52 protein-coding genes, 1 tRNA gene and 2 pseudogenes (1 of these 55 cut by a window edge) are annotated in these 57,671 nt (G+C 58.6%); 25 read left to right on the top strand and 30 right to left on the bottom strand.

The genetic code is table 11. The annotated features are described in order from the left end of the window. Positions 1 to 61 precede the first annotated feature (61 nt). Positions 62 to 634 carry a peptidylprolyl isomerase gene (locus AC13RC_RS06120; RefSeq protein WP_145320085.1) on the bottom strand — a complete coding sequence of 191 codons (573 nt, stop codon included), beginning with the start codon at positions 632 to 634 and terminating at the stop codon, positions 62 to 64. 29 nt (positions 635 to 663) lie between these two features. After that, positions 664 to 1,176: a pantetheine-phosphate adenylyltransferase gene (gene coaD / locus AC13RC_RS06115; protein WP_015339888.1), complete on the bottom strand. Its 513-nt coding sequence runs from the start codon at positions 1,174 to 1,176 to the stop codon at positions 664 to 666. Positions 1,177 to 1,378: 202 nt separating this feature from the next. Here coaD and AC13RC_RS06110 point away from each other — a divergent pair, with 202 nt between their 5' ends. The 4 genes from AC13RC_RS06110 (at position 1,379) to AC13RC_RS06095 (ending at position 3,132) form a co-directional block, all read left to right on the top strand. After that, positions 1,379 to 1,603, top strand: coding sequence for a hypothetical protein (locus tag AC13RC_RS06110; RefSeq protein ID WP_233788709.1), 225 nt, complete (start codon positions 1,379 to 1,381; stop codon positions 1,601 to 1,603). A 91-nt stretch (positions 1,604 to 1,694) separates the two neighbouring features. Then, positions 1,695 to 1,853 (top strand): hypothetical protein, encoded by a 159-nt coding sequence (locus AC13RC_RS06105; RefSeq protein ID WP_015339886.1) that lies wholly within the window; start codon positions 1,695 to 1,697, stop codon positions 1,851 to 1,853. 39 nt (positions 1,854 to 1,892) lie between these two features. Continuing rightward, the gene (locus tag AC13RC_RS06100) at positions 1,893 to 2,027 is read left to right on the top strand and encodes a hypothetical protein (protein ID WP_257713997.1); all 135 of its coding nucleotides are present in this window, start codon (positions 1,893 to 1,895) and stop codon (positions 2,025 to 2,027) included. A gap of 214 nt (positions 2,028 to 2,241) precedes the next feature. After that, positions 2,242 to 3,132, top strand: coding sequence for an NAD-dependent epimerase/dehydratase family protein (locus tag AC13RC_RS06095; RefSeq protein WP_488556714.1), 891 nt, complete (start codon positions 2,242 to 2,244; stop codon positions 3,130 to 3,132). 142 nt (positions 3,133 to 3,274) lie between these two features. On the opposite strand, the gene gyrA is transcribed toward AC13RC_RS06095, so the two are convergent. Beyond that, the gene (gyrA, locus tag AC13RC_RS06090) at positions 3,275 to 6,070 is read right to left on the bottom strand and encodes a DNA gyrase subunit A (RefSeq protein ID WP_113333776.1); all 2,796 of its coding nucleotides are present in this window, start codon (positions 6,068 to 6,070) and stop codon (positions 3,275 to 3,277) included. 224 nt (positions 6,071 to 6,294) lie between these two features. Here gyrA and AC13RC_RS06085 point away from each other — a divergent pair, with 224 nt between their 5' ends. Continuing rightward, the gene (locus AC13RC_RS06085; RefSeq protein WP_113389621.1) at positions 6,295 to 6,927 is read left to right on the top strand and encodes a MarC family protein; all 633 of its coding nucleotides are present in this window, start codon (positions 6,295 to 6,297) and stop codon (positions 6,925 to 6,927) included. A gap of 432 nt (positions 6,928 to 7,359) precedes the next feature. Here AC13RC_RS06085 and AC13RC_RS06080 read toward each other — a convergent pair whose 3' ends face one another. Continuing rightward, positions 7,360 to 7,920, bottom strand: coding sequence for a single-stranded DNA-binding protein (locus AC13RC_RS06080; protein WP_113389633.1), 561 nt, complete (start codon positions 7,918 to 7,920; stop codon positions 7,360 to 7,362). A gap of 271 nt (positions 7,921 to 8,191) precedes the next feature. Between AC13RC_RS06080 and uvrA the strand changes: the two genes are divergently transcribed. Beyond that, a complete protein-coding gene (gene uvrA / locus AC13RC_RS06075; protein ID WP_488556713.1) occupies positions 8,192 to 11,113 on the top strand; it encodes an excinuclease ABC subunit UvrA in 2,922 nt (973 codons plus the stop codon). A 33-nt stretch (positions 11,114 to 11,146) separates the two neighbouring features. Then, positions 11,147 to 11,953, top strand: a complete 807-nt coding sequence (locus AC13RC_RS06070; RefSeq protein ID WP_113352542.1) for a DUF72 domain-containing protein — start codon at positions 11,147 to 11,149, stop codon at positions 11,951 to 11,953. A 2-nt stretch (positions 11,954 to 11,955) separates the two neighbouring features. Here AC13RC_RS06070 and AC13RC_RS06065 read toward each other — a convergent pair whose 3' ends face one another. Then, positions 11,956 to 13,431: an NAD(P)H-hydrate dehydratase gene (locus tag AC13RC_RS06065; protein ID WP_488556712.1), complete on the bottom strand. Its 1,476-nt coding sequence runs from the start codon at positions 13,429 to 13,431 to the stop codon at positions 11,956 to 11,958. A gap of 347 nt (positions 13,432 to 13,778) precedes the next feature. On the opposite strand from AC13RC_RS06065, the gene AC13RC_RS06060 reads away from it, so the two are divergent. From AC13RC_RS06060 to hspQ, 3 genes are all read left to right on the top strand, one after another. Continuing rightward, entirely contained in the window at positions 13,779 to 14,117 is a 339-nt protein-coding gene (locus AC13RC_RS06060) for a P-II family nitrogen regulator (RefSeq protein WP_015339877.1), read from the top strand. A 64-nt stretch (positions 14,118 to 14,181) separates the two neighbouring features. After that, positions 14,182 to 15,591 carry a type I glutamate--ammonia ligase gene (gene glnA / locus AC13RC_RS06055; RefSeq protein WP_113333771.1) on the top strand — a complete coding sequence of 470 codons (1,410 nt, stop codon included), beginning with the start codon at positions 14,182 to 14,184 and terminating at the stop codon, positions 15,589 to 15,591. Positions 15,592 to 15,807: 216 nt separating this feature from the next. Further along, complete coding sequence (hspQ, locus tag AC13RC_RS06050; RefSeq protein ID WP_069612159.1) at positions 15,808 to 16,137, top strand: heat shock protein HspQ; 330 nt, start codon at positions 15,808 to 15,810, stop codon at positions 16,135 to 16,137. 151 nt (positions 16,138 to 16,288) lie between these two features. Here hspQ and AC13RC_RS06045 read toward each other — a convergent pair whose 3' ends face one another. Next, positions 16,289 to 16,948: an invasion associated locus B family protein gene (locus tag AC13RC_RS06045; RefSeq protein ID WP_488556711.1), complete on the bottom strand. Its 660-nt coding sequence runs from the start codon at positions 16,946 to 16,948 to the stop codon at positions 16,289 to 16,291. A 264-nt stretch (positions 16,949 to 17,212) separates the two neighbouring features. Here AC13RC_RS06045 and AC13RC_RS06040 point away from each other — a divergent pair, with 264 nt between their 5' ends. Beyond that, on the top strand, positions 17,213 to 19,021 hold the full coding sequence (locus AC13RC_RS06040) for an extracellular solute-binding protein (protein WP_488556710.1): 1,809 nt from the start codon (positions 17,213 to 17,215) through the stop codon (positions 19,019 to 19,021). Positions 19,022 to 19,114: 93 nt separating this feature from the next. Further along, positions 19,115 to 19,786 carry a DsbA family oxidoreductase gene (locus AC13RC_RS06035; protein WP_069612156.1) on the top strand — a complete coding sequence of 224 codons (672 nt, stop codon included), beginning with the start codon at positions 19,115 to 19,117 and terminating at the stop codon, positions 19,784 to 19,786. Positions 19,787 to 19,949: 163 nt separating this feature from the next. Here AC13RC_RS06035 and AC13RC_RS06030 read toward each other — a convergent pair whose 3' ends face one another. After that, complete coding sequence (locus AC13RC_RS06030; RefSeq protein WP_488556709.1) at positions 19,950 to 20,849, bottom strand: LysR substrate-binding domain-containing protein; 900 nt, start codon at positions 20,847 to 20,849, stop codon at positions 19,950 to 19,952. 169 nt (positions 20,850 to 21,018) lie between these two features. On the opposite strand from AC13RC_RS06030, the gene AC13RC_RS06025 reads away from it, so the two are divergent. The 4 genes and pseudogenes from AC13RC_RS06025 to AC13RC_RS06010 form a co-directional block, all read left to right on the top strand. Continuing rightward, positions 21,019 to 21,564 carry a sugar ABC transporter gene (locus AC13RC_RS06025; RefSeq protein WP_488556708.1) on the top strand — a complete coding sequence of 182 codons (546 nt, stop codon included), beginning with the start codon at positions 21,019 to 21,021 and terminating at the stop codon, positions 21,562 to 21,564. Between the two features lie 6 nt (positions 21,565 to 21,570). Next, entirely contained in the window at positions 21,571 to 21,897 is a 327-nt protein-coding gene (locus tag AC13RC_RS06020) for a hypothetical protein (protein WP_488556707.1), read from the top strand. Between the two features lie 20 nt (positions 21,898 to 21,917). Continuing rightward, positions 21,918 to 22,775 carry an MBL fold metallo-hydrolase gene (locus AC13RC_RS06015; RefSeq protein WP_488556706.1) on the top strand — a complete coding sequence of 286 codons (858 nt, stop codon included), beginning with the start codon at positions 21,918 to 21,920 and terminating at the stop codon, positions 22,773 to 22,775. A 12-nt stretch (positions 22,776 to 22,787) separates the two neighbouring features. Further along, positions 22,788 to 22,892 (top strand): annotated as a pseudogene (locus AC13RC_RS06010) (disulfide bond formation protein DsbA); the annotation flags it as partial. A gap of 80 nt (positions 22,893 to 22,972) precedes the next feature. Here AC13RC_RS06010 and AC13RC_RS06005 read toward each other — a convergent pair. Continuing rightward, positions 22,973 to 23,560, bottom strand: a complete 588-nt coding sequence (locus tag AC13RC_RS06005) for a TetR/AcrR family transcriptional regulator (protein ID WP_113333764.1) — start codon at positions 23,558 to 23,560, stop codon at positions 22,973 to 22,975. A gap of 168 nt (positions 23,561 to 23,728) precedes the next feature. Here AC13RC_RS06005 and AC13RC_RS06000 point away from each other — a divergent pair, with 168 nt between their 5' ends. Next, positions 23,729 to 24,151, top strand: a complete 423-nt coding sequence (locus AC13RC_RS06000; protein WP_488556705.1) for a RidA family protein — start codon at positions 23,729 to 23,731, stop codon at positions 24,149 to 24,151. Positions 24,152 to 24,302: 151 nt separating this feature from the next. Continuing rightward, positions 24,303 to 25,209: pseudogene (gene ubiA / locus AC13RC_RS05995) on the top strand (4-hydroxybenzoate octaprenyltransferase). A gap of 9 nt (positions 25,210 to 25,218) precedes the next feature. Here the strand turns inward: ubiA and mfd are convergent. Next, entirely contained in the window at positions 25,219 to 28,719 is a 3,501-nt protein-coding gene (gene mfd / locus AC13RC_RS05990; protein WP_488556704.1) for a transcription-repair coupling factor, read from the bottom strand. Continuing rightward, positions 28,716 to 29,030, bottom strand: a complete 315-nt coding sequence (locus AC13RC_RS05985; RefSeq protein ID WP_113333761.1) for an FAD assembly factor SdhE — start codon at positions 29,028 to 29,030, stop codon at positions 28,716 to 28,718. The genes mfd and AC13RC_RS05985 overlap by 4 nt, the downstream gene beginning before the upstream one ends. Before the next feature lie 173 nt (positions 29,031 to 29,203). Between AC13RC_RS05985 and recG the strand changes: the two genes are divergently transcribed. Continuing rightward, entirely contained in the window at positions 29,204 to 31,309 is a 2,106-nt protein-coding gene (recG, locus tag AC13RC_RS05980; RefSeq protein ID WP_488556703.1) for an ATP-dependent DNA helicase RecG, read from the top strand. A gap of 44 nt (positions 31,310 to 31,353) precedes the next feature. Here the strand turns inward: recG and AC13RC_RS05975 are convergent, their stop codons facing one another. The 15 genes from AC13RC_RS05975 to pcsA all read right to left on the bottom strand — a co-directional run bounded on the left by AC13RC_RS05975 (position 31,354) and on the right by pcsA (position 49,333). Continuing rightward, positions 31,354 to 32,841, bottom strand: coding sequence for an esterase-like activity of phytase family protein (locus AC13RC_RS05975; protein ID WP_488556761.1), 1,488 nt, complete (start codon positions 32,839 to 32,841; stop codon positions 31,354 to 31,356). A gap of 234 nt (positions 32,842 to 33,075) precedes the next feature. After that, positions 33,076 to 33,777, bottom strand: a complete 702-nt coding sequence (locus AC13RC_RS05970; protein ID WP_069612147.1) for a DUF502 domain-containing protein — start codon at positions 33,775 to 33,777, stop codon at positions 33,076 to 33,078. 177 nt (positions 33,778 to 33,954) lie between these two features. Beyond that, entirely contained in the window at positions 33,955 to 35,781 is a 1,827-nt protein-coding gene (glmS, locus tag AC13RC_RS05965) for a glutamine--fructose-6-phosphate transaminase (isomerizing) (protein WP_488556702.1), read from the bottom strand. 113 nt (positions 35,782 to 35,894) lie between these two features. Continuing rightward, a complete protein-coding gene (glmU, locus tag AC13RC_RS05960) occupies positions 35,895 to 37,256 on the bottom strand; it encodes a bifunctional UDP-N-acetylglucosamine diphosphorylase/glucosamine-1-phosphate N-acetyltransferase GlmU (RefSeq protein ID WP_269245335.1) in 1,362 nt (453 codons plus the stop codon). A 102-nt stretch (positions 37,257 to 37,358) separates the two neighbouring features. Next, positions 37,359 to 38,105, bottom strand: a complete 747-nt coding sequence (locus AC13RC_RS05955; RefSeq protein WP_069612144.1) for a FadR/GntR family transcriptional regulator — start codon at positions 38,103 to 38,105, stop codon at positions 37,359 to 37,361. Positions 38,106 to 38,121: 16 nt separating this feature from the next. After that, entirely contained in the window at positions 38,122 to 39,090 is a 969-nt protein-coding gene (gene yjfF, locus AC13RC_RS05950) for a galactofuranose ABC transporter, permease protein YjfF (protein WP_488556701.1), read from the bottom strand. After that, positions 39,087 to 40,115, bottom strand: a complete 1,029-nt coding sequence (locus AC13RC_RS05945) for an ABC transporter permease (RefSeq protein WP_488556700.1) — start codon at positions 40,113 to 40,115, stop codon at positions 39,087 to 39,089. The genes yjfF and AC13RC_RS05945 overlap by 4 nt, the downstream gene beginning before the upstream one ends. Then, on the bottom strand, positions 40,112 to 41,635 hold the full coding sequence (ytfR, locus tag AC13RC_RS05940) for a galactofuranose ABC transporter, ATP-binding protein YtfR (protein WP_488556699.1): 1,524 nt from the start codon (positions 41,633 to 41,635) through the stop codon (positions 40,112 to 40,114). Before ytfR ends, AC13RC_RS05945 begins: the two co-directional genes overlap by 4 nt. A 131-nt stretch (positions 41,636 to 41,766) precedes the next feature. After that, positions 41,767 to 42,729, bottom strand: a complete 963-nt coding sequence (gene ytfQ, locus AC13RC_RS05935) for a galactofuranose ABC transporter, galactofuranose-binding protein YtfQ (RefSeq protein WP_069612140.1) — start codon at positions 42,727 to 42,729, stop codon at positions 41,767 to 41,769. A gap of 144 nt (positions 42,730 to 42,873) precedes the next feature. After that, positions 42,874 to 43,950: a BMP family ABC transporter substrate-binding protein gene (locus tag AC13RC_RS05930; RefSeq protein WP_069612139.1), complete on the bottom strand. Its 1,077-nt coding sequence runs from the start codon at positions 43,948 to 43,950 to the stop codon at positions 42,874 to 42,876. Between the two features lie 53 nt (positions 43,951 to 44,003). Continuing rightward, positions 44,004 to 44,924 carry an ABC transporter permease gene (locus tag AC13RC_RS05925; protein WP_112721333.1) on the bottom strand — a complete coding sequence of 307 codons (921 nt, stop codon included), beginning with the start codon at positions 44,922 to 44,924 and terminating at the stop codon, positions 44,004 to 44,006. Next, positions 44,921 to 46,006 (bottom strand): ABC transporter permease, encoded by a 1,086-nt coding sequence (locus AC13RC_RS05920; RefSeq protein WP_069612137.1) that lies wholly within the window; start codon positions 46,004 to 46,006, stop codon positions 44,921 to 44,923. The genes AC13RC_RS05925 and AC13RC_RS05920 overlap by 4 nt, the downstream gene beginning before the upstream one ends. Beyond that, positions 45,996 to 47,570, bottom strand: a complete 1,575-nt coding sequence (locus AC13RC_RS05915) for an ABC transporter ATP-binding protein (RefSeq protein ID WP_069612136.1) — start codon at positions 47,568 to 47,570, stop codon at positions 45,996 to 45,998. The genes AC13RC_RS05920 and AC13RC_RS05915 overlap by 11 nt, the downstream gene beginning before the upstream one ends. A gap of 41 nt (positions 47,571 to 47,611) precedes the next feature. Further along, entirely contained in the window at positions 47,612 to 48,595 is a 984-nt protein-coding gene (locus AC13RC_RS05910; protein WP_488556698.1) for a quinone oxidoreductase family protein, read from the bottom strand. Positions 48,596 to 48,607: 12 nt separating this feature from the next. Continuing rightward, positions 48,608 to 49,333, bottom strand: coding sequence for a phosphatidylcholine synthase (gene pcsA / locus AC13RC_RS05905; protein WP_113333751.1), 726 nt, complete (start codon positions 49,331 to 49,333; stop codon positions 48,608 to 48,610). Between the two features lie 212 nt (positions 49,334 to 49,545). Here pcsA and AC13RC_RS05900 point away from each other — a divergent pair, with 212 nt between their 5' ends. Continuing rightward, entirely contained in the window at positions 49,546 to 50,748 is a 1,203-nt protein-coding gene (locus AC13RC_RS05900) for a UbiH/UbiF family hydroxylase (protein ID WP_488556697.1), read from the top strand. Here AC13RC_RS05900 and AC13RC_RS05895 read toward each other — a convergent pair. Both AC13RC_RS05895 and AC13RC_RS05890 read right to left on the bottom strand, forming a co-directional pair. After that, positions 50,725 to 51,687, bottom strand: coding sequence for an AEC family transporter (locus AC13RC_RS05895; protein ID WP_488556696.1), 963 nt, complete (start codon positions 51,685 to 51,687; stop codon positions 50,725 to 50,727). The two genes, AC13RC_RS05900 and AC13RC_RS05895, sit on opposite strands and share 24 nt — an antisense overlap. A gap of 60 nt (positions 51,688 to 51,747) precedes the next feature. Continuing rightward, positions 51,748 to 52,515 carry a cytochrome c biogenesis CcdA family protein gene (locus AC13RC_RS05890; protein ID WP_488556695.1) on the bottom strand — a complete coding sequence of 256 codons (768 nt, stop codon included), beginning with the start codon at positions 52,513 to 52,515 and terminating at the stop codon, positions 51,748 to 51,750. 282 nt (positions 52,516 to 52,797) lie between these two features. Between AC13RC_RS05890 and AC13RC_RS05885 the strand changes: the two genes are divergently transcribed. Beyond that, positions 52,798 to 53,076, top strand: a complete 279-nt coding sequence (locus AC13RC_RS05885) for a PsiF family protein (protein WP_113333747.1) — start codon at positions 52,798 to 52,800, stop codon at positions 53,074 to 53,076. A gap of 423 nt (positions 53,077 to 53,499) precedes the next feature. Beyond that, the gene (locus AC13RC_RS05880) at positions 53,500 to 53,715 is read left to right on the top strand and encodes a hypothetical protein (protein WP_488556694.1); all 216 of its coding nucleotides are present in this window, start codon (positions 53,500 to 53,502) and stop codon (positions 53,713 to 53,715) included. 177 nt (positions 53,716 to 53,892) lie between these two features. On the opposite strand, the gene AC13RC_RS05875 is transcribed toward AC13RC_RS05880, so the two are convergent. The 3 genes from AC13RC_RS05875 to AC13RC_RS05865 form a co-directional block, all read right to left on the bottom strand. Continuing rightward, complete coding sequence (locus AC13RC_RS05875) at positions 53,893 to 54,096, bottom strand: hypothetical protein (protein ID WP_113333746.1); 204 nt, start codon at positions 54,094 to 54,096, stop codon at positions 53,893 to 53,895. Between the two features lie 495 nt (positions 54,097 to 54,591). Next, entirely contained in the window at positions 54,592 to 54,924 is a 333-nt protein-coding gene (locus tag AC13RC_RS05870; protein WP_488556693.1) for a hypothetical protein, read from the bottom strand. Between the two features lie 828 nt (positions 54,925 to 55,752). Continuing rightward, positions 55,753 to 55,828 (bottom strand) — tRNA-Lys (locus tag AC13RC_RS05865). A 375-nt stretch (positions 55,829 to 56,203) separates the two neighbouring features. On the opposite strand from AC13RC_RS05865, the gene AC13RC_RS05860 reads away from it, so the two are divergent. From AC13RC_RS05860 to AC13RC_RS05850, 3 genes are all read left to right on the top strand, one after another. Further along, entirely contained in the window at positions 56,204 to 56,461 is a 258-nt protein-coding gene (locus AC13RC_RS05860) for a GlsB/YeaQ/YmgE family stress response membrane protein (RefSeq protein WP_095434844.1), read from the top strand. Positions 56,462 to 56,652: 191 nt separating this feature from the next. Further along, complete coding sequence (locus AC13RC_RS05855; protein WP_095434843.1) at positions 56,653 to 56,859, top strand: hypothetical protein; 207 nt, start codon at positions 56,653 to 56,655, stop codon at positions 56,857 to 56,859. A 203-nt stretch (positions 56,860 to 57,062) separates the two neighbouring features. Further along, a protein-coding gene (locus AC13RC_RS05850) for a GntR family transcriptional regulator (RefSeq protein ID WP_113352566.1) crosses the window boundary here: on the top strand, positions 57,063 to 57,671 show its 5' portion. Its footprint extends 6 nt past the window's final position; the window shows 609 of its 615 coding nt (coding positions 1–609); it begins with the start codon at positions 57,063 to 57,065; the stop codon falls past the right edge of the window.

Below are 57,671 nucleotides of genomic sequence, written 5' to 3'. Positions count from 1 at the left end.
TTGCCTTGGCGCGATCTCGTCCAAAAGCCGCGCCGCGCCTTTTGGAATCACGCCCGTGAAATCACTTCTTGGTGACGGTAACCTTGATCATCTTGTCGGGGTTGGTCACTTCGCCGTTCTGGCCTTCGCCGCGCTTGATCTTGTCGACGAGCTCCATGCCCGAGATGACCTTGCCGACGACCGTGTACTGGCCGTTCAGGAAATCGCCATTGGCGAACATGATGAAGAACTGCGAATTGGCAGAATTCGGGTCCTGGGCGCGCGCCATGCCGACGGTGCCGCGCGTGAACGGAACCTTGGAGAATTCTGCCGGAAGGTTCGGCAGATCGGAACCGCCGGTGCCGGCCTTGTTCGGATCATACCCCTTGGAGGCATTGCCATACTGCACGTCGCCCGTCTGGGCCATGAAGCCATCGATGACGCGATGGAATACGACGTTGTCGTAGGCACCCTTCTTCGCCAGCGCTTCGATCTGCGCGACATGCTTCGGAGCAACTTCCGGCATCAACTGGATGACAACCGGGCCGTCCTTGAGCTGGATGGTCAAAAGATCTGCGGCTGCGGCCGAGAACGCGCTGCCTGCGAAGGCGGCAAGGCTCAGGAATCCTGCCAATGCAATATGAAAGAGTTTCATGGATGCTCCGTTCGGGATTGTATTTCGGCTCAGCTGTTGCCGCTGGCCTTATTTTTGAGTTTGCCGTTCAGCGCTTCCAGAACCGCTGACGGCACGAAGGCGCTGACATCGCCGCCCATGGATGCGATCTGCCGCACCAATGTGGCGGTTATGGGCCGAGAGGCCGTACCGGCAGGCAGGAACAGCGTCTGGATATCCGGCGCCATCTGCCTGTTCATGCCAGCCATCTGCATTTCATAATCGAGATCGGTGCCATCGCGCAGGCCACGCACCAGCAAGGTCGCGCCATGGGCGCGGGCGGCATCGACGACCAGATTGTCGAAAGCGACGACGGAAATATCGCCCGCCTTTTGCGGCAGAGCCTCACCGAGCGATCTGCGGATGAGCTCCGCCCGCTCCTCGAAGGAGAAAAGCGGCTTCTTGCCGGGGTGAATGCCAATCGCGACGATCACCTTGGCGGCGACGTTCAACGCCTGCACGAGGACATCCAGATGTCCGTTGGTCATCGGGTCGAAGGACCCAGGATAGAAGGCTGTCGTCATTACCAAGCCGGCTCGTTGTTTCGACGCCTTTTGTCATGGATGAGGCCGTACCGCAAGTGATTTGCAACCCAGCGACCGCCTCTGAACTGCAGATGAACGCGCCGTTCAAGCCCGTTTCAGCTCGACAATGCTTTACTGACATCAACATCGAAACGGGCCTGCTTCAATGGCTCGCCGATCTCGATTTCAGGGACATCATGCCATGCTCGTCTTCATCATCGCAGGCGCTATCATCGGTTCATTTTTCGTCGAATACCTCGTTCATCTTTTCGCCGACAATTATGAGATCGAATGGGATTCCGCCTCGGAAAGCGGCAAGGACATCGATTTTGCCCAAGAAATCGCCACTGCTATGCGCAGGACGCATCGCGAATCTGAACGCCAGATGAACAAGGCATTCAAGGTCGCTTCAGACGCGCATTGCTAGATAGCTCTCAATATCGGCGGAACCATTTGGGAAACGCCGCGTTAACAGTCCGAAACTCAGATCGCATATTGCGGCAAGAAGGAAGAAGAGTATGCCCGACAAGATCACCCTCATTAACGTTGTTTGGATGGCCATGATTTCGGGAATGCTCGCAGCAACCGTTGCGCTTTACGATCAGAAACCCGACCAGTCGAAGATCTACGGTCCCTTTGCTTCGGCTCGTCCCTTCGTTGCCTCGAGCCAGTACTAAGGGATCTGAACGCTAGTCCCACCAAAGGAGGGAGCGATCATGTTCACAATTTTGACGCTGCTTACACTTTTCATCAGCATCATGTTTGTCGTGTCAGTCGCATCCACCATTTCGGCGCTTCATCGCGAAAGCGAAGAGAGCAAGAGGCTGCATAAGCGTCACAAGACGCTCTGATCTCCGCGTACCGAGCATCTCTCCCCGCCATATGCTCGGATGGACCCTGAACCGGACGCTTTCCCCGCCAGCGTCCGGTTTTTTATTACCATTATGGTCCCGGCGCTTTCCCTTCAGGCCCTGCCGCCAAGACGCAAAAGCATGATTTTGCAAGAGGAAGCGCGCCAGCCTCTTCAATCATGCTATGGTGATTGCAGTTCATCGAGGGATCAAGATGCGCATTGTTCTGACAGGCAGCTCCGGGCGACTTGGCCGGGCGATCTTTAATGCGCTGACGCCAAGCCATAGGGTGATAGGCATCGATCGTTCACCGTTTTCGACGACGCATCTCCTCGGAGATTTTGCCGATGCGGCGTTGCTGCGCCAGGCGCTAACGGGTGCGGATGCAGTCATCCATTGCGCGGCCCTGCATGCCCCTCATGTCGGCGCGGTTTCCGACGATGAATTTCGCCGCATCAATGTGGACGGAACACGGCAGCTTGCGGAAGCGGCACTGGCTGCCGGCGTTAAGAGACTGGTATTTACCAGCACGACCGCACTTTATGGTCGCGCCGTCGCTCCCGGTCATTGCACATGGGTCGATGAAGACACCGTACCGCAACCGAAAAGCATCTATCACCGCACGAAACTGGAAGCCGAGCAGATCCTTAAAGGGATGACTGGCCCGGATTTGCAGGTCCGCGTTTTACGCATGTCTCGAAGTTTTCCAGAAACAGTCAATGTGATGGCTGTTCATCGCCTGCATCGCGGTGTCGATATCCGCGATGTCGCGGATGCCCATGTCGCGGCGCTGACGAATGGCGGCAAAGATTTTCAACGACATATTGTTTCCGCCGGCACGTTGTTCAAACCGGAAGATTGCGAGGCGCTCGCAGTGGACGCCGCCTCCATCATCCAGCTGCGTGCGCCCGGCCTTGCCGCCAAATTTGCACAGCGAAACTGGTCGCTGCCTGACAGAATTGATCGCATCTACGCATCGAAATCTGCGGGCGCGGTCCTCGGCTGGCATTTCCGCTTTGGCTATGATGAGGTTTTCGCGCAGCTGGATCGGGAGAGCCTCGAGGTTCTGCCGCCTTTCTCGCAAAACTACGAACGCCCGGAATAACGGGTTGGGAAATGGCCACCAGATCCGGGCAGGCCATGCTCCAAATGACAATCGCATGAGCCTGCTGCCAAGCTCATGCGATTGAAAATCTTCAGCTTCCAGATGGTCCTGCCGAACCCTTTCCGAGTAGGCACAGCGAAGACTATTCTTCGCTGCTACCCTCGTTACCGGCATCTCCTGCTTCACCTGCAGCGGCGTCATCCTCGGCTGCCGAAGCATCGTCCTCATCGCCTTCCGGCTCGCTGATACGCTCGACGGATACGACCTTCTCGTCCTTGGCTGTCGAGAAGATGGTGACGCCCTTGGTGGCGCGGCTGGCGATGCGGATGCCGCCGACGGGCACGCGGATCAGCTGACCGCCATCCGAGACAAGCATGATCTGATCGCCGTCCTCGACCGGGAAGGCAGCAACAAGCTCGCCAATCTCGCCCGTCTTCGACGTGTCGGTGGCGCGGATACCCTTGCCGCCGCGGCCGGAGATACGGAAATCGTAGGAAGACGAACGCTTACCGAAACCCTTCTCCGAAACGGTCAGAACAAACTGCTCAAGCGCCTTGAGCTCCTCGTAGCGCTCATCGCTGAGCTGTCCCTCTTCGGTGACTTCTTCGCCGACCAGCGCAATCTCCTCGTCATCGCCCGTTGCGGAGCGGCGCTCGCTGACGGAGCGTTTGAGATAGGCCGCGCGCTCCCACGGCTCGGCATCCACGTGGCGGACGATCGTCATCGAGATGATGCGATCGCCGGATGCAAGGCTGATGCCGCGAACGCCGATGGAGTTGCGGCCGGCAAAGACGCGCACATCCGAAACCGAGAAGCGGATGCACTGGCCGAGCGCCGTCGTCATCAGCACGTCGTCGTGTTCGGTGCAGGTCTCGACGGAGAGGATTTCATCACCCTCTTCCTCGAGCTTCATGGCGATTTTGCCGTTGCGGTTGACCTGCACGAAATCCGACAGCTTGTTGCGACGCACGGTTCCGCGCGTCGTCGTGAACATGACGTCGAGATTGTCCCAGCTGTCTTCATCTTCCGGCAGAGGCATGATCGTGGTGATGCGTTCGCCGGGTTCCAGCGGCAGCATGTTGATCAGTGCCTTGCCGCGCGATGTCGGCGTGCCGATCGGCAGACGCCAGACCTTTTCCTTGTAGACGATACCGCGGGACGAGAAGAACAGGACCGGCGTATGCGTATTGAGAACGAATAGCCGGGTAACGAAATCCTCGTCGCGGGTGGTCATTCCGGAGCGGCCCTTGCCGCCACGCCGCTGCGCACGATAGGTGGTCAGCGGCACGCGCTTGATATAGCCGAGATGGGACACGGTGACGACCATGTCCTCGCGGGCGATCAGATCCTCGTCGTCCATCTCGAGGCCGCCATCGACGATCTCGGTGCGGCGCGGCGTTCCGAACTCGTCGCGAACCGCGGCAAGCTCTTCTTTTACAATGGTTTGGATGCGGGCACGCGACGAGAGAATATCAAGGTAGTCCTTGATCTCGGCGCCGATCTGATTGAGTTCCTCATCGATCTCGTCACGGCCGAGAGCGGTTAGGCGCGCCAGACGCAGCTCGAGAATGGCGCGGGCCTGCTCTTCCGAGAGATTGTAGGTGCCGTCCTCGTTGATGCGGTGACGCGGGTCGTCGATTAGCCGGATAAGCGATTCGACGTCCGCTGCATTCCAGCGGCGCGTCATCAGCTCTTCACGGGCCGATTGCGGATCGGGCGCTTGCCGAATGACGCGGATGACTTCGTCGATATTAGCGACGGCAATGGCCAGACCGACCAAGACGTGGGCGCGATCGCGCGCCTTGCGCAGCAGATACTTGGTGCGGCGGCTGATGACTTCCTCACGGAACGCCACGAAAGCGCGCAGCATGTCCATCAGGTTCATCTGCTCCGGCTTGCCGCCGTTCAGCGCCACCATGTTGCAGCCAAAGGAGGTCTGCAGCGGCGTGTAGCGATAAAGCTGGTTCAGGATGACATCGGCATTGGCGTCGCGCTTCAGCTCGACGACAACGCGATAACCCTGGCGGTCGGATTCGTCGCGCAGATCCGAGATGCCTTCGATGCGCTTCTCGCGCACGAGTTCGGCCATCTTCTCGATCATCGACGCCTTGTTCACCTGGTAGGGAATCTCGGTGATGATGATCTGCTCGCGATCGCCGCGCATTGGTTCGATGGTCGCGACACCGCGCATGACAACCGAGCCGCGGCCCGTCTCATAGGCGGAGCGGATGCCGGCGCGGCCGAGGATCTTCGCACCGGTCGGAAAATCCGGACCGGGGATGATCTCCATCATCTCAGGCAGCTCGATCGCCGGATTATCGATCAGCGCGATACAGCCATTGATGACTTCGGAGAGGTTGTGCGGCGGAATGTTCGTCGCCATGCCGACGGCGATGCCGCCCGAGCCGTTGACCAGCAGGTTCGGGAAGCGTGCCGGCAGAACCTTCGGCTCCTCCGTCGTCGCATCGTAATTTTCCTGGAAATCGACCGTTTCCTTGTCGATATCCTCGAGAAGCTCGTGGGCGACCTTCGTCAGGCGCGATTCCGTATAACGCATCGCCGCCGGCGGATCGCCGTCGATCGAGCCGAAATTGCCCTGCCCGTCGATAAGCGGCACGCGCATCGACCAGTCCTGCGCCATGCGGACCAAGGCGTCGTAGATCGAGGCGTCGCCGTGCGGGTGGTAGCTACCCATGACGTCAGCGACGGGACGGGCCGACTTCACATATTTGCGGTTCCAGTGATAGCCGCTCTGATGCGCCGCATAAAGGATGCGCCGATGAACGGGCTTCAGACCATCACGGACGTCGGGAAGCGCGCGGCTGACGATCACGCTCATGGCGTAATCGAGATAGGACCGCTGCATTTCCTCCATGATGGAAATCGGCTCGATGCCTGGCGGGAGCTTCCCGCCGCCGGGTGGTGTTTGCTCAGTCAAAACAGATCACGATCTCTTTTAGAATCACTGCGAAATTTATAGCCGAAAGGCCTGGCGAGCGCCAATTTGGGCCGGTGTTTTTGAACAGGTTTTGCCCCTTTAAGCCATGGAATCGAACATTTCCATGGCGAAATCCATCGACGCGGATGCATGACCCTTTGCGAAAGCCCATTCCTCGCATAACAATGCTCGCTAACAACGACAGAATAAGCTCTGGGGACTATATGGCGAGCGCGGATACGCTGATCAATGCCTTCACGACTCTGCTTGTCACTGTCGATCCGCCGGGGCTCGCACCGCTTTTCATCGGACTTACGGCTGGCATGAACCGTTCGGAGCGCAAGCAGGTGGCGCTGCGCGGATCGCTGATCGCCTTTTTCATCCTGGCTGCCTTCGCCCTGTTCGGCGCGAGCGTGCTTGGCGTGCTTGGCATCTCCATCGGCGCTTTCCGTATTGCCGGCGGGCTACTGCTCTTCTGGATCGCCTTCGAGATGGTGTTCGAGCGGCGGCAGGACAGGAAAGAGAAGACGACGGAAGTCGCCATTACCAAGGATCATATCCGCAATATCGCGGTTTTCCCCCTCGCCTTGCCCTTGATCGCCGGTCCCGGCGCCATCTCGGCGACAATCCTTTTGGCAGGATCGCTGCAAACCACGCTCGACCGCGCGCAACTGATCGGCGTCATCGCCGTCAACCTCGCTCTCGTCTTTGCGGCCCTTGCCATTTCCGATAGGCTCGATCGCATGCTGGGCGCCACCGGACGCGCCATCCTGACCCGGCTGCTCGGGGTTATCCTTGCGGCGCTTGCCGCGCAGTTCGTCGTAGATGGGGCAAAAGCGGCGCTACAAGCAGGTTAAAGCTTTTATCGCTATCACCCGCGCTACACAGAACATCGTGTTTCGGTGTGCATTGAATAAGGATCGGCAATGTTTTTCAAAAACATAATCCGTGGATTCTTCAAGAAATATGGATATACTTTTATAAAGACGGAGTACTTTGTAGATGAAAAAGACACTGAATATGCGTCCATCAACATCGTTACAGAAGATAATCTACAGAAAAAGATTCTTTTTATTTATCTCGCTGACGAAGTATCCAGAACTCACATTTTAACGAAGGAGAACATCAAGGATACCATAGTGAGCTGCCAATTAATCCTAGAAGAATTAAACAATCAATCGGAAGGCTCGAATCCGCTCGATAGGTGAGCCTTCTGTCTGGCCGCGCTGTGCGTAAAATAGCTCACCTGAAGGTGAGCTATTGGATAGTTTAGCTGGCAAGCATATCGATCAGAACGGGATATCATCATCCAAATCGCGCGAGAAGTTGCCGCCGCCCTGGCTGCTGCCACCACGGTTGCCCCCACTGCCGCGGGAAGAGCCCTGCGACGAGGACTGGCCGTAATCGTCGCCACCGTAGTCGCCGCCGTAACCACCGCCAAAGTCACCGCCGCCGCGGCCGCCACGGCTGCCGCCTTCCATGGAACCGCCGCCTTCGCCACGGCCATCGAGCATGGTCAGCGTCGAATTGAAGCCCTGCAGCACGACTTCCGTCGAGTAGCGGTCCTGACCGTTCTGGTCCTGCCATTTGCGGGTTTGCAGCGCACCTTCGATGTAGACCTTGGCGCCTTTCTTCAAATACTGCTCGGCGACCTTGCAGAGGCCTTCATTGAAGATGACGACGCGGTGCCATTCGGTCTTTTCCTTGCGCTCGCCGGAATTGCGGTCGCGCCAGGTTTCCGAGGTAGCAATGTTGAGGTTGGCGATCGGGCGGCCGTCCTGCGTGCGGCGGATTTCCGGGTCCGCCCCGAGATTTCCAATCAGAATTACCTTGTTCACACTACCGGCCATGACACCACCCTGCTTGCCGCCCATCGACGGCTTTGAAATTCAATCTGCGCACCTTAACCCATAGCGGCTGTCAGGTGCTATTTATGCGGCCTTCCCAGTTCCGTTCATCCACAAAGAAATCGCCGCAATAATTTTGTTCTTTATTTGTTCTAATTTATCCCTATGATGATGTCAACGGAATCGAAAACCCGGCTCTACCCTTCATTTCAGCCTCGACTCGCGGGCTGACATCACTAAATAAAGGCAGACTCCAAGGGACCTGCATACGACGATGAGCGAACTGAAGACTATTTCCATACGTGGTGCGCGCGAGCACAATCTCAAGGGCATCGATCTTGACCTGCCACGCAACAAGCTGATCGTCATGACCGGCCTTTCCGGCTCCGGGAAATCGTCGCTCGCCTTCGACACCATCTATGCCGAGGGCCAGCGCCGCTATGTCGAAAGCCTTTCTGCCTACGCACGCCAGTTCCTCGAAATGATGCAGAAGCCGGATGTCGACCAGATCGACGGCCTCTCGCCGGCGATCTCGATCGAGCAGAAGACCACCTCGCGCAATCCGCGCTCGACGGTCGGCACGGTCACGGAAATCTACGACTATATGCGTCTGCTGTTTGCCCGCGTCGGCGTTCCCTATTCGCCTGTGACGGGCCTGCCGATCGAGAGCCAGACGGTCAGCCAGATGGTCGATCGCGTTCTCGCTTATGAGGAGGGCACCAGACTTTACATTCTGGCACCGCTCGTGCGCGGACGTAAGGGCGAATACAAGAAGGAACTGGCGGAGCTCATGAAAAAGGGCTTCCAGCGCGTCAAAGTCGACGGCCAGTTCTACGAGATCGCCGATGTGCCTGTTCTCGACAAGAAATACAAGCATGACATTGATGTGGTCGTCGACCGTATCGTCGTACGTCCGGATATGGCGGCACGTCTCGCTGACAGCTTCGAGACCTCTTTGCGGCTTGCCGACGGTCTTGCCGTCGCGGAATTCGCCGACAAACCGTTGCCGCCGGAGGAGACCGCTGCCGGCGGCTCAGCCAACAAGTCGCTGAACGAAACGCATGAGCGCGTGCTTTTCTCGGAGAAATTTGCCTGCCCGGTTTCCGGCTTCACCATTCCGGAAATCGAGCCGCGTCTGTTCTCGTTCAACAATCCTTTCGGCGCCTGCCCGTCCTGTGACGGTTTGGGCTCGCAGCAGAAGATCGATCCGGAACTGATTGTACCGGAGCCGGAGCGGACATTGCGTGATGGTGCGATCGCGCCCTGGGCCAAGTCGACCTCGCCCTATTACAATCAGACGCTGGAGGCGCTCGGCAAGCACTACGGCTTCAAGCTCGGCAATCGCTGGAACGAGCTGTCCGACAAGGCTAAGGATGTCATTCTGAACGGCACGGAAGACAAGATCGAATTCCATTATGCCGACGGTGCGCGCTCCTACACCACGCACAAGAATTTCGAAGGCATCGTGCCGAATCTCGAGCGGCGCTGGAAGGAAACGGATTCTGCCTGGGCGCGCGAGGAGATCGAACGCTTCATGTCGGCCGCCCCCTGCCCGGCCTGCAACGGCTATCGCCTGAAACCGGAAGCCCTGGCGGTCAAGATCGACAAGCTGCACATCAGCCAGGTGGCGGAGATGTCGATCCGCGTTGCCCGCGACTGGTTTGACGCGCTGCCGGGAACATTCACTGACAAGCAGAACGAGATTGCTGTTCGCATCCTCAAGGAAATCCGCGACCGCCTGCGCTTCCTCAACGATGTTGGCCTCGAATATCTGAGCTTGTCGCGCAATTCGGGCACGCTATCCGGCGGTGAGAGCCAGCGCATCCGCTTGGCGTCGCAGATCGGCTCTGGCCTGACGGGCGTTCTCTACGTGTTGGACGAACCGTCCATCGGCCTGCATCAGCGCGACAATGCCCGCCTGCTGGAAACGCTGAAGCACCTGCGGGATATCGGCAACACCGTCATCGTCGTTGAGCACGACGAGGATGCGATCTTGACGGCCGACGATGTCGTCGATATCGGTCCCGCAGCCGGCGTGCATGGCGGCCAGGTGGTGGCGCATGGCACACCGCAGGATATCATGGCGAACCCGAAGTCACTGACCGGTAAATATCTGTCCGGCGAGCTCGGCGTGCCGGTTCCAGATGAACGCCGCAAGCCCAAGAAAGGCAAGGAAATCAAGGTTGTCGGCGCGCGCGGCAACAACCTGAAGAACGTCACGGCATCCATCCCGCTCGGCGTGTTTACGGCGGTCACAGGCGTTTCCGGCGGTGGTAAGTCCACCTTCCTGATCGAGACGCTTTACAAGTCGGCGGCACGCCGCGTCATGGGTGCACGCGAGATTCCTGCCGACCACGACCGCATCGACGGTTTCGAGCATATCGACAAGGTCATCGACATCGATCAGTCGCCGATCGGCCGTACTCCGCGCTCGAATCCGGCGACCTATACCGGCGCCTTCACACCGATCCGCGATTGGTTTGCCGGCCTGCCGGAAGCCAAGGCGCGCGGCTATCAGCCTGGCCGTTTCTCCTTCAACGTCAAGGGTGGCCGCTGCGAGGCCTGCCAGGGTGACGGCGTCATCAAGATCGAGATGCACTTCCTGCCCGACGTCTACGTCACCTGCGACGTCTGCCACGGCAAGCGTTATAATCGCGAGACGCTTGATGTCACCTTCAAGACAAAGTCGATCGCGGACGTGCTCGACATGACGGTCGAGGAAGGTGTCGATTTCTTTGCCGCCGTTCCCGCCGTGCGCGACAAGCTGCAGAGCCTGAAGGATGTCGGCCTCGGCTATATCAAGGTGGGACAACAGGCCAATACGCTTTCGGGTGGCGAGGCACAGCGCGTCAAACTAGCCAAGGAACTGTCGAAGCGATCGACGGGCCGCACGCTTTACATCCTCGACGAGCCCACAACCGGGCTGCACTTCCACGATGTCGCCAAGCTTCTGGAAATGCTGCACGAACTCGTCAATCAAGGCAATTCCGTTGTCGTCATCGAGCACAATCTCGAAGTCATCAAGACTGCCGACTGGATCCTCGATTTCGGTCCGGAGGGCGGTGATGGCGGCGGCGAGATCGTGGCCGTCGGCACGCCGGAGGCGATCGTCAAGGAAAAGCGCTCCTATACGGGGCAGTTCCTGAAAGAGTTGCTGGAGCGGCGCCCGGTGAAGAAGGTTGCGGCGGCGGAGTGAGATTGACCCGGCCGAATGGCCAAGGAGGAGAGAATGACCAAAGCGGGCGAAATCCGCACAGGCATCGGCGGATGGACCTTCGAACCGTGGCGCGGGACCTTCTATCCCGACACGCTGAAGCAGAAGGATGAGCTGCACTACGCCAGCCGCCAGCTGAAAGTGATCGAGGTCAACGGCACCTATTACAGTACGCAGAAGCCTGAGGTTTTTGCCAAATGGGCGGCCGACGTGCCCGACGGGTTCATCTTCTCCTTGAAGGCGACACGTTTCGTCACCAACCGGCGGGTTCTTTCCGAAGCCGGTGAATCGATGCAGAAGTTCCTGGAATCCGGCATCAGCGAGCTCGGCGATCACCTCGGCCCGCTGCTCTGGCAGTTCGCACCGACGAAGAAATTCGATCCGGATGATTTCGAGGCTTTCCTCAAGCTGCTACCGGCGAAGCAGGATGGTCTTGCGCTGAGACACGTCGTCGAGGTCCGGCACGATTCCTTCAAAGTGCCGGAGTTCGTCGCGCTGCTTGAAAAATACAATGTCGCGCCCGTTTGCGCCGAGCATTTCGAGTATCCGATGATTGCGGATGTCACGGCAGACTTCGTCTATGCCCGCCTGCAGAAGGGATCGGACGATATCAAGACCTGCTATCCGCCGAAGGATCTGAAAGCCTGGGCGGATCGCTTGAAAAGCTGGGCCGCCGGAAGGGTACCGGACGATCTGCCGCTGATCGATGCAAAGCGTAAGGTCAAGGAGGAACCGCGCGATGTCTTCGCCTTCATGATCCATGAAGGCAAGGTAAATGCGCCGCCCGGTGCGATCGCCCTGCAGCAGGAAGTGGCGAAATAGCGCTATAGCGGTTTAACGGCTGCCACGAGGTCTTCGGCGGTCAGCCCCTTCCCGGCATGTTGACCGGCAAGACCATGCAGCCAGACGCCGGAGGCGGCCGCCTCGAAGGCCGGCGCCCCCTGCGCCATCAGGCCGCCGACAATGCCGGCAAGTACGTCGCCGGAGCCGGCGGTCGCAAGCCAGGGTGGCGCATTGGCGTTGATCAGTGCCCTGCCGTCCGGAGCGGCGATCACGCTATCGGCACCCTTGTAGATGATGGCAGCATGGGCTCTGGCTGCCGCCGCCCTCGCCTTATCGACCTTGCTCAAGCTTTCGTCCGCAGCGATATCGGGAAAGAGCCGGCCGAACTCTCCCTCATGGGGTGTCAGCACCAAGCGTGTCGGTCCTTCGGCAAAGGCATCGAACAGCCGTTGCGGCTCGTCGCGAAATGAGGTGATGCCGTCGGCATCCAGCACCAGGTGGCGATCCGCGAGCGCGAGGCAGAATTGCCGCGCCTTTTCGCCGGCGCCGAAGCCAGGCCCAAGAATGAAGGTCGAAAGGCGTTTATCGGCAAGCCATTCGAGCAATGAGGCTTCATCCGCGATGGAATGCAGCATGATTGCCGTCAGCAGGCCGGCATTGACATCAAGCGCTTCCGGCGGCGAGGCGATGGTGACGAGCCCTGCTCCCGCCTTCAACCCGGCCATGGCGGACATGCGCGCGGCACCTGTCGCGTTCGGCCCGCCCGAGAAGACGACGAGATGGCCGCGCTTGTATTTGTGCGTGTCGACGCCTGCCGAGGGTATGGCCGCCTGCCATTGTGCCGGCTTGTTTTCGGCGAGCGAGCGGTCGGCGTGCGCGCGGACGATACGGTCGGGAATGCCGATGTCGAAGACTTCCAGCTCACCGCACAGATCGCGACCGGGCAAGAGAAGATGGCCCGGCTTGCGTGTCATGAAGGTCACCGTGCGCGCGGCGTGGAAGGCTGCACCGAGAACCTGACCGCTGCGACCATCGAGACCCGACGGAAGATCGATTGAAATCACGGGAATATCAGCAGCCGCGACGCGAGCGATAACGGCGGCCACGTCATCCGGAACCGGCCGCGACAGGCCCGCGCCGAAGATCGCATCGATCACGACGTCGCCAGCCAGTGGAATAAAGCCCCCGATCGTCTCGCCCTTGACCGGGCAATCAGCAAAAGCACTGATAGCATCGCCCTTGAGCCGCTGGGGATCGCCAAGATGGAAAAGCCGCACGTCGGCCCCGGCCTGTTTCAGCGCGCGCGCTGCCACATAGCCGTCGCCGCCGTTGTTTCCCGGCCCACAGAGAACGGCATATCGGACGGCTCCGGGAAAGTGCCGGAGCGCGACGGCAGCAACCGCCTGCCCTGCCTTCTCCATAAGCCCGTAGGAATCGATGCCGGATGCGGCTGCGGCGCGGTCGACGGCAGACATGGCGTCGGGGGTGAGGAGCAGATCGGTGAGCGGCAACATCATGCGGATATTATAGATGCGAAATCTGCCTCAAAAACAACCGCTATTCCGGTGGCCATTTTGGTCGATAAATATGCATTTGCATAATAATTAAACAATAACATTCAAGGCCTTGCCGAAGCACAAACCTGCCGTGCGGGGCTCTTTTTTGCGAAATTTTGCTTATCCCACGCATTTCCGCGCGAAATCGCTTCCATTTTTCCGAAAAATCCTCATCAATTCATCGTCTCGGTGCGAATTCGCCGAGATTTTTTACAGCGGTCCGTCCTCAATTGGCATGGTACGTGCATTACGTTGGCCGAGCGGGGAGTAGTCCTGCTGTATCAGGAGAAGCGGAGAGACATTTTCTCATGAAAAAGATCGAAGCGATCATTAAGCCCTTCAAGCTCGACGAAGTGAAGGAAGCCCTTCAGGAAGTCGGCCTGCAGGGTATCACCGTCACGGAAGCGAAGGGCTTCGGTCGTCAGAAGGGCCATACGGAGCTTTACCGTGGCGCCGAATACGTCGTCGACTTCCTGCCGAAGGTGAAGGTCGAAGTTGTATTGGCGGACGAAAATGCGGAAGCGGTGATCGAGGCCATACGCAAGGCTGCGCAAACAGGCCGTATCGGCGACGGAAAGATTTTCGTTTCCAACGTGGAAGAAGTCATCCGAATCCGCACCGGCGAAACGGGCATCGACGCCATTTAATCCGCCCGGCCCATTCTCGGCCGCGGCTCGTTTAATCGTCATCTAAGTCAAGGGAAGTAATTTAATGACGACCGCAAGCGAAATTTTGAAACAAATCAAGGACAACGACGTCAAGTTCGTCGACCTGCGCTTTACGGATCCGAAGGGCAAGCTCCAGCATCTGACCATGGATGTGATCTGTGTCGACGAAGACATGTTCGCCGACGGCGTCATGTTTGACGGCTCCTCGATTGCCGGTTGGAAGGCCATCAACGAATCCGACATGGTGCTGATGCCCGATCCGGATACGGTCCACATGGATCCGTTCTTCGCGCAGTCCACCATGGTGATCCTTTGCGACATCCTCGATCCGGTCTCCGGCGAAGCCTATAACCGCGACCCGCGCGGCACCGCCAAGAAGGCAGAAGCCTATCTCAAGGCCTCCGGTATCGGCGACACCGCCTTCTTCGGCCCGGAAGCCGAATTCTTCGTCTTCGACGACGTCAAGTACAAGGCCGACCCGTACAATACCGGCTTCAAGCTCGATTCCAGCGAACTGCCGTCCAACGACGACACCGATTACGAAACGGGCAACCTCGGCCACCGTCCGCGCATCAAGGGCGGCTATTTCCCGGTCCCGCCGATCGATAGCTGCCAGGATATGCGCTCGGAAATGCTGACTGTTCTCGCCGAAATGGGCGTCGTCGTCGAAAAGCATCACCACGAAGTCGCAGCCGCCCAGCACGAGCTCGGCATCAAGTTCGACACGCTGGTACGCAACGCCGACAAGATGCAGATCTACAAATATGTCGTGCATCAGGTCGCCAATGCCTATGGCAAGACGGCAACCTTCATGCCGAAGCCGATCTTCGGCGACAACGGCTCGGGCATGCACGTGCATCAGTCGATCTGGAAGGGCGGCAAGCCGACCTTTGCCGGCGACGAATATGCAGGCCTGTCCGAAAGCTGCCTCTATTACATCGGCGGCATCATCAAGCATGCCAAGGCCATCAATGCCTTCACCAACCCGTCGACGAACTCCTACAAGCGTCTCGTCCCGGGCTATGAAGCTCCGGTTCTGCTCGCCTATTCCGCGCGCAACCGCTCCGCTTCCTGCCGCATTCCGTTCGGCTCGAACCCGAAGGCAAAGCGCGTCGAAGTCCGCTTCCCTGACCCGACCGCCAACCCCTATCTCGGCTTTGCAGCCATGCTGATGGCCGGCCTCGACGGCATCAAGAACAAGATCCATCCCGGCAAGGCCATGGACAAGGATCTCTACGATCTGCCGCCGAAGGAGCTGAAGAAGATCCCGACAGTGTGCGGCTCGCTGCGCGAAGCGCTGGAAAGCCTGGACAAGGACCGCAAGTTCCTGACCGCTGGCGGCGTTTTCGACGACGACCAGATCGATGCCTTCATCGAACTGAAGATGCAGGAAGTCATGCGTTTCGAAATGACCCCGCATCCGGTCGAATACGACATGTACTATTCGGTCTGATATCGAACACGAAAGCCCCGGTCTGCCGGGGCTTTCTCCATGATCGGGAAGCCGGTGGCAGGTCTCCCGCCCGATAGCGTCTTCGCATTGAGCGATCACATGCTGCTCGACCAAATAACTCGGGCCGAATGTGACAGTTCGATGAAGGAATGGGGGCAAAATCCTTGATATCAGTGGTGAAAGTCACCACATGATTGCTTGAAAGGAAGTCGTGCCATGAAACAACGAAACGCAAAATTCAATATTGGCGACGTGGTTCGACACCGGATGTTCCCCTTCCGCGGTGTCATCTTCGATGTCGATCCGGAATTCGCAAATACAGAGGAATGGTGGAATTCCATTCCCGCGGAAGTGCGTCCCGATAAGGACCAGCCCTTCTATCACCTTCTCGCCGAAAACGACGAGACGGAATATGTCGCATACGTGTCGGAGCAGAACCTCATCAACGATGAGAGCGGCGTTCCCTTACGCAATCCGCAGGTCGCTCAGATCTTCGACCAGGCCCCGACCGGGCAGCTCAAGCCCAAGATGAGCTTCGCCCATTAAACACGTGTAAAACCTATCTTATTCGAAAGGGAAGGCGCTCCCAACGCCTTCCCTTTTTATTTGGCTTCCGAGCATCGCATATGGCCATTAGAGCAAAGAAAAAGCCCGGATCACTCCGGGCTTTTTCTCATGAAACGAGACTATCGTCAGCTTACTGCTGCTTGGCAGCCTTCTGCGCATCTTCGAGCTTCTTGCGTGCTTCCTCGGCCTTCTTCTGCATGCTGTCCTGCAGGCTCTTCTGGCTTTCGGCAAGCTTCGAATCGGAGAGCGCCGGACCGTCATAAGCGGCGCCGAAACCGGTCAGCGAGATCTTGATCGGGTTCGGAGCGCGGCGGAAGTTCACAGAGGTGAAGGTGACGTCGGTGCCCTTCTTCAATGAAGCGACCATCGCGTCCGTCACGGGAACTTCCGCGGTGCACTTGTCCGGAAGGCAGACGGCATAGTCGAGCTTCTGGCCCTTGCCGCCATCGACCTGCATGGTGATGCCGGGCGGGATCAGGCGGGCGGTCGGAACCGAGATCTGCAGGATCTTGCGGTTGACCTTGCCATCGACGGAGATGAGGCCGACAGCCGTCACGAGCTGGCCGTTGTTTGCCATGATCAAATTCTGGACGATGCAGATATCGGCATCGTCCTGCTTGGTGCAGGTCTTGTACCAGCCCAGACGCGGCTGGTTGGGATCACCGCCGCCATCAGCGGGAGCTGCGTTGGACGCGTCCTGCGCGAAAGCGGCAGCCGGCATGGCCGCGCCAATCATGAGAGCCAGAGCAGAGAGACCTGCCCGCATTTTGTTGTCAGTCTTGAACATCATAGCGAAACCGCCTCCTGAAATCCGCTTCGGGACGACAGCACGCCGTCCCATGCAATTCGGGTCAAACCGTCGTCCACCTGTCGAATGAATAAGGCAAATACATGACCCGAGAAACCCGGCACCCCTGTTACATCGCACTGGCACGGATATCCAGCTTTTCTTTGGCCTTTTCTGCCAAGTCCTAAGATTTCCGCAGTCGCGTGTTGAATTCGGCACGCTCATGATAATGTTCGGCCGAATCGTACCCCTCCCGGAAAGGATGCCATGCAAGCGCTCCGGATCGCTGCCCTCCTGTTCTTCGCAACCTTGTGCAACGCCGCGGCGGCTCAGCCGCTTTACGGCATCGCCATGCACGGAGATCCGGCACTGCCGGCGGACTTCAAGCATTTCCCCTACGTCAATCCGGATGTCAAAAAGGGCGGCCGCGTCAGCTATGGCGTCGTCGGCACCTTCGACAATCTCAATCCCTTCATTCTGAAAAGCATGCGCACGACCGCACGCGGCATGTGGGACCCGGAATATGGCAATCTCGTTTACGAGTCTCTTATGCAACGCTCAAGCGACGAGCCCTTCACCCTTTACGGATTGTTGGCGCAGACGGTCGAATGGGACGACAATCGCAGCTTCATCCAGTTCAACCTCAATCCGAGGGCCCGATGGTCGGACGGGCAGCCAGTGACGCCGGAAGATGTAATCTTCACTTTCCAGCTTCTGCGAGACAAGGGGCGCCCCAACCTTTCATCTCCGCTGAAAGGAGTCGGTGGGATGGAGAAGGTCAACGAACATAGCGTGCGGATCCATTTCAATGAGGCGGCGAATCGCGAAACGCCGCTAATCATTGCCATGTTGCCGATCCTGCCGAAACACGTCATCGATGTGGATAATTTCGATCGAACAACGCTCGCCATTCCCGTCGGCTCTGGACCCTATAAAATCAAGAGCATCGATCCGGGCCAGCGCATCATCTATCAGCGCGATCCCAGCTATTGGGGCAAGGACATTCCCACAAAAATCGGTATCGACAACTACGACGAGATATCCGTCACCTATTTCCTGCAAGAAACCAGCCTATTCGAAGCTTTCAAGAAGGGCGATATCGACGTTTATCCCGACGGCAGCCCAGGTCATTGGCAGCGAGCCTATGATTTCCCGGCCGTAAGTTCCGGTGCGGTCGTGAAGGAGACATTTAAGCCGAAGTTGCCGAGCGGCATGATGGGCTTTGTTTTCAATACGCGTCGGCCGATCTTTGCCGACAAGAATGTGCGTAAAGGCCTGACGCTTGTCTTCGATTTCGAATGGTTCAACCGCAATCTTGCCTCCAGCGCCTATACGCGCACCGAGAGCTACTGGCAGAACTCAGACCTCTCCTCCTTCGGTGTACCGGCCGATGTCAATGAGCTAGCCATGCTCGGCCCTATCAAGGACCACATCGACCCCGACGTGCTCGACGGTACTTATAAGCTTCCCGTCAGCGACGGTTCCGGGCGCGACCGAAAGATCCTGCGCAAGGCCGTCAATTTCCTCAAGCAGGGCGGCTACACGATCAAGGGCGAGCGTATGGTCGACGGCACCGGTCGCCAGCTCAGTTTCGAGATCATGACGCAGAATGCAGATCAAGAGCGTATCGCCATCGCTTATCAACGTTCCCTAGCGCTTCTTGGCATATCCGTCACGATCCGCACGGTCGACGATTCCCAATATCAGCTGCGGACGGGAAACTACGATTACGACATGATCCTGAAAGCCTATCCCTCATCGCTATCGCCCGGCACTGAGCAGCTTGGGCGATGGGGATCGGCAGCCGCCAAGGCGGCAGGCAGCTTCAATTACGCCGGTGTTGCCAGTCCCGATGTCGACACACTGATGGAACATTTTCTGACGGCTCATTCAGCCGAGGATTTTCGCGACGCGGTGCGCTCCTTCGACCGTATCCTGATCTCCGGTTATTACATGGTGCCGCTCTACCATATCGGCCAGCAATGGATAGCGCGGCGGAGCCACATCGCCCGTCCAGACGTGCTACCGCTTTACGGCTATCAATTATCGACCTGGTGGGACGCCTCGGCGCAATAGCGTCGCAATGGTTCCCTTTCGGTAACCGGTTGAAGCCATCGGTGCAAAGGCCTAGATGGAGGGGAACAGCCCAAAAACCGAAAGGATGAAACCATGGAACGCATCACGATTGACATCGTCTCGGACGTCGTCTGCCCATGGTGCTATCTCGGCAAGGCCCGCCTGGAGCTGGCGATTGCCGAGGTACAGGACGAAGTAGGCGTCGATCTCAACTGGCGACCCTATCGGCTCAATCCCGACTATCCGCCAGAGGGCGTTGACCAGAAGAAGGCGCTCGAGCAAAAGCTCGGCGGCGCGGAACGCGTCGCGCAGGGCCACAAGATGCTGACCGAGCTCGGCCGCGAAGTGGGCATTAAGTTCGATTTCGACGCCATCAAGATCGGCCCGAACACGCTCGACGCCCATCGCCTCATCCATTGGTCCGTCACCGAAAGCCGCGAAAAGCAGGACAAGGTGGTGGATGCTCTCTTCAAGGCGAATTTCGAGCAAGGTCGCAATGTTGGCGACCACGCGGTGCTGCTCGACATTGCCGAAGAAGCCGGGCTCGACCGTTCGGTCATATCAACGCTGCTTGCCTCCGATGCGGACCGCGATCTCATCATCAGCGAAATCGACGCCGCCCAAAAGATCGGCGTCAACGGCGTGCCCTTCTTCATCTTCGACCAGCAATATGCCGTCAGCGGCGCCCAGACGCCGGACGTGCTTGCCGGTGCACTACGCGATATCGCCAAGATGAAGGCGGAAGCGCGCGCGGGGATGAATTGATCAAGATCCACAGAGGCGCCATTCTGGCGGGAATGGCGTCGGCCAGACGTTTTTCGCGTTTTTGCTGAAACAATTTCAAAACGGCTCGCCCCGCCGCTGCAAAAACCCGAAAACCAATGCCGCGTTAGTCCGGATATTCTCGAGGCCTATAAATCCACGGCCGTCAGATCGTTATATTCGCCGTCCGCGATTCCATCAGGAGCCAATTCGCAAAATCCTGGATTGGACCGTCGCTCAATCGGATCGGCTCCGGCAGGATGAGACAGAAGGTCTTGGAGATCGACTGACCATCGGGCCATGGCGCAACGAGGCGACCTTCTGCCAACTCCGCCTCGACATAGAGACGTGGCACCAGGGCGACGCCCAGTCCAGCGAGCGCAGCTTCAATCAGCATGACGTGAAGATCGTAACGCGGGCCAATCGCAGGATTGGTCAGCACAATCCCGGCCTCCTGCGCATAGCGTTGCCAGGCGTCCGGGTTCTGGCGTCGATGAAGGCGCGGCAGTTCATCGAGAGTTGGTGGCACTTTAGCGCTACCGAGAAGCGTCGGATGGCAAACCGGAACCAACGTCTCCTGCAACAGCCGATGCGTTCTCATTCCAGTCCAGGCAGGGTGATCGAAATGGATCGCGGCATCAAACCCACTTCCAGCAAGGACAAAAGGCTCCATCCGTTCGGCGAGATGCACGATAATATTCGGGTGCTTTTCGCGGAACCGCCCAAGACGGGGAATAAGCCAGCGCGTGGCGAAGGTCGGGATGGTGGCGATATCGATATTCGCGCCGCCATTGGGCTGCCCCATCAGATATTGACTGTCGCGCTCCAGCCGATCCAGTGACTCGCGAACCTGTACGGCATAGCGCTCTCCATTCGGCAAGAGCCGAACACGATTACCGACCCGCTCGAACAGCGTGACACCGAGAAAGGCTTCGAGCCGGCTTATCTGGCGGCTGATCGCTCCTTCGGTCAGGGCTAACTCTTCGGCAGCGCGAGCGAAGCTTCCATGGCGAGCCGACACCTCGAACGCCAGGAGCGCAGAATTGCTTGGAATTTTGCGGCGCATGGGCGGCTCCCAACGTGATGGTTTGGCACTCGAACGGCTGCAACCTTGATATTTGATCACTAAAGCATGAGCCGATGTCGATATACCAGCGACGAATGGCAGTCTATCTTGATCAAATATCAATGAGAAACAAGGCCGAAAGCCGGTCCCTGCAACTAAAGGTGATACGATGATTTACACGGTGGAATGCAGCTTTGCCGATCCAGCCAGCGAAGCGGAGTGGAACGACTTCTATAGTCTGGATAAGCTGCCAGCCCTGATTTCGGTAAGTAGCTTTCATACCTCGCAGCGCTTGAAGGCAATCAGCCGCAATTGCCCGGTTTATCTTGCCATGCATTCGATCGATGGCCTCGATGTTCTGACGGGTGAGGAATATCGCCAAAAGGGAGGTGGAAATTTTGCGCGTTGGCAGCAGCACATCACCGATTGGCACCGAAACCTTTACGATGGCATCGAGCGAGCGCCGGCAATCGATGAAGACGAATATCTGGTTTTAAGCGCCCATGGCCCCGAGCCCCTCACCCGCCTAGACCTCACCCCGTCCGCAATGCATGCGGTGGCAATGGAGAAGCTCCCGGAGCACCGTTGGCTCGCCAAGGTGAAGCGCTCCGCGATTGCAGACATTCGGCATCTTCCCGGGGATGTTCATGTCTACGAACCGATGACGACACAATTGACGAGTGGCAAGAATGCCGCCTCCGAGACAGCGCGGTAGGTTCTGATGCCGAGCGTCACAATCTTCATCCCCGCAGAAAGCATGCCGGGCGACGAAGCACTTGCCGATCTCACGGAGCAATGCACCGAACTTTGCACGGGCATCCTTCGAGCTGCATTGGCCAACGTGCATGTCATCTATGTCGCTGTCCGCTCCGGCCGAGGGCATCAGGTCTTTGCAGACATCCGATATCGCCTTGAACCCTTTCGCACGCCGACGGTCATGGATCGCTTCATGCAAGGCCTGGATGACGCCATCAAATATAAGCTCGCCCTCACCGCGCGCATCCGTTGCTTCGGTTATGGAGCTGTATGCCTCTACGCGCGAAACTGAGCGGCTGGTTGGAGACAACAATGACTAATCTAGCGTTTCCCAGCCAGCAGGTTGGCGACTTAACAATTACCGCCATCAGCGACGGCTACCTTGCTGCCAGTCTCGACCTTCTCTCGAATATCGACCCGGCAGATGCTTCTCGGATGCAGGCGAATACGGGCGTAGAGGACCCTGCCTCGATCCATATCAACTGCTACATGGTGCGTAGTGGCGGCCGCACGGTCCTGATCGACGCGGGAGCGGGCGGTTTCAAACAATGGGGTGGCCGGCTGGAAACCAATCTCGCTGTGGCCGGCATCCAGCCTCTCGATATCGACACGATCCTGCTGACACATGCCCATCCGGATCATATCGGAGGGCTGATGAACGCTTGCGGAGACGCCACCTTCCCGAACGCCGAGCTTGTCGTCCACAATCGCGAAATCGCCTTCTGGCAGGATGACGGCAATTTGAACCGAGCACCGGAGCGCGCCCGCGGCAACTTTATCCTCGCGCGTCGAGCGTTCGACGGCTATCACGGCAGGCTGCGCTCTTTCGATGCCGGTGAGGTGCTTCCCGGCATCACTGCGGAGCCACTTCCCGGCCATACCCCGGGGCACACGGGCTATCGTCTCAATTCCGACGGCAAGAATCTGTTGGTCTGGGGAGATATTGTCCACTTTCCCTCGATCCAGATTGCACGACCGGATGTATCGATCGCCTTTGATCAGGATCCACATCTGGCAGCATCGACGCGATCAAGGCTATTGGATCTCGTCAGCTCGGAGCGGCTGTTGATCGCCGGTATGCACCTGGGCGAACTCGGTTTTGCGCATATCGAGCGAACGACCGGAGCCTACGGCGTGACTTATGCGGGACCTCATCGTCAGCAAAATTGAGGCCGCTCAAAAGATCAGCAATATGCCGTCAGCGGTGCCAAGACGCCGGACATGCCTGCCGGTGCGCTGCGCGATCTCGCCAAGATGAAGGCGGAAGCGCGTGCGGGGATGAACTAAACGGGCTTCCGCTTTTCGATCATAGCCGCGAGGGCTTCCGCGAATCGCCGATCGCGGAAGCAGCTGAGCCATAACCGGCATCAGGTCTTTGCCAGCAGTCCCGAAGCCATCGTCCGGAAGGCCTCTATCGCCTTGGGCAGCACCTCCGTCGGATTATCGCTGGCAGCAACCCAGAGAGCGGCATTCAGCGCTGCGCCCGAAATGAGCCGGGCTGCCGCCTCGGCATCGACCGGTTTGACCACCTCTTGTTCCAGAAGCTTTGACACCGTCTGCCGGGTCCCCGCGAGGCAGCTATTCTGACTTGGCCATTTCGAGGGATCGCCCAAAACAGCCGGCCCATCGAGCAGGACGATGCGCTGGACCTCCGGATCGAGCGCCATCTTGATGTAGGCCTCGCCTTCCGCAAGCAGTCCTTGCCAGTCACCGTCCGCCTGTGCGCCGATCTCCTTCGCCCGCAGCGCCATCTCATTGTCGATCTGATCGACGACTGCGGCGAGTAATCCGCGCTTGTCGCCGAAATTGTGGTAGAGCGCGCCCCTCGTCAGACCGACATCCGCCGTCAACTCATCCATTGAAGCCGCCGCAAATCCTTTCTCCGCGAAAGCTTTCCGCGCAGCGGCAATCAACTTGGTGCGATTTTCTTCCATCGTTTCCAGGCGCTTTGCCATATCACCCTCAAATTTCACATACGTTTCGTATTTGAAATATTGACATACGCCGCGCATATCAATATCTCACATACGCGCCGTATATCAAACGAGGCGGCGGTTTGGAAGCCTCGCGCGAGCTTGCGTCCTTCCCATCTTTTCAGATCAACGCGAATGAGAGCCGACACCATGACGACACGCAATGCAATTTTCCCGAAGAACAGACATGCGCTTTATGAGGAGCACGGCTATTCCGCCGCAATCCGTTCCGGCGACCTGCTGTTCGTCTCCGGTCAAGTCGGTAGCCGTGCGGATGGAAGCCCAGAGCCGGATTTCGAAAAACAGGTCGAACTCGCCTTCAACAATCTGAGAGCAACCTTGGAAGCCGCAGGCTGCACCTTCGACGACATCATCGATGTCACCACGTTTCACACCGATCCGGAGCGGCAGTTCGGCGCTATCATGACCGTCAAGAACCGGATCTTCACCGAAAAGCCCTATCCGAACTGGACGGCGGTTGGCGTCAACTGGCTGGCGGGCTTCGATTTTGAGATCAAGGTCATCGCGCGCATTCCAGATGCTGGGGAGAAGCGTAAGCCGCAGGCGGCTTGAGGATATGGTCAGATTTCGGCCCGCGGCGGAAAATGGCCGTCGCGGGCCGGACGCGACCGCAAGGCTAAATTGGCGCAGCCGCGCCTCCAGCCGTTGCGAGATGTGCGGAAGTCGCTATTTTTCTTCGTCGATGAAACCGCGGATTTCGATGATGAACGTATCCACCCGTCCCGATCTGAGCGATATTAAACTGGGTGGACCGCCGTTTACCCGCGGCGTTGAGACCCTACACGCGGCTTGCGCGGCTGGATCGGCCCGTCGGCATTTGGCTGACGCTTTTTCCTTGCTGGGCAGCGCTCATCCAAGCCTCACATGGTTTTCCAGATATCAGACAGCTAGCCATTTTCTCGCTAGGCGCATTGCTGATGAGAAGCGCGGGCTCGACTGTCAACGACATTGCGGATCGAAAGTTTGATGGGCATGTCGAGCGTACACGCTTTCGGCCATTGGCGAGCGGACAGATCGGCGTGCCGCAGGCCGTGCTGTTTCTTGCGGCCGAACTCACGCTCGCTGCTTCGCTTCTGTTCTTCCTGACGCCATTCACACGCCTTGTCGCGATCAGCGTCTTGCCGCTCGTGTTTGTCTATCCGCTCTGCAAACGTTTCACATATTGGCCTCAGGCCATTCTTGGCGCGGCCTTCAATTGGGGAATGCTGATGGCCTGGCCGGAAGTCACAGGCGCGATTCCTGTCGGCGCGGCTCTGATGTGGCTCGGCGCTATCGCCTGGCAGATCGGATACGATACCGTTTACGCCTATGTCGACGTTCGCGATGATACGCGACTGGGCTTGAAATCAACCGCCATCCTGTTCGGCTCGCGCGGCAAGGCATGTATCGGCTTGTTCTATGCCATTGCCGTCGCTGCATGGTCCACCGGTGGTTGGCTGACGGGCATGTCATTGCCCTATGTGGTCGGAATGCTCGTCATAGCCGTGCATCTCGGCTGGCAGACCTGGCGCCTCGATCTTTCACGCCCTGAGGTCAATTACCGGCTGTTTCTGGCGAATATTCTTACAGGCATACTATTGGCCGCAGCATCCTTTGCTGGATCGCTGTAAGCGGAACAACTACTTCGCCAGCTCCGCCAGTTGCGTCATGACCACGGCCGCTCCCTGCAGCCGCTTTTCCGGTGTCGGAAGATCGCGGGTCAGGAAGACGCTTTGATCGGGGCGGATCTTGGCCATCGTGCCCTGCTTGGCGATATAGCCGACGAGGTTGGCCGGGTTCGGAAATTCCTTGTTGCGGAACTGCACGACGACACCCTTCGGGCCGGCGTCCAGCTTCTCGACATTGGCGACGCGGCAGAGCGACTTGATGTAGACGATCTTGAGCAGGTGCTGAACCTCGATCGGCAAGGGACCGAAGCGGTCGATCATTTCGGCGCCGAAACCGTCGATTTCCTTCAGCTCGGTGATCTCGCCGAGGCGGCGATAGAGCGCCATACGCAGATGCAGATCGGGCACGTAGTCGTCGGGGATCATGACAGGCGTGCCGACGGAGATCTGCGGCGACCAGCCTGTATCCTGGATCTCATCGACGCCCTTGACCTCGGCGACGGCCTCTTCGAGCATCTGCTGGTAAAGCTCGAAGCCGACTTCCTTGATATGGCCTGACTGTTCCTCGCCGAGCAGATTGCCGGCGCCGCGGATGTCGAGATCGTGGCTTGCCAGCTGGAAGCCGGCACCGAGCGTGTCCAGAGACTGCAGCACCTTGAGCCGGCGCTCCGCCGTCGTGGTCAGGACTTTGTTGACCGGCAGGGTGAAGAGCGCAAAGGCGCGGACCTTGGAGCGACCGACGCGGCCGCGCAGCTGATAGAGCTGGGCAAGCCCGAACATATCGGCGCGGTGGACGATCAACGTATTGGCGGTCGGCACGTCTAGGCCGGATTCGACGATGGTCGTAGAGAGCAGCACGTCATAACGGCCTTCGTAGAAGGCGTTCATAATGTCTTCCAGCTCGCCAGCCGGCATCTGGCCGTGCGCGACCGCCACCTTCAGCTCAGGCACATCGGATTGCAGGAAGGCGTGGATATCGGCGAGATCAGCGAGACGCGGACAGACATAGAAGCTCTGGCCGCCGCGATAATGCTCGCGCATCAGCGTTTCGCGGATCACGAGCGAATCGAAAGGCGAGATGAAGGTGCGCACGGCCATGCGGTCGACCGGCGGCGTGGTGATGAGCGACAGTTCGCGCACACCCGTCATCGCCAGCTGCAGCGTGCGCGGGATCGGCGTCGCCGAAAGCGTCAGCACATGCACGTCGCTCTTCAGTTCCTTCAGACGCTCTTTGTGCTTCACGCCGAAATGCTGCTCTTCATCGATAATGAGCAGGCCGAGATTGGCAAACTGGATGCCGGCGCCGAGCAGTGCATGCGTGCCGACGACGATATCGGTCTTGCCTTCCGCCACTTCCTTCTTGGTCAGCGCCAGATCCTTGGCGCCCACCAGGCGGGATGCCTGCTGCACACGGATCGGCAGGCCGCGGAAACGCTCGGAGAAGGTCTTGAAATGCTGCCGGGCAAGCAGGGTCGTCGGCACGACGACAGCGACCTGCACGCCGTTCATGGCAGCGACGAAGGCTGCGCGAAGCGCCACTTCCGTCTTGCCGAAACCGACGTCGCCGCAGACGAGGCGGTCCATCGGCCGGCCGGCACCAAGATCCTCACGCACCGCCTCGATGGCGTTCATCTGGTCATCGGTCTCATCATAGGGGAAGCGCGCAGCGAATTCGTCGTAGAGCCCTTCGGGTGAGGTCAGCACCGGCGCATGGCGCGTCAAGCGCTCGGCCGCAACACGGATCAAGTCACCAGCGATATCCAGAAGGCGCTTCTTGAGCTTCGCCTTACGCATCTGCCATGCGCCGCCGCCGAGCTTGTCAAGCTGCGCCTCGGTGCCCTCGCCGCCAAAGCGCGAGAGCAGATCGATATTCTCGACCGGCAGGAACAGCTTGGCATCGTCGGCATATTGCAGCTCAAGGCAGGCATGCGGTGCACCGGCAGCCTCGATGGTCCTCAGCCCAACGAAACGGCCGATGCCATGCTCGGCATGAACGACGATCGAGCCTTCATCCAAGCCTGCCACTTCCGAGATGAAGTCGGCGGCGCGCTTGCGGCGCTTCGAGCGGCGCACCATGCGGTCGCCGAGAATATCCTGCTCGCCGATGACGATGAGATCGCCGGCCTCGAAGCCGGCTTCGAGGCTGAGTACGGCGGCAGCCGCCTCGCCCTTCGCCAGGCCGCTAAGATCCTTGAAGGCCTCGATGGTCTTGACGCGCGCCAACCCATGTTCGGAAAGCACCTGCAGCAGGCGATCGAGCGAACCTTCGGTCCAGGCGGATATGAGCACCTTGCCGCCTGCCGCCCGCTTGTCGGCAATATGCTTGACGACCGCGTCAAAGACGTTGATGCGCTCGCTGTCGGCGCCATCGGTGGCGGAGCGCGCCCAGCGCGGCCCTTGGCGGGCATCAAGCTCGATGACGCGACGCGCCTCACCCTCATGTTCGTTGAAGGGCGAGATGCGGATGGCGCCGAAGGCATCAAGCGAAGTGCCGAAGGCCTTGCCATCGAGATAGAGCTGGCCCGGCGTGACCGGTTTATAGGGCGTGCCCTGCGCCATTTGCCCCTTGGCCTGCTGGCCGGAATTCAGGCGGGCATCGTAATAGTCGAAGACGAGCTTGGAACGCTCCTCTGCCGCCTCGCGCACGGTGTGATCCGTGACCAAGCGGAAGCCCTTGAGATAGTCGAAAACCGTCTCCAGCTTCTCATAGAAGAGCGGCAACCAATGTTCCATGCCGGCGTATCGCCGACCTTCGGATACGGCGAGATAGAGCGCATCATCGCGCGTAGCGGCGCCAAAGGCGGAGAGATAGCTCTTGCGGAAGCGGCTGATCGTATCCGGCGTCAGCGTCACTTCGCTCATCGGATTGAGATCGAGCGAACGCACCTGCCCAGTTGTACGCTGGCTTGCCGGATCGAAGCTACGGATGCTTTCCAACGTATCGCCGAAGAAATCCAGGCGCACCGGCTCTTCCGTGCCGGGAACGAAGACGTCGAGAATGCCGCCGCGCACCGCATATTCACCGACCTCACGTACCGTTGCGACGCGATCGAAACCGTTGCGCTCCAGGCGGGCCGCGATGTCGTCCATCCGGACCTGATTGCCGGGACGGGCCGAGAACGCCAGGCTCTCGATAATATCTTGCGGTGCCACCTTCTGCAGCATGGCGTTGACGGTCACCAGCACGATGGCCGCGTGCGGCTTGCGATGATGCGCGATCAGGCCGGACAAAGCCGCCAAGCGCCGCGCCGAGGTGTCGGAGCTTGGGGAAACGCGGTCGTAGGGAAGGCAATCCCAGGCCGGCAGGGTGAGCACCGGGATTTCGGGCGCGATGAAGCCGAGCATCTGTTCGACATCGGCCATGTGCTGGCCGTCCGACATGACATAGGCGATCGGCTGGCCGGCCTTTGCCATTTCGGCAATCAGGAACGGCTCCAGGCCGGCCGGAACATGACCGATCGTCATCGGCTCGCTGGCGGCGAGCAGCTTCTTCGCGTCGAAACCGGGGATCATTTCGTTAATCCGAACCTCTCGGCGATCTCTTCGAAATCGGGCTTGTAGGAGGCCAGACGCTCAAAGAGAGGCGTCTGCAGATGCTGCGGCGTCGGCTGGCTGCCGAGGATCCACTTCAAGAGATCGTTATCCTCCTCGGCCATGATGCGCTCGAGCTCATCGAGATCGGCCTCGGAAAGCCCCGGCAGCTCATTATCGGCAAACTGGCCGAAGACCAGATCCATTTCGCGGATACCGCGATGCCAGCAACGGAAAAGGATGCGCCGGCGGCGAGGATCGAGATCGGCACTGCTGAGGGTCAGCCCAGTCATCAAAAACACCTTTATGTTGATGCGTCTCTATAAAACCAGCGCTCACAGGTGGGAACCGGTTTTTAAGAAAAAAGCACTTGCGATGCAATTTTCCGGGGAGTGTCGGGCTCAAAGGGATCGAGTTTTCCGCTGCCCCTTGCCAAATGCGCCCTGCCCGTCGCATTTTGCCGGCCATGCGTCCCGCTATCCTCGACCCGCTGTTTGCCTCCATCTCTTCGCTGCCCGGCGTCGGGCCGAAGGTATCCGAGCTGCTGGTAAAGCTGCTCGACCGCGAAACGATCGACGATTGTCGGGTCATCGACCTCATTTTCCACGCGCCGCATTCGATCATCGACCGACGCGAGCAGCCCGGTATCGCGAGGGCGCCGCAGGGCGCCATCGTCACCATTACCGGCCGTGTCGACCGTCATCAGCCGCCGCCGAATGCGCGTAGCAACGTTCCCTATCGCGTCTATCTGCACGACGAGACCGGAGAATTGGCGCTGGTCTTCTTCCGGGGCAAGGCACAATGGCTCGAAAAGCAGCTGCCGATCGACGAGACGGTCACCGTCAGCGGCAAGGTCGACTGGTTCAACGGCCGCCCATCTATGGTGCATCCGGATTACATCATGCGCGAGAGTGAAGCGGAAAACCTGCCGCTCGTCGAACCGGTCTATCCACTAACCGCCGGCCTCACGCCGAAGTTCCTGCGCAAGACCATCGAGGCGGCGCTGCCGCGCATTCCGCAGTTGCCTGAGTGGGATGATATAGCCCTTACGCAGAAGCAGGGCTTTCCCTCGATCTCCGATAGCTTCCACATGCTGCATGCGCCGAGAGATGCGGCCGATATCGATCCGCAATCTCCCGCGCGCCGCCGGCTTGCCTATGATGAATTCCTGGCGGGGCAATTATCGCTTTCGTTGGTGCGCCAAAGGTTGCGCAAGGTTGCGGGACAGCCGGTGCATGCAACTGGAGAAATCAGCCGCAAGTTACTGGAATCCCTGCCCTTCTCGATGACGAACAGCCAGCGTGAAGCGGTTGCCGATATTCTGAAGGATATGGCCGGCACCGAGCGCATGCTTCGGCTGCTGCAGGGTGATGTCGGCGCGGGAAAGACGCTGGTGGCACTGATGGCGATCGCAGCCGTGATCGAAAGCGGCGGCCAGGCCGTGCTGATGGCGCCGACCGAAATTCTCGCCCGCCAGCATTATGCAACGATTTCGAAATTCGCTGCTAGTGCAAACCTTTCCGTCGAAGTTCTCACAGGCCGCACGAAGGGACGCGAGCGGGATGCGATCCTTGAACGCATCGCTTCCGGGGAAGCACAGATCATAATCGGCACGCATGCTCTCTTTCAGGACAGCGTCGCCTATGCCAACCTCATGCTGGCTGTGGTCGACGAACAGCACCGCTTCGGCGTTCACCAACGCCTGCGCCTGACCGCGAAGGGCATCTCTCCTCATATGCTCGTGATGACCGCAACGCCCATACCGCGAACGCTGGTGCTCGCCGCCTTCGGCGATATGGACGTTTCGAAGCTCACTGAGAAGCCGGCGGGACGCAAGCCGATCCAGACGATCACCATTCCGAATGAACGAACCGGCGACATCGTCGCACGCCTGAGAAGCGCGCTATCTGAGGGTAAAAAAGCCTATTGGATATGCCCACTTGTGGAGGAATCCGAAGAATCCGATTTAATGTCCGTCGAAGAGCGCCATGAGACATTGACCAAGGCGCTTGGACCGGGCATCGGCCTGATCCATGGCCGGATGAGCGGCCCGGAAAAAGACGCCGTGATGATGGCCTTCAAGAATGGCGAGATCCGCCTGCTGGTCGCCACGACCGTCGTCGAAGTGGGCGTCGATGTCCCCGACGCGACCATCATGGTCATCGAACATGCCGAGCGTTTTGGCCTTGCGCAGCTTCACCAATTGCGCGGACGTGTCGGTCGCGGTGACGAAGCCTCGACCTGTATTCTTCTCTACAAAGGCCCCCTCGGTGAAACCGGGCATGCGCGGCTGTCGATCATGCGCGAGACCGAGGACGGCTTCCGCATTGCCGAGGAGGATTTGAAGCTGCGTGGCGAAGGCGAGCTTCTAGGCACGCGTCAATCCGGCACGCCCGGCTTCCGCATCGCCAGCCTTGAGGCTCATGCCGACCTTCTGGAGATCGCCCGCAAGGATGCCGCCTATCTGATCGAGCGCGATCCGGAACTGACCAGCGAGCGTGGCAGCGCGGTACGCACCCTGCTCTATCTCTTCCGTCGCGACGAGGCGATCCGGTTCCTGCGAGCGGGGTAAGCGGATGGACGCGTTAGCCGCGTCCATCCCTGTCTCTCACGACATTACTTTGCGGCGAGGCCGGGAATGGTGACCTGGAACACCTGGAACATGGTGTCGACATCGGCACCGCTTTCATCCTTATAGGCGGCTCCGACCTGGAAACCGTCCTGGGTGATGAAGTCGTTGTCATTGGCGACGAACAGGAAGTAGTCGTCGGGCAGCTTCGGATCCTGAACGCTGGCGATCGACATGGCCTCCCACTTTTCCGAGAGGTTGTTACGGTCGTTCGGCGCGCCATTGTGCAGACCGAAGCGCGCAAGATCGGCGCTGTCGTTGATGTCGATGAACTGGCTGACGAAAGCCGGCTTGACGGAGGGATCAAGAACGCCCTTTGGCGCGACAGCCGTGTCGCCGTCGAACTTGCCGCCGGCAATATCGGTGGCAGCGGACACATCGACGGCAACGATGCTACGATAGAGCGACTTATCGCCCTTCTGGCCATAACCATTGTTGCTGTCGCGCGCCAGCATCAGGAAGCTTGTCGGTGAGAGCGCCACGATTTCGCTTTGCGCGGCGACGGCCGTCTTGCCTTTGTCATTGGTGAAGACCGGCAGAGGCACGACATATTCGTGCACCAGTTTCAGATGGTCGAGATCGGCGGCATCATAGACCAAGGCGCGTGTATTCTGCCTGGTAGAGCTGGAATCGCCACCGTCCTGGCGGGTCGCGGACTGAAGCACGACGATCAGGAACTTGCCGTCCGGCGTCAGGGACATCCCCTCGAAGCCCTGATTATTTTGGCGACCGCTGGTCGGATCCTTCGGATCGGGCGCGGCTTCACCGGGGCCGGGATTGTTCGAGGAGAAATTCACGGCGCCGTGGCGCATCGGCAGAAACGCCGCCGGCGGTGCCGTGGCCGAGATCATGCGCCCGTCTGCCGAGAAGCGATAGATGTAAGGACCGTATTCGTCACTGATGAACATCGAACCGTCGGGCAGCCGAGCAACAGCTTCGTTATCGAGCGAGATCTTGCCGTTCGGTGCCTGCGGCAAAAGCGGCATACCGCTTTCTGCCTGGCGAACGCCGTTGGCGGGGTCGAGGCCAGTGGTTTCGTTGCCCTTGTTGTCTTTCAAAAGCAGAGTATCCGCGAGCTTGGCTTCGACGCCCGACTGTTCCTGGCCGGCCGACGGCGTCGCCCCGGGAGCAACCGGCGTCAGCTTGATATCGATGATGTTGAGACGTCCGCGATAATCGGTGGTGCCGGCGACATTATAGCCGCGGTCCGGCAGCAGCCAGAGCGAACCCTTATAGGTGCCGTCGGCATTGCGGACCCAGCTCTTGGTGTCGATCGACATGCCCGAACCGGAACCGAAGGTCTCGCCGAACTTGTCGCGCAGATTGGCGGGGATACGACCGACCGCGACACGTCCCTTGTTGACGAGCGTCACGCCCTGGACTGCGATGGAATTATCAGCAAGCGCCGCGACCGGTGCAGAAAAAACAAATGTGGCCAGCGCGGCCGACAACAGCGGCAAGCTCTTCGAATGCATATATTTCAAGACAATATCCTCCAGTGAAAATACGTATGGAGACAATGAGATCCATCTCCGACCCGCTCTCAAGCTGCGTCGAAGAACAACAGCCGGGGTCGAAACTCCGAATGTTTGATGAGATGCATCCGATTGCCTGTCCCGTAGGACGATCTAAGGCGTCAATATGATAGAGACATGACAGTTCGCGCGGTACGCGAGGCCAGGCAACCTACGACAGGAACGGGAGCGTTTCTAAGTCAGCGATTTTATCGGAACTGGCCTGGGCAGCCCCTTTGCCGCGACGAGCTCTTCCTTGTATTCGGGCGATACAAGTCCGCCCGAGATCAGCAGTTTGGCGCCATCCTCCGGGCTCATGTCGAGCACCGTGATCTTTTCGCGTGGAACGAAAACCAGAAAGCCGGCCGTGGGAACAGGTGTCGGCGGCAGGAAGACCGCCACCATGTCCTGCCCCATGGCATTGAATTTCGAGGCGATCTCCCCTTTGGCATCGGTCGATATGAAAACCATCGACCAGAGGCCCGGGCTTGGATATTCGATCAGCCCGACCTTCTTGAAGGATGTGCCCTGCTCTTTCAGCACAGTCTCGAAGATCTGCTTGACGCTCTTATATATGGTCCGCACCAGCGGCACGCGGTTGACGATCGACTCCCCGAAGCGGACGATGCTCTGGCCGATCAGGTTCTTGGCGAGGAAACCAACGATCGTGATGAAGATCATCGCGATCACCAGGCCGGTCCCCGGAACGGCGAAGTTCAGATAGCTTTCAGGATCGTAGCGCGCGGGAATATAGGGGCGAACCCAGCTATCGGCCCAATGAACGACGGACCAGGTCAGCCAGAGCGTGATGGCGATCGGGGCGCAGATAATCAGGCCGGCCAGGAAATTATTTCTGATCCGCGTGGTTACGGACATTTTGATGAGTTTTTCAGTCATTCGCCGCTCGAAAACTCCGTTCCGCCGCCTACTGCTACCCGGCAAATCCTCCCCACCATCTCAGTATGGGAATCGTGCCAGAAATCTGCGCGGCATACAACCCGCCAGCCGCGTCCGCGAGCCGAACAAACGTCCGGCTCACGACGACGTGACGGCAAATGCGGAACGGAAGTTGTCCTATTCCACGGTGACCGATTTGGCGAGATTGCGCGGCTGATCGACGTCCGTGCCCATGAAGACGGCCGTATGATAGGCAAGCAATTGAATCGGCAGCGAGAATATGATCGGGGCGATGATCTCGTCGACGACGGGCAAGGTGATGGTCGCCATGGTCGGCAATGTCGAGGCTGCCGCACCAAGCTCATCCGTGATGAAGATGATTCGGCCGCCGCGCGCCGCCACTTCCTGCATGTTGGAAACGGTCTTGTCAAAGAAGCGGTCATGCGGAGCAATGACGATGACGGGCATATTCTCGTCGATCAGCGCGATCGGCCCGTGCTTCAATTCGCCGGCCGCATAGCCCTCTGCGTGGATGTAGGAAATCTCCTTCAGCTTCAGCGCGCCTTCCATGGCGAGCGGGAAGCTCGTGCCGCGACCGAGATAGAGCACATCCTTGAACTTCGAGATTTCGCGCGACAGGCTTTCCATCTGCGGCTGAATGATATTCAGCACATTCGCCATGATACGCGGCATCTCGACGAGATGGCGCACCATCCCTTCCTCATCCTTGGCACTGATAGTACCGCGAGAAACGCCTGCTCCGATCGCGAGCGATGCGAGAACCGCAAGCTGGCAGGTGAAAGCCTTCGTCGAGGCGACGCCGATCTCGGGACCAGCCAGGATCGGAAACACCGCGTCGGATTCACGCGCGATGGTCGATTCCCTGACGTTGACCACGGCGCCGATCTTCAGGCCGTTGTCCCGGCAATAGCGCAGCGAAGCCAAGGTATCCGCGGTCTCGCCGGATTGGGAAATGAACAGCGCCGCTTGCGACGGCGACAACGGCATTTCGCGATAGCGGAATTCTGAGGCCACATCGATTTCGACCGGAAGACGCGCATAGCGCTCGAACCAGTATTTGCTGATCAGGCCGGCAAGATAGGCGGTGCCGCAAGCCGAAATTGCAAGGCCGGACACGCCGCCGAAATCTATGGCCGAGACATCCGGGCGCACGCGATGGCTGGCGAAATCGACATAGTGGCTGAGCGCATGGGAAATGACTTCCGGCTGCTCGTAGATTTCCTTTTCCATGAAGTGGCGATGATTGCCCTTATCGACGACATAGGCGGTCGCCTGGGAAATCTGCCGCGGCCGGCTCACTTCCTTGCCGCTGAAATCGAGAATGGTCGCGCCGGCATGGCTAACGATGGCGCAGTCACCATCGACGAGATAGGTGATTTCGTTGGTGAAAGGCGCAAGTGCGATGGCATCCGAACCGAGGAACATCTCGCCCTTGCCGTAGCCGACCGCAAGTGGCGGGCCAGAACGCGCCGCCATCAGCGTGCCGGGATCGTTTTGAAACATCACGGCCAATGCGTAGGCGCCCGTCACACGGTTCAGCATTTTCAGCATGGCCGAACGTGCGTCCAGGCCTTCGCGAACGTATTTCGCCAATAGATGAGCGACAACTTCCGTATCCGTTTGCGAGGCAAATTCCTGGCCTTCGGCCTTCAATTCTTCGCGCAGCTCGGAGAAGTTCTCGATAATGCCGTTGTGGACGACAGCAACACCTTCGACGAAATGCGGATGGGCATTGGTTTCATTCGGAACGCCGTGGGTTGCCCAACGCGTATGTGCAATGCCGGTCGTGCCGGGCAAAGGATCCGACTCGAGGCGCTTTTCCAGATTGAACAGCTTTCCCTCCGCGCGGCGGCGATCCATCACGCCGTCGTGGATCGTCGCAACTCCCGCCGAATCATAGCCGCGGTACTCGAGCCGCCGCAGCGCGTCCACCAAGCGCTCCGCCACAGGCTTCGTTCCGACGATCCCCACAATACCGCACATACAGCTCTCCGTCTGGCCTCAGATATGAGGGCAAGTCCTAATCATTCCTGCGATTTTCTCAATTGCCGTCACGGTCACTTTCGATTTCTGACCGTTACGTCGACACGCGAGTTTTAGTGGCCGCCCTTCTTTGCCGCCTTGATGGCAAGAGCTCGCTCGCGGATTGCCTTGGCTCGCTCCGGCTTTACTTCCTGGCGAGCCCGGCCAAAAGCCAGCGCATCGGCCGGAACATCATCGGTGATGACACTTCCGGAAGCAATATATGCGCCGTCGCCGATGCGGATGGGCGCGACCAGCGATGAGTTGGAACCGACGAAAGCATTGGCGCCGATATGCGTCTCATGTTTGTTGACCCCATCATAGTTGCAGGTGATCGTGCCAGCGCCGATATTGCTGCCGGCGCCGATCGTCGCATCGCCGATGTAGGTCAGGTGATTGACCTTGGCACCCTCGCCGATCTTGCCGTTCTTGACCTCGCAGAAATTGCCGACCTTGGCACCGCCGGCGAGATCCGCACCTGGACGCAGCCGCGCGAAGGGCCCAACCGTCGCGCCGGCGCTGACATGGGCGCCCTCAATATGCGAGAAGGCATGGATGACCGCGCCCCCCTCGATCACCGCACCGGGACCGAAAACGACATTTGGTTCGATCAACGCATCCTGGCCGATCACGGTGTCATAGGCGAGGAACACGGTTTCTGGCGCCACCATGGTCACGCCCGACAGCATAAGCTCCTGCCGGCGCCGCTCCTGCCAGAGGCGCTCGATGAAGGCGAGCTCGGCCCGGTTGTTGCAGCCAGTCATTTCGACCTCGGGCGCATCGACCGCAACGGCGCGGCCGCCCAGCGAGCGGGCGATCTCGACGAGATCGGTGAGATAATATTCGCCCTTGGCATTGTTGTTGCCGATGCGGTCGAGAAGCTCCAGCGCCTTGCGGCCATTGATCGCCATCAGCCCGCTGTTGCACCACTTTATCGCCAGTTCGGCATCGGTGGCGTCCTTGGCTTCTCGAATGGCGATCAGTTCGCCATCCTTGACCAGCAAGCGGCCATAGACGTTGGGATGCTCCGTATGAAAGCCGATGACGACGATGTCATTGCCATCGGCCAGTCCCTGGCGGGCCGCACGAAGCGGCACATCGGTCAGCAGAGGGACGTCTCCATAGGCAACGATAATATCGTCATATCCGCGGGCAATCGCCTCGCGCGCCGCCAACACGGCATGGCCCGTGCCGAGCCGCTCCTTCTGCAGATAGGATTCGACGGCAATATCGCCGATCGATGCTGCCGCGCTGACCTCATCCGCATCGCGCCCGACCACCAGAGCCGCCGCTGAAATCCCGGTCCTGGCGATCGCCTCCATGACATGGGCGATCATCGGACGCCCGGCAATCGGGTGCAGGACCTTCGACATCGACGACTTCATGCGGGTACTGTCGCCGGCGGCGAGGATGATGGCGAGGCAGCTGCGTTCCATTTCAAGCTCCGAGATATACGGTCAAGCGCCGCCCGGGGGCCGGGCGACTCCCCTCATATCAACAAGTCGAGCGATGAACCACGGCGAAATTGAAGGCGACCTTCAGGCTTCGGCAAGAGCCTCGAAAGCTTCGAGAACATGTTGGCGCCCATCGATGATCACAAATTCCATCGCCTTATGGGCCGAAAGGCCGTCACGCGCCGCTATCGCGTCCACTATGGCCATATGCGTATCCGCAATATTGGCGAAGCCATTGGTTGAAGGCGGTGCGCTCATGCGGAACATGCCGACGAGTGCAGCTTCGATAAGTCCGCCCAGCGATCGCATGAATGGGTTCTGCGAAGCCTCCGTAATTGCCAGGTGGAAATGCAGATCGGCGACCGCGAGGCTATCGGAGGTATGATGCGGCGCTGCCATGGCAGCGGCAAGACTGCGGAGCAGTTCGATGTCCTCTCGACTGGCCCTTTCCGCCACGAGGCTTGCGGCAAAAGGCTCGAATGCCATGCGTATATCGTAAAGATGGAGAAGGAACTCCTTGTTGACGCCGCTTTCGAAATGCCAGTTGAGCACCTCGTTGTCGAACATGTTCCAATGGATCTTCTCGGTGACGCGCGTGCCGACGCGCGCACGCGGCACCACAAGCCCCTTTGCGGCCAAAGTCTTCATACTCTCACGCAGGACCGTGCGCGATACCTTGAATCGTTGCAGAAGCTCGCTGTCGCCAGGAAGAATGCTTCCGATCGGAAACGCGCCGGAGACGATCGCCTTGCCCAGCTCATCGACCACCTGAGCGTGGCTCGTGCGCGATTTCCCCTCTGATTTTCCGGTCTCAAGCAATCTGTCGCGCAAGCGCTCTGTCCCTACCTCAGGCATATCGTCGATTCAAGCGGGAAAGCAGCAGGAGACCCTTCTGCATCAGAATAAAGGCAAACAGCAACAAGCCGATCAATATCTTCGTCCACCAGCTGGAAAGCGTTCCATCGAAGGTGATGTAGGTCTGAATCAAGCCCTGTATGAGAATTCCGATGAGTGTTCCTCCGACGAACCCCGCTCCTCCCGTCAGCAGTGTTCCGCCTATAACCACGGCAGCGATCGCATCGAGTTCGACGCCGACTGTAGCAAGCGAATATCCCGCCGAGGTATAAATGGAAAAAACGATTCCGGATAGACCGGCGAGAAAGCCGGACAGAGCGTAAATCTGGATCGTCGTTCTTCCCACGGGCACGCCCATCAGTTCCGCGGTCTGCGCACCCCCACCCAGCGCGTAGACATTGGCACCGAAACGGGTGCGATGCGCCAGCACGATGCCGCCGGCAAAGACGAGTAGCATGAGACCGCCGATTAAAGTCAGCCGGCCACCCCCGGGCATCAGCCAATAGAGATCATTGAGCTGAGAGTAGAAATCATGCTCTATCGGAATGCTGTCGATCGACAGCACGAAGGCGATGCCCCGCGCCAGGAACATGCCGGCCAGCGTCACGATAAAGGGCGGCATGCTGAGATAGTGGATGATGGCGCCCATGCCGGCGCCAAAAATTGTCGTGATCGCGAGGACCAGGGCGAAAGCGATCATGGGATGGATCGTGGTATCGCGAAGGACGATCGCCAGGAACACGCCGGTAAAGGCAATGACCGATCCGATGGACAGATCAATTCCGCCGGAGATGATGACGAATGTCATGCCGACAGCTGCGATACCGAGAAAGGCATTATCCGTCAAAAGGTTGCCGACCACGCGCGTCGACAGCATGTTGGGATACTGTGTCACGCAGCCGGCGTAAGCCAGAATGAAGATGACGATGGTCGCAAGCAGCGGGAGATATTTCGAATTCACTTTGCCTGCTCCTTTTGCACCATCTGCCCCTCGCCGCGCCGGCGCCAGAAGAATGCGGTTGCGGACTGCATGGCGGGGGATTGGATGACCAGAATGACGATGACGATGATCGCCTTGATCACCAGATTGAACTCCGGCGGAAAGCCGGAGAGCAGGATGCCTGTATTGACCGATTGAATGATCATCGCGCCGATCAGCGAACCGACGATGCTGAAACGGCCGCCGAGGAGCGAATTGCCACCAACCACGACCGCAAGGATCGCATCCAGCTCAAGCCACAGACCGGCATTGTTGGCGTCCGCACCCTTGATATCGGCCGTCACGATGATGCCCGCGACCGAGGCACAAAGGCCGCTCAGTGCGTAAACAGCGATGAGCAGGACCGGGGTCCGGATACCGGACAAGGTGCTTGCCCGACGATTGATGCCAATGGCTTCGACCAGCATTCCGAGAGCTGTGCGCCGCACCAGAGCAATCACCAGAAGCGCAGCGACAAGCCAGATGACCACCGGCATCGGCAAGGCGGCGAAGGAACCGCTGCCAAGGAAGATCAGCCCGTCATTGTTGAAGGTGAGGATGGCCCCCTCAGTGATCAATTGCGCAATGCCGCGGCCGGCCACCATCAGCACCAGCGTCGCGATGATGGGCTGGATATCGAGTACGGCGACGAGGAATCCGTTCCAGAGGCCACATGCCAGACCGATGCCGATCGTCAAGAGCAGCGTATAGGAAAGCGAGTAGCCGGCAACAATCGAGGAAGCCGCGACAGCACCGCAAATCGCGATGACCGCCCCGACGGACAGATCGATCCCTTTCGTGGCGATGACCAGCGTCATGCCGATGGCGAGCAGCGCTACCGGCGCACCGCGATTGAGTACGTCTACCAAGCTTCCGTAGAGCCTTCCATTCTGAACTTCCAGATGAAAGAAATGCGGGAACATGATGAAATTCAACAGAAGAATAACCGCGAGTGCAATGAGCTGAGGCATCAGCCGAAGCAAGGAGGTTTTGATTGGCGAGCTCATGCGTCCTCCCGCGTCTTTTGAGCCGTGGCGATAGCCTCGACGATATTTCCGGCCGTAATCTCACTGCCGGTCAACTCAGCAATATGTTCGCGGTCGCGCAGGACGATGACTCGCGAACTATAGGCGACAAGCTCCTCGAGTTCGGATGAAATGACCACCAGGGACATTCCCTGCCGGCAAAGATCCTCGATCAATCGGATGATTTCCGCGTGCGCACCGACATCGATGCCGCGCGTCGGCTCATCCAGGATGAGGAAACTCGGATTGGTCGCCAACCAGCGGGCAAGTATCGCTTTCTGCTGGTTACCGCCTGAAAGGAGCCTGATCGGCTTTTCCCGGTCGGTCGTGCGGATATCCAGCGCCTTGATATAGCGATCGGCGATGGCGTTCTGCTCGCTGCGCGGCAATGGCCTTGCCCAGCCCCGCCTTGCCTGCAGCGCCATGACGATATTTTCGCGAATGGAGAGATCACCGATAATCCCATCGGTCTTGCGGTCTTCCGGGCAAAAGCCGAAGCCGCTCTTGATCGCGGCGCGCGGACTGGAAAGTGCAACGGGCTTGCCTTCGATCTTCGCCTCGCCGCTGTCGGCGCGCTCAACGCCGAAGAGCACTTCGGCGGTCTCCGTCCGCCCCGAGCCGAGCAGGCCGGCAATGCCGACCACTTCGCCGACGCGCACCTCCATGTCGAAAGGCTTGATCTTGCCGCGCTTGCCGAAATTCGTGAAATGATATTTGACCGGGCCGCTTTCCGTCTCGCTCTGCTTTATCGTGCTTTCAGTCTCGGCGAGTTCGCGACCGAGCATCATGGCGATCAGGGTCTGCCGCGGAAGACCGTCCGCCTCGCGCGTGCCGACCAGCCGGCCGTTGCGGAGAACGGTGATGCGATCGCAGATTTCGTAAACCTGCTCCAGGAAATGCGTAATGAAGACAATTCCGAGCCCGCGCTGTTTCAATCGCCTGACGATACCGAACAGCATCTCAACTTCATGCGTATCCAGGCTCGCAGTGGGCTCATCGAGAATGAGGACCTTACCGGACAGGTCGACGGCGCGGGCGATGGCGATCACCTGCTGAATGGCGACTGAAAAGCGATCGAGCTGGCGGCCGACGTCGATATCCAGGCCATATTGCAACAGCAGATCTCTCGCCATCTTGTTCATGACGCGGCTGGTGACCATACCGAAGCGCCGCGGCTGACGACCCAGAAACAGATTTTCCGCCACGCTCAGATTGGGCAGCAGGTTCACTTCCTGGTAGACCGTTCCAATACCGAGCTTCTGAGCGGCAAGCGTATCATGCGGATCGATCTCGGCCCCGTCGAGAACCAGAGTGCCCGCATCGCGGCGATAGGCGCCGGTCATGCATTTGATCAAGGTCGATTTTCCGGCACCGTTTTCGCCGAGAAGCGCATGGACCTCGCCGCGCATCAATGTGAAATCGACATGATCGAGAGCGGTCGAACCAGGGAAATATTTACAAAAACCTGTCGCCGTCAGAAGTCGCTCTACGTCGTGAGCCATGAAGCGCGAATTTCCTTGGAATGAATCAAATTGCGAAAGCGATAGCCGGCGCATTCTATGAGTGCGCCGGCATCTTGCACACGATATCGCACCGGCGCGGCATTGCCGATTCGGTGCGATGGGCTTTCGTCTTAGTAGCCGAGGTCTTTCTTCTGCTCGTAGACCTTCTGCGGATCATCGGCCTGGGTATAGAGCTTGGATTCCGTCTGGATCCACTTCGGCGGCTCTTTCTTGGTCTTCAGGTAGGCATCGAGTGCATCGAAGGCCGGACCAGCCATGTTCGGCGTCAGCTCCACGGTTGCGTTGGCTTCACCGGCAGCCATGGCCTTGAAGAGATCCGGAACCGAATCGATCGACACGGTCAGGATGTCCTTGCCCGGCTTCAGGCCGGCTTCCTTGATCGCCTGAATGGCGCCGACGGCCATATCGTCGTTATGAGCGTAGAGCGCGCAGATATCCTTGCCGCCGTTTTCAGCCTTCAGGAAGCTTTCCATGACTTCCTTGCCCTTGGCGCGAGTGAAATCGCCGGTCTGGCTGCGAACGATCTTCAGGTTGTCATGACCCTTGATGGCTTCCTCGAAGCCCTTCTTGCGGGCGATGGCCGGCGAGGAACCGGTCGTGCCCTGCAACTCGACGATGTTGCACTTCTTGTCGCCGACTGTCTTCACGAGCCAGTCGCCGGCAACCTTGCCTTCATGAACCAGGTCGGATGTGACAGCCGTCAGATAAAGGTCCTTCGGCGCGGCGACCGTGCGGTCTAGCAGGATGACCGGGATCTTTGCTTCCTTGGCTTCCTTCAGAACGGCATCCCAGCCGGTTTCGACGACGGGCGCCAGCAGGATCGCATCGACACCCTGCGCGATGAACGAGCGGATCGCCTTGATCTGGTTTTCCTGCTTCTGCTGCGCGTCAGCGAATTTCAGGTCGATGCCGCGCTTCTTGGCTTCCTGCTTGGTCAACGTGGTCTCAGCCGCGCGCCAGCCAGACTCCGAACCAATTTGCGAGAAGCCGACAACCAGGTCTTTAGCCGACGCCGACGTAAACATGCAGGCAGCGAGAATCGTAGCACTAACGAGTGCGGTCTTAAACTTCATGATTATCTCCCAAAGGCCATCTCCTCAGGCCCGCCGCCAAAAAATCATATAGTAATACTTTTGTAAATCGACATTCGATGATGCAGCGCAACAAAAAAGGGCGCCCGAGGCACCCTTTTCTCAACTTTAACTATTCGATGGAGCTTACTTCGAAGCCGGCAGCTTGTCGTCCACGCCTTCGATGTAGAAATTCATGCCGAGCAGCGTGCCGTCGTCAGCCTTTTCGCCGGCCTTCAGCCAGGGCGTGCCGTCCTGCTTGTTGATCGGACCGGTGAAGGGAGCCAGCTCGCCGGATTTGATCTTGGCTTCGGTTTCCTGGGCCATCTTCTTCACGTCGTCAGGCATGTTCGTATAGTCCGCCATCTTCAGGATACCGTCCTTGAGGCCATCCCAGCTCTGTTCGGACTTCCACGTGCCGTCGAGCAACGCATGAACACGCTTGGAGTAGTAGTTGCCCCAGGTGTCGACGATCGCCGTCAGCTGCGCCTTCGGGCCAGCCTTGATCATGTCAGAAGCCTGGCCGAAAGCGTGAATGCCGCGCTCTTCAGCCACCTGCATCGGCGCCGTCGTATCGGTGTGCTGCGTCAGGATATCGACGCCCTGGTCGACCATGGCCTTGGCGGCATCAGCTTCCTTGCCGGGATCGAACCAAGTGTTGACCCAGACGACCTTGAGCTTGAAGCTCGGATCGATCGAGCGGGCGCCCTGTTCGAAGGAGTTGATGCCCATCACGACTTCCGGAATCGGGAAGGACGCGATGTAGGCGGCACCATGGTTCTTCGACATCTTGGCGGCGATCTGGCCGAGAATGTAGCGGCCTTCATAGAAGCGCGAGTTATAGGTCGCGAGATTCGGACCGCTCTTGAAGCCGGTCGCATGCTCGAACTTCACCTTCGGGAACTTGGCGGCAACCTTGACGGTCGCGTCCATAAAGCCGAACGAAGTGGAGAAGATCAGCGAGCAGCCGGAACGGGCAAGACGCTCGATGGCGCGCTCGGCATCCGGGCCTTCCGGTACGTTTTCGAGATAAGGCGTCTCGATCTTGTTGCCGAATTCCTTCTGGATCTGCTGACGGCCGAGATCATGCGCCTGCGAATAGCCGCCGTCCGTGTGCGAACCGACATAGACGAAGCAGACCTTGGTCGGTGCTGCTTCTGCAGCGGCAGCGAAACCAACGATGGCGGCCGCTGTCGTTGTGAGGGCGAGTGCTAGTTTTTTCATGGTTACCCCTACTGGTTTGACATGTTTTGCAGAAATCGGTCCGGCCGTTGCAATCAACGCTCCGGAACGAAGGCCTTGCCGAGCGACGCTGGCGTGTTGATCAAGGTCGCGCGGCGATTTTGAGAGATGATGACGAGAACCACAATAGTCGACGCATAGGGCAGCATCGACAGGAATTGCGAGGGAATGCCGACGCCGAAGCCCTGCGCATGGAACTGCAGGATCGTTACGGCGCCGAAGAGATAACCGCCGGCCATGACGCGCATCGGCCGCCAGGAGGCGAAGACGACGAGCGCCAGCGTCACCCAACCGCGGCCGGCCGACATGTTCTCCACCCATTGCGGCGTATAGACGAGCGAGAGCTGCGCGCCGGCAAGCCCGGCGCAGGCACCGCCGAACATCACAGCGAGATAACGCGTGCGGATGACGTCGATCCCGAGCGCATGGGCGGAGCCATGGCTGTCGCCGACGGCACGCAGTTTCAGGCCGGCGCGGCTGCGGAAGAGGAACCAATTCACGCCGATCAGAAGCGCGATTGAGAGGTAGAAGGTCAGATCCTGCTTGAACAGCACCGAGCCGATCAGCGGAATATCCGACAGAAACGGGAAGACGATCTCGTGCAGCTGGACGCCAGGCACACTGACATAGCCTTCACCGATCATGCCGGAAAGGCCGAGTCCGAGGATGGTTAGAGCCAGACCGGTCGCGACCTGGTTCGTCACCAGCGTCAGAGTGAGGAAGCCGAACAGCAGCGAGAAGAGCGCACCGGCAATGATACCGGTCAGCAGGCCGACATAGGGCGACCCGCTCATCTGCGCGCCGACAAAAGCGGCGACGGCGCCGATAATCATCATGCCCTCGACGCCGAGGTTGAGGACGCCCGAGCGCTCCACCACCAATTCGCCGAGGCCAGCGATAACGAGCGGCGTCGATGCGGTGATGATCGTCAGGAGGATTGCTTCGAAAACGCTCATGCCGCACCTCCACGGACTCGCGACCAGATCACACGGATTTTGTAATAGATCAGTGTGTCGCAGGAGAGCACGAAAAATAGCAAGAGGCCCTGGAAAACGCTGGCCGCCTTGGCTGATATCCCCGGCGATAATTGCGCGGCTTCACCACCGAGATAGGTCAGCGCCAGCACCAGACCGGAAAGGATGGCTCCGAGCGGATTGAGGCGCGCAAGAAAGGCGACGATGATGGCGGTGAAACCGTAACCCGGCGAGATCGCCGGCTGCAGATGGCCGATGGAACCGGAAACTTCGGATATGCCGGCCAATCCCGAGAGCGCCCCCGAAACGAGGAAGGCGAACCAGACCATTTTCCGCGAGGAAAAACCGGCAAAGCGCCCTGCCCGCGCCGACTGGCCGAGCACGCTTATCTCAAAGCCTTTCAGCGTATATTTCATAACGAACCAGGCAAGGATCGCCGCGATAACGGCAAAGACGATGCCCCAATGCGCGCGCCCGGAATCCTCCCAGATTGCCGGCAGGACGGCTTCCGGCGGAAAATCGATGCTCTGCGGGAAATTATGGCCCTGCGGATCGCGCCACGGCCCGCGCGACAACCAATCGAGGAACAGTTGCGCAATATAGACAAGCATCAGGCTCGTCAGGATCTCATTGGTATTGAAATGCGCCTTCAAAAGCGCGGGAATGGCGGCATAGAGCGCGCCACCGATGGCGCCAGCGATCAGCATCAAAGGCAGGATCATCGGCGAATGCCAATCAGTGAAGACGATCGGGATGAATGATCCGGCGATTGCGCCCATCGTGAACTGGCCTTCGGCACCGATATTCCAATTGTTGGAACGGTAGCAGAGGCATAGGCCGACGGCGATCAGGATCAGCGGCCCCGCCTTGATCGCCAATTCGTGCAGCGACCACACTTCCAGCAGAGGCTCGACAAAAAAGGCGTCGAGCGCCTCGACGGGATCCTTGCCCATGACGGCGAACATGATGGTGCCTGCGATCAGCGCCAATGCGAGGGCAAGCAGAGGTGAAAGTAAACCGAACAGTTTCGAGACCTGCGGGCGCTTTTCAAGTTCAATGCGCATGTGCAGGCTCCGAATGCGTCTTCGATTCATGCAGCCCGCCCATCAGCAGGCCAATCTTTTCGCGCGTCAACTCGCCGGCGGGATAGGACGGCGACAGCCGCCCTTCCGAAATGACGGCAATATCGGTCGCGACTTCAAAAATCTCATCCAGATCCTGGCTGATGACGAGCACGGCCGAGCCGTCGCGGGCGAGATCGACCAGTGCCTGGCGGATGCGGCTTGCGGCGCCGGCATCGACGCCCCAGGTCGGTTGGTTGACGACGAGCACGCTCGGCTGACGATCCAATTCGCGGCCGACGATGAACTTCTGCAGATTGCCGCCGGACAAGGCGCCGGCAGCCGGATCCTCGCCGCTCTTGCGCACATCCATCGCCTCGCAGATGCGCTTCGTCGCCTGCTTGACCGCGCCGTGCCTGATGACGTTGAAGAAGCCACCACCCAGAAACGACTTGCGGTCCGACTGATGCCTGGCGAGCACGAGGTTATCCGACAGCTTCAATGCGGATACCGCAGCATGACCGTGGCGTTCCTCCGGCACGAAACCTGCGCCGATCAGTCGGCGCGCATTAATGCCCTTGGTGCCGACGGACTTGCCGCGCAATTGGACGAGATCATCTGCCGCGACTGTATATTCGCCGGAAATAACATCGAACAATTCGCCTTGGCCGTTACCGGCAACCCCGGCAATCGCCAGGATCTCGCCGGCGCGCACACGCAGGGACACGTCCTTTAGTGCCATGGCAAACGGGGTTCGCGCAGGTGCCGAAAGACCGGCAATCTCCAGAAGAATATCTCCCTTCGCACCGAGGCCCTCGTGCTGCACGCTGGCGACATCGTTGCCGACCATCATACGAGCGAGCGAACCGGTCGTTTCCTGGCGCGGATCGCAGGCGCCCGTAACTTTGCCGTGGCGCAGGACGGTGGCGCGCGAACAGATGCGCTGCACCTCCTCCAGCCGATGGCTGATGTAAAGCACCGAGCGTCCTTCGTCTCTCAACTTAAACAGGGTCTCGAAAAGGCGATCGGCTTCCTGCGGTGTCAAAACGGAAGTGGGCTCGTCAAGAATGATCAGTTTCGGGTTTTGCAGAAGCGCCCGCACAATCTCGATGCGCTGGCGTTCGCCAACCGAAAGATCGGCGACATGTGCATTCGGATCGAGCGGCAAGCCATAGGCGTGAGAGAGCTTTGCGGCTTCCTCGGAAATTTTTGCGAGCGGGATATTGCTGTCGAGCGAGAGCGCTATATTTTCCGCGACAGTCAGCGCTTCGAACAAAGAAAAATGCTGAAATACCATGCCGATGCCGAGCTTGCGCGCCGTGCCCGGCGCGTCGATCGACACAGGTTGCCCTTGCCAGACGATCTGTCCATGCGACGGTTCGAGCACGCCGAACAGCATCTTGACGAGCGTGGATTTCCCTGCGCCGTTTTCTCCGAGGAGAGCGTGAATTTCTCCCGGCTGGATTTCAAGATCGATTTCGTTGCAAGCAGTAAAACTGCCGAACAGTTTCGTCAGTTTGCGAACCGACAATAGTGCACCGGTTGCCGGCGCATCGGATGACGACACGTTCCCCTCATTTCCTTCCCACCGTCCTGCCCTTTACGGATCTATGGGATCAGTAGTGTAGTTCCACTCGTTTTCCTGGCTTCCAAATCCGCGTGCGCGCGCCCTGCATCAACAAGCGGATAAGTTTGATGAATATTGATACGCACTTTGCTGCTTTGCACAACAGCAAATAACGCCTTTGCACTGGCTCTCAACTCCTCAGCTGTGCCGACATAGGCAAAAAGGCTCGGCCGAGTGGCAAAGAGCGAGCCCTTCTGATTGAGGATGGCAAGATTGAAATTCTCGATCGGGCCGGAAGACTGACCGAAGGTGACCCACATCCCGCGCGGCTTCAGGCAATCGAGCGACTGCGGAAACGTGTCCTTGCCCACCGAGTCATAGACGACATCGACACCCTTGCCTCCGGTAATCTCGCGGACACGCTCGGCAAAATTCTCTTTGCTGTAGTCGATGACGTGGTCGTAGCCGTGCGCCAGCGCTAGTTCGACCTTTTCGGCGGAACCGGCAGTGCCGATGACGGTTTGGGCGCCGAGAGCCTTAGCCCATTGGCCGGCAATCAGGCCAACACCGCCTGCAGCCGCATGAAACAACAGCGTCGTTCCAGGACCAACCTTGAAGGTGCGGTTCAGCAGATACTCGGCCGTCATGCCCTTCAGCATCATGGATGCCGCGGTTTCAAGCGGAATATCATCGGGCACTTTGACCAGATGCCGGGTCTCGATGTTGCGTTCGATGCTGTAGGCGCCATCACTGCCGGCATAGGCAACGCGATCACCGACGGCAAAATCGGTTACGCCAGGCCCGACTTCGGTGATCGTGCCTGCGGCTTCCTTGCCAAGCGGCAGAGGAAAATAGGGCGCCTTGTAAAGGCCGGAGCGAAAGTAGACGTCGATAAAGTTGAGGCCGATCGCGGCATGGCGAAGCTGCACCTCACCCGCGCCGGGAGGTGGCAAATCCACCTCCTCCAGCTTCATGACCTCCGGACCGCCATTTTCATGAATACGGATAGCCTTGGTCTTCTTCATGATGCACAATCCTTACTGACGTCCGAGGGACGGAAAAAACTGCAGCACGGCACCGATGCAATAAAGATAAATCCCGCTGACGATGAACAGGACAACCGCCCATTGCGGCATGACGAAATGCATCAGCAGCGAATAGATGCCAAGCGCCGACCAGAACAGAAATATGCCAAGGTTCAGCGGCCGCAAGCGCTTGACGCGCACGGGATGAAGAAAATTGATCGGCAGAAAGGTCAGGACGACGGAAACGCCGACGAGGATCATGGCTGTCGTGGCGCTGGCGCCGATGACGAAAAGGGTGAAGATCACCATGTTCCAGACGACCGGAAAGCCGGAGAAGAAATATTCGTCCGTCTTCATGCCGGTATCGGCGTAATAGATGGCACTGGAAACCACGATCATGCCGGCGGCGACAAACGACCAGGGCTCGCCGATCATACCGCTCTCATAGAGCGCGAAGGCCGGCAGGAGCACGTAGGTCACGTAATCGATGATGTTGTCGAGTGTGTCGCCGGACCAGTTTGGCAGAACTTCCTTGACGCGGACCTTGCGCGCGATCGGCCCGTCTATGCCATCGACCAGCAGCGCCAGGCCAAGCCACCAGAACATATCGACGAAGCGATGTTCTGATGCCGCGACGACACCGAGAAAGGCGAGAAACGATCCGGATGCCGTCAGTATATGAACGGAGAACGCACGCATCTCCGCATAAGGCACCCGCTTGTAATTGAAGATTTTCATCCGCCCCACGACTCGTCAGCTTATTCACCTGCCCCGGCAGGCGGTTTTTCTTGCTAATATGCATCCTTTGGTCGGCATCGCCAGCGCAAAAGCGTTTATCGGGGCACGCTAGCGCGACTTACCGTCATTTTCACCCGTTGCGATGTTTCATCCCATGGATTTCAACAGGCTAAGCGCTTATTTTCAGAACCAAAGGCAATTGAGGCATCGATATGAAGCAGATTGAAGTGGCCGTTATCGGCGGTGGACTCGCCGGCATGATCACGGCTTTCGCGCTGGCACGCGGCGGAAGATCCGTCGCCCTTGTCGCGGCGCCGCACAACAAGGCCGACAAGCGGACGACGGCGCTGATGGATCAGTCGATCCGCTTTCTGGAACGCCTGACGCTGTGGGACAGGATCGTACCCTCAGCCGCGCCGCTGACGACGATGCGCATCATCGACGGGACATCACGGCTATTGCGAGCGCCGACCGTCTCGTTCCGATCGTCCGAAATCGGCCTGGATGCGTTCGGCTACAATATTCCGAATGCCGTGTTGCTCGACAATCTCAGCCAAGCCATCGAAGCGGAAGGCAATGTCAACCGCATCGAAGCCACGGCTTCCGAGATCACCTTCGGCGATGATGGCGTATCGATTACCCTCGACAATGGCGATTCGATCGATGCGGCATTCGTCGTCGGCGCGGACGGCCGCAATTCGATGGTGCGAGAGACGCTCGGAATCAAGACCAAGGGCTGGTCCTATCCGCAATCGGCAATGGTTCTGAATTTTTCGCATAGCCTGTCGCATCAGAACATCTCCACGGAATTCCATACCGAAAGCGGCCCCTTTACGCAGGTACCTCTGCCCGGCCGGCGCTCCAGCCTCGTCTGGGTTCAGAAGCCGGCCGAAGCCGCCGCCAATGCGGAGAAGTCGCTTGAGGAACTCGGCAGGCTGGTCGAGGAACGCATGCAGTCGATGCTCGGTGAGGTAACTGTCGAGGACAGCGTGCAGGTTTGGCCGCTTTCCGGCATGACGGCCTATCGCTTCGGCAAGGGTCGCGCCGCGCTGATCGGCGAAGCAGCCCACGTCTTCCCCCCAATCGGCGCGCAAGGCCTCAATCTCAGCCTTCGCGATATCCTGGCGCTGACAGATATTCTCTGCACGCGGGGAGACCAGCCGATCCCGGCCACATCGGGCGATAGTTTCGACCGCAAGAGACGTGCTGACATCATCAGCCGCACGGCAAGCGTCGATCTTCTCAATCGTTCGCTGCTGTCGGACTTCCTGCCGGTACAGATGCTGCGCGCGGCAGGCCTGCATGTGCTTTCGGCCATTGCTCCGCTGCGCAACATCGTCATGCGCGAGGGTATCGAACCGGGTGGCGGCCTGCGCAACTTTTCGTCGGCATTACGGGAAAAGCTGCGCCGGTAAGGTGCCGGACTTTATCAGATAGAGCACCAGCGAAACCGTCACCACGGAACAGGCCGTGGTGATCAGGATGGTAGCGGAGGCCCGCTCCTGCCAGACATCATATTGCTGGCCGATGACGAAGACGTTCGTTGCCGTCGGCAACGCCGCCAGCAATACGGCCGCCTCGATCCAGATCGGATCGAAGCCGCCGACAGCTTGCAAGACGACATAGACGACCAATGGATGCAGGATGAGCTTTGCCGGCACGATATAGCCGATCTCGACTGGAACCCGCTTCAGCGGACGCAGCGCGAGCGTTATCCCCATGGCAAATAGTGCACAAGGTGCAGCCGCTTGCGCGAGATAATTGACAAATCGCTCGAAGGCGATCGGTTGGTGTAACGATAACGCAGCCACGACAAAACCCAGCGCTGTCGACAGGATGAAAGGGTGCAGCAGTACCTTCCGGGCGATATCGGCAGCAACGCGCCATGGCGATCGCTTGTCGCCGCCTTCCAGCGCCATCAGGGCGGGCGCGACAATGAAATGCAGCGCGTTTTCAAAGCACACGATCAGCGCTACCGGAACCGCGGCCCGTTCGCCGAGCGCCAGTAGCGCAAGCCCCGGCCCCATATAGCCGATATTGCCATAGGCGCCGGCAAAGGCCTGGATGGTGCTGTCGGCAAGCGAATTGCGGCGCAGGAAGTGGCCGATCAGGAACAACAGCAGGAAAATCGAGTAAGTCGCGGCGATATCGGTGGCGATGAAGTCGATCCGAGTCAGCTGTTCGATCGGCGTCTGCGAAACGAGCCTGAAGAACAGCGCCGGCAATGCCGCGTAGATAATGAACGTATTCAGCCAGCCGAGCGCTTCTGCCGGCTGCTTTGTAACACGTGCGGCAACATAGCCGATCAGGATCAGACCGAAGAAGGGCAGCAGCAGACCAACAATATCAGCCATGGGGGTCAGCCATCGGGCATGTTCCACTTGCCGGGAAAAAGGCGGAAGGTATCGCCCGACTTAGCCGATTTTCATCAGGATTGGAAAGGTTTGCTGAAACCAGATCGCCATGTCGCTCACATAGCCGAAGATGAAAGCCAGACCTGTCAGCACCAGAAGCCCGCCCATGATCTTTTCGACCGTACCGAGATGGCGGCGGAAGCGGGAGAGAAAGCGCATGAAGGCGCCGGAAAAGCCGGCGGCGATCCAGAAGGGGATGGCAAGCCCGAGCGAATAGACGGCAAGCAGGCCCGCACCGGCTCCCACCGTTTCACGCGAGGCGGCAATGCCGAGGATGGCGCCAAGCACCGGGCCGATGCAAGGCGTCCAGCCGAAAGCAAAGGCGAGGCCCATGATATAGGCGCCCGTCAGTGTCGCCGGCTTGCCGCCGCTCTGGAAGCGCGCCTCCCGGGCCAGAAGGCCGATGCGGAAGATGCCGAGGAAGTTCAGCCCCATGATGACGATGATCAAACCGCCGATCTTGGCGAGAATATCGAGGTGCTGGCGCAAAAGCATGCCGATCGAGGACGCACCGGCGCCGAGCGCGACAAATACGGTGGCAAATCCCAACGTGAAGAATAGTGCCGACATCAGCACATTGCCGCGAACGCTCGGGCCAGGAACACTCGGGCCTCCCGCTACCGCTGCACCGCCTCCGCGAAACTGTTCGACCGAAATTCCCGCCATGTAGCAGAGATAGGGTGGCACGAGCGGCAGCACGCAGGGTGAAAGAAACGAAAGCGCTCCGGCGAGCAAGGCACTCAGAAGCGAGATATCGGCAAGCGACACGATGGACTCCGGCTATGTCATTCCGGCTCCCTTCCTAACGGTGCTGGAATCGGAAAGCCAATCACCTTTTCGAGCAGGCCCTGTCTTGCCTTAAAGTTGACGGAATTGAGAGACCTTCAGACTATTGCAAAATCTCGATTTCGCCCGATTTTCCGGGCGTGACCAAGGGTCGCGGAGCCGGCCGATGAACGAATTGCTTTTGTAAAAATATTGGTTCAAGCTGTTGATGTTCGTCGAACAACGTACATTCCACCCCAGCTACTCAGCGGAGGAAAAGCCCCCATGCGTATTGCTACTATGTTCACGACTGCAGCCTTTGTCGCACTCTTCAGCGTAAGTGCCATGGCACAAACGGCGACCACCCCTAGCACGACCACAACAACCCCGAGCGCAACGACGTCGACCCCGTCGACGACAAATACGATGAAGCCGAAGGCAACGAAGCCTGCCCAAACCGCCGTTTCAAAGGCATGTTCGGCTCAGGCTGACGCCAAGGGTCTGCATGGAAAGGCACGTGCCAAGTTCCGAAGCGATTGCAAGAAGAACGGCGGCAAGGCCTAAAACTCGTTTCATTCTCGAATCGTGGTCAACTTTGCCGTCCAGCTGGCAGTAGAGTTGACCACTACGGCGCTCCCATCAAATAATCCCGACGGAAAGACCGAGCTGCGGCGTCTGAACGCTGTTTGCTTGCGACGATCGCTTGTGTCGCGATCCTTTAGTCGGACATATCCTGTTGTTCTCGCCGAATTCCGGACGGAAAACCGTTGTCACCTTTTCTAAGATGACCTTGCAGGCTGGCGCCATTGATGCCGGCCGGCGTGAGTGCGCGTTATCCGGATATCACCCGCTCACTGTCGACTTCGATTGCGGGCTTGGCACTCTCGCAGCCATAGCAACGTTCTGCAATAAACGAGACAAACCCGGGAAACCGACTGACATTACAGTCCATCCCTATCCGGTCAAATCAATAGACGGAGCAGGAAGTTGAGACCCGCCATAAACCCTCCCCCTTCGGAAGCAGCATCGCAGACTAACTATCTGACGGCCTGTCTTTTCGCCCTGGAACCCTCCATCGAGAGCCTGGTTGCTGCGGCGATGAAATCCGGCTGGAAGCGCGAATATGTTCTTCTTGCCATCATGGCCATCGCGCTGAACGACGGCGGCACAAACCCATCGTCACCTAAGTCGTTGCATTCATGAATGATGGAGAATGAAGTCGGTGACGCAAACAGCAACATCATTGCAGAAACGATGATCGTATCGCGATCGTCGCTGCGCTACTTTTGCCGGACTGCGCGATTATCTTTCCATGAGAAACGGCGCATGACGCGCGAGCAGCCATCCGACATCGGTGTATCGATCAGACGTCCCTGGGGCTCATGCGTCCCTAGGCTTACGCTCTTTTGTCACCGGATCGACTTTACCCTCGGCAAGCCTGTTGCGGGGATCGGCAACGAGCGAAGCCTCGTCCTTTTCTTTATTCAGCCGGTCGTCCTTACGGATCTCGCTATGCTGTATCTTCGCCAGGGCTTGCTTCTTCTCACGTCCACCATGCGATTCACTTTGTCGATCCTGTGCCAAGATGCGCCTCCTGTCTTTTCAAAAGGGAACTCACTTGATGCGATTAGGTTCCGATGGAAATAACGACACCATCATAGTCAGCGATCTCTCATCCGACTGCCGAGCGAATTTCGAAGGATTTTCGTCTTTGGAAGCGGCAAAGCGCCACCTCACTGTACTTTTAGCGACAGATAATATAATAATGCGACGATAGACGTGAAACGAATCATGAATTTCATGCGTTTAAGCTTCACTGCCATGTGAGGAAGCTGACCATGACGTCGGTCGAACGGAAGAAGCTCGCGCGGCTTGTTATGTTGAAACTGCTACCGATCTTCGGTGGCCTCACCGCGGTTGCGGTCGTCGCACTTTCCACAATCGCATAATCCCGCAATCGCACTCATAATCCCGCAATCCTATAGGCATTGGCCACGGAACATGCGTCGACGGTTGCTCGACCATAAGCGATCGCCGATCTTGAATCAGGGTGCTCTTAATATTTCGCCTGCCCAAAGGTCAGGAGCAGTCGGTGCTGTCGACTGAAAATGAATAGTCCCTGCCCTTCAGCTGATAAATGTAATTCGCCAGAGATGCTTCGCCGGAACTGAACTTCGGCAACAGGAAGTCGCAGAGGTCGGTGAGCTGTGCGGATTTGACGAGAGGCGGATCGAAATCGTCATCATCGTCGTCAAGATCGTAGAAATAGCTATAGATATGATCGGTGAGATCTATCTTCGTCAGCGTGGTCTTTTGATCGATCTTCTTAGGTAAATCCTTGTTGGCAAAGATCACCGGATAGCGCTCCGAAAGGAAGGGAACCACTAACCGCTCGGTCACCGGTGTGGTCATCGCGATTCCTAAAAGCGGCAGCAGCCTCAAGGCTATCGGAAGCCTCCTGCCCGCGATCAATCCGGCCAAAAGTCCCAAGGATACCAGCAACCCACAAACGGTCGCATAAATCTCCCATAGTGACAGCTCTGCCACGAATTCCATCATTCGCCTGTCGTCTTCACCAACAATCTTATTGATGAAGCTATGGTACTACTAAATCGAGATTCGTCACCAGCCAATTCCGGCCAAATCTCATCAACAACCTGTGCGTTATGCCTGGAAGACGAAAGCACGTTGCGAGCCGAGGCCAACAATCCATGAGATTTGGCAATGCAGAAACGACTACGAAGGCTGCCGGGCCGTGCGGCCTTCGGCTCGCCTCATGAGCGATCTAATGAACCAGCTTCGCGACCTCGGGGACCGTTTGGATCGCGCTCTCGTGCCGTCCGGAAGTCAACCCGATGATTACAGCAACTGCGGCGACCATTATGTAAATAATCGTCCCTTTCGGCTTTCGATCCGATAAGCAACGCCTCGTCGACTCTAATGAACGCGAATGGTCAGACATCTTGATCCTTTGGTATTAAGAGCGCTCATTTAGTAGATCAGCGGCGCCGGATAAATATCTCGATTCGCGCATCTCCCCTGCAGGCAGCGAATACCGGGCTATTCTTGCGTCTGGGTTGCACGGCAAAATTGGCTGTTCCTGTCTGTGTGCCGCATCGGGCCAGGGGCTTTATCCGCGTAACGTCGATATCACTGGAAAATCGAGCAATACAAAAGCCCGCGACCTTCGTCCTAGGGACGTTCGGTTACCTATCTCTTCGAGCTGGACAAAAAAGGCGATGGTGAGAGCGATGGGATTCGAACCCATGACCTACTGATTAAAAGTCAGTTGCTCTACCGACTGAGCTACGCTCTCCCTCTCCGCAGGCAGAAGCTGCCCCGGCTGGAAGTGCGCGGAACATATGCAGACGTCTTATTGCGGTCAACCCATAAAATTGTGGTTGCGAGCGACCGAAGATGCTTTTCCTCACCTGGCTGTCGCGAAATGACGGCATCGAGCCGAAGAACTCGCCTATTATTAAGGAAAATCAGAAATCCGACACCGCGCGGATGAGCTCCAACAAGGCAAACGATTCTCAAAGACCCAAACAACCGTAACAATTTCCGATAATAATCAGGGTTGCAATGAACGGATCGATCGGCTCGCCATCCGCAACAGTTGGGGTGCGAATCGTTTTTGGTGTATATCAGTTATTGTTAACAACCTGTCGGGCCCTCAGGAGGTTCTTTTATGGAAGACGCAAACGTCGGTTGGATTGCAGCAATTATCATCGGCGGCCTAGCTGGCTGGTTCGCCGAGATGATCATGAAAAGCAACACGGGCATAATCATGAACATCATCCTCGGCATTGTCGGCGCGCTCGTTGCCAGCTGGCTTTTCCGTACGCTCGGCATCGTCCTGCCGTTCCATGTATGGCTGAACTACCTGATCACAGGTTTCATCGGCGCCTGCATCCTGATTTTCGTCGGCCGACTGATCAGACGTTAGCAGCGCATCGGGCTGCGAAAGCCCGAATTGGGAAGAGGAAAAAAGGGAAGGCGGGCCAAACCGCCTTCCCTTTTTTGTTGCGCTCACCCGGTGAGACGCAAGACCGCGAAATGCGCCCGTGGCTTTTGAGGCCTTTCCAAGCGCGACCTCGACGCTATCTACCAAAAGGGAACCGAAAGGAGGTTGGAAACATGACGGAAAACGCCAATCGGACAACCACCCGCAAAGTCATCCGCGGCCGCCCCTACAGCATTGCCGAGTTTGCACGGAAATATCGCCTCGATGATGCGGAGGCAAAACGCCTCTTCTACAAGTTCGGCCCGTCGTCCACCGAACTGGACCTGCTCATGGCTGCCAAACGAAGGCCGCCCAGCCTTGCAACCGCAATCGGTCGATAACGCACGGCTTTCCCAGCCAGACTTGCGAAATGCCGCTGCGATCGGCGACCGCAAAGCGGCGATCCGGCAGACACGATAGTCAGGCACAGCGGCACGGCCATGACGCATGGCTTTGCAATATACTGATATATCACATCCGATTGCCTTCGGAGATGCTAAATGACACTGTGTGCCACTCAAGCATAAGCCGGACGCAGCCTCGAATGCAGAATTCGCTTAGCCATCTTGCCTATCTCGCGTTGGAATACGCGATCGTGACGCTTGCGTTGAAGCCAGGCGCCCTCGTCACCGAAAAGCAGCTGATCGAAGTGGCCGAGCATGGGCGAACACCGGTGCGCGAGGCAATCCAGAAACTTGCATGGCAGGGATTGATCCATGTGCGGCCGCGCGTCGGCCTGCAAATCGCGGAGATTCGCCCCGAAGACCATCAATATGTCATGCAGGTGAGACGTGAATTGGAGCCAATTGCGGCCGCGCTCGCCGCCACCCATGCCGATCAGCAGCAGCGCGAGCAGTTGGAGGAATGCGCCCGCCTGATGACGGAGTGTGCCGTTACCGGCGACCTTCCCGGCTTTTTCGCTGCCGATAAGGCCTTCGACGAAATTCTCGAAGCCGCCTGCCCCAACAACTTCATCACAGCGGCGCTCGCAACCGTGCAGACGCACGCACGCCGTCTGTGGTATTCCACTGGAACGCATGATCGCATGGGCCTGGCGATCGCCATGCATGTCCAGGCCATCGAAGCCATTCGGGGCGGTGATGCCAAGGCGGCCGAGACTGCAATGGCATCACTCATCGATTACCTCAGCGGC

The organism is Martinezella sp. CNPSo 3890 (assembly GCF_057784455.1).
Note: the sequence above shows the minus strand (reverse complement) of the source record. Positions and strands in the feature narration are given on the sequence as shown.

Bases quoted from the DNA above. Each gene is read 5' to 3' on its own strand.
- AC13RC_RS05855 (WP_095434843.1), top strand. From the start codon at position 56,653: ATGACGGAAAACGCCAATCGGACAACCACCCGCAAAGTCATCCGCGGC.
- AC13RC_RS05885 (WP_113333747.1), top strand. From the start codon at position 52,798: ATGCGTATTGCTACTATGTTCACGACTGCAGCCTTTGTCGCACTCTTC.
- glnA (WP_113333771.1), top strand. From the start codon at position 14,182: ATGACGACCGCAAGCGAAATTTTGAAACAAATCAAGGACAACGACGTC.
- AC13RC_RS05900 (WP_488556697.1), top strand. From the start codon at position 49,546: ATGAAGCAGATTGAAGTGGCCGTTATCGGCGGTGGACTCGCCGGCATG.
- AC13RC_RS06035 (WP_069612156.1), top strand. From the start codon at position 19,115: ATGGAACGCATCACGATTGACATCGTCTCGGACGTCGTCTGCCCATGG.
- AC13RC_RS05910 (WP_488556698.1), bottom strand. From the start codon at position 48,595: ATGAAGAAGACCAAGGCTATCCGTATTCATGAAAATGGCGGTCCGGAG.
- coaD (WP_015339888.1), bottom strand. From the start codon at position 1,176: ATGACGACAGCCTTCTATCCTGGGTCCTTCGACCCGATGACCAACGGA.
- pcsA (WP_113333751.1), bottom strand. From the start codon at position 49,333: ATGAAAATCTTCAATTACAAGCGGGTGCCTTATGCGGAGATGCGTGCG.
- AC13RC_RS05945 (WP_488556700.1), bottom strand. From the start codon at position 40,115: ATGAGCTCGCCAATCAAAACCTCCTTGCTTCGGCTGATGCCTCAGCTC.
- AC13RC_RS06040 (WP_488556710.1), top strand. From the start codon at position 17,213: ATGCAAGCGCTCCGGATCGCTGCCCTCCTGTTCTTCGCAACCTTGTGC.
- AC13RC_RS06105 (WP_015339886.1), top strand. From the start codon at position 1,695: ATGCCCGACAAGATCACCCTCATTAACGTTGTTTGGATGGCCATGATT.
- AC13RC_RS06080 (WP_113389633.1), bottom strand. From the start codon at position 7,920: ATGGCCGGTAGTGTGAACAAGGTAATTCTGATTGGAAATCTCGGGGCG.
- AC13RC_RS06045 (WP_488556711.1), bottom strand. From the start codon at position 16,948: ATGATGTTCAAGACTGACAACAAAATGCGGGCAGGTCTCTCTGCTCTG.
- AC13RC_RS05925 (WP_112721333.1), bottom strand. From the start codon at position 44,924: ATGAGCGTTTTCGAAGCAATCCTCCTGACGATCATCACCGCATCGACG.
- AC13RC_RS06110 (WP_233788709.1), top strand. From the start codon at position 1,379: ATGCTCGTCTTCATCATCGCAGGCGCTATCATCGGTTCATTTTTCGTC.
- glmU (WP_269245335.1), bottom strand. From the start codon at position 37,256: ATGGAACGCAGCTGCCTCGCCATCATCCTCGCCGCCGGCGACAGTACC.
- AC13RC_RS06095 (WP_488556714.1), top strand. From the start codon at position 2,242: ATGCGCATTGTTCTGACAGGCAGCTCCGGGCGACTTGGCCGGGCGATC.
- mfd (WP_488556704.1), bottom strand. From the start codon at position 28,719: ATGATCCCCGGTTTCGACGCGAAGAAGCTGCTCGCCGCCAGCGAGCCG.
- recG (WP_488556703.1), top strand. From the start codon at position 29,204: ATGCGTCCCGCTATCCTCGACCCGCTGTTTGCCTCCATCTCTTCGCTG.
- uvrA (WP_488556713.1), top strand. From the start codon at position 8,192: ATGAGCGAACTGAAGACTATTTCCATACGTGGTGCGCGCGAGCACAAT.
- AC13RC_RS06000 (WP_488556705.1), top strand. From the start codon at position 23,729: ATGACGACACGCAATGCAATTTTCCCGAAGAACAGACATGCGCTTTAT.
- AC13RC_RS06085 (WP_113389621.1), top strand. From the start codon at position 6,295: ATGGCGAGCGCGGATACGCTGATCAATGCCTTCACGACTCTGCTTGTC.
- AC13RC_RS06020 (WP_488556707.1), top strand. From the start codon at position 21,571: ATGCCGAGCGTCACAATCTTCATCCCCGCAGAAAGCATGCCGGGCGAC.
- AC13RC_RS06025 (WP_488556708.1), top strand. From the start codon at position 21,019: ATGATTTACACGGTGGAATGCAGCTTTGCCGATCCAGCCAGCGAAGCG.
- AC13RC_RS05970 (WP_069612147.1), bottom strand. From the start codon at position 33,777: ATGACTGAAAAACTCATCAAAATGTCCGTAACCACGCGGATCAGAAAT.
- ytfQ (WP_069612140.1), bottom strand. From the start codon at position 42,729: ATGAAGTTTAAGACCGCACTCGTTAGTGCTACGATTCTCGCTGCCTGC.
- hspQ (WP_069612159.1), top strand. From the start codon at position 15,808: ATGAAACAACGAAACGCAAAATTCAATATTGGCGACGTGGTTCGACAC.
- AC13RC_RS06070 (WP_113352542.1), top strand. From the start codon at position 11,147: ATGACCAAAGCGGGCGAAATCCGCACAGGCATCGGCGGATGGACCTTC.
- AC13RC_RS06030 (WP_488556709.1), bottom strand. From the start codon at position 20,849: ATGCGCCGCAAAATTCCAAGCAATTCTGCGCTCCTGGCGTTCGAGGTG.
- AC13RC_RS06060 (WP_015339877.1), top strand. From the start codon at position 13,779: ATGAAAAAGATCGAAGCGATCATTAAGCCCTTCAAGCTCGACGAAGTG.
- AC13RC_RS05895 (WP_488556696.1), bottom strand. From the start codon at position 51,687: ATGGCTGATATTGTTGGTCTGCTGCTGCCCTTCTTCGGTCTGATCCTG.
- AC13RC_RS06120 (WP_145320085.1), bottom strand. From the start codon at position 634: ATGAAACTCTTTCATATTGCATTGGCAGGATTCCTGAGCCTTGCCGCC.
- AC13RC_RS05975 (WP_488556761.1), bottom strand. From the start codon at position 32,841: ATGCATTCGAAGAGCTTGCCGCTGTTGTCGGCCGCGCTGGCCACATTT.
- AC13RC_RS06065 (WP_488556712.1), bottom strand. From the start codon at position 13,431: ATGATGTTGCCGCTCACCGATCTGCTCCTCACCCCCGACGCCATGTCT.
- AC13RC_RS05930 (WP_069612139.1), bottom strand. From the start codon at position 43,950: ATGAAAAAACTAGCACTCGCCCTCACAACGACAGCGGCCGCCATCGTT.
- AC13RC_RS05985 (WP_113333761.1), bottom strand. From the start codon at position 29,030: ATGACTGGGCTGACCCTCAGCAGTGCCGATCTCGATCCTCGCCGCCGG.
- AC13RC_RS06015 (WP_488556706.1), top strand. From the start codon at position 21,918: ATGACTAATCTAGCGTTTCCCAGCCAGCAGGTTGGCGACTTAACAATT.
- ytfR (WP_488556699.1), bottom strand. From the start codon at position 41,635: ATGGCTCACGACGTAGAGCGACTTCTGACGGCGACAGGTTTTTGTAAA.
- AC13RC_RS05860 (WP_095434844.1), top strand. From the start codon at position 56,204: ATGGAAGACGCAAACGTCGGTTGGATTGCAGCAATTATCATCGGCGGC.
- AC13RC_RS06005 (WP_113333764.1), bottom strand. From the start codon at position 23,560: ATGGCAAAGCGCCTGGAAACGATGGAAGAAAATCGCACCAAGTTGATT.
- AC13RC_RS05870 (WP_488556693.1), bottom strand. From the start codon at position 54,924: ATGACCACACCGGTGACCGAGCGGTTAGTGGTTCCCTTCCTTTCGGAG.
- AC13RC_RS05920 (WP_069612137.1), bottom strand. From the start codon at position 46,006: ATGCGCATTGAACTTGAAAAGCGCCCGCAGGTCTCGAAACTGTTCGGT.
- glmS (WP_488556702.1), bottom strand. From the start codon at position 35,781: ATGTGCGGTATTGTGGGGATCGTCGGAACGAAGCCTGTGGCGGAGCGC.
- AC13RC_RS06100 (WP_257713997.1), top strand. From the start codon at position 1,893: ATGTTCACAATTTTGACGCTGCTTACACTTTTCATCAGCATCATGTTT.